Annotated in this window: 60 protein-coding genes (2 of these 60 cut by a window edge); 15 read left to right on the plus strand and 45 right to left on the minus strand. The window is 73.4% G+C overall.

The window, feature by feature from the left end:
- Positions 1-615: the 3' portion of an ABC transporter ATP-binding protein gene (locus GA0070562_RS15625; RefSeq protein ID WP_091421700.1), read on the plus strand. It extends 816 nt beyond the left edge of the window; the window shows 615 of its 1431 coding nt (coding positions 817-1431); its start codon lies beyond the left edge, outside the window; it ends in the stop codon at positions 613-615.
- A complete protein-coding gene (locus tag GA0070562_RS15630; RefSeq protein WP_091421703.1) occupies positions 612-1412 on the plus strand; it encodes an energy-coupling factor transporter transmembrane component T family protein in 801 nt (266 codons plus the stop codon). The genes GA0070562_RS15625 and GA0070562_RS15630 overlap by 4 nt, the downstream gene beginning before the upstream one ends.
- 230 nt (positions 1413-1642) lie before the next feature.
- Here the strand turns inward: GA0070562_RS15630 and GA0070562_RS15635 are convergent, their stop codons facing one another.
- On the minus strand, positions 1643-2050 hold the full coding sequence (locus tag GA0070562_RS15635; RefSeq protein ID WP_091421706.1) for a hypothetical protein: 408 nt from the start codon (positions 2048-2050) through the stop codon (positions 1643-1645).
- A gap of 343 nt (positions 2051-2393) precedes the next feature.
- Between GA0070562_RS15635 and gndA the strand changes: the two genes are divergently transcribed.
- Complete coding sequence (gndA, locus tag GA0070562_RS15640; RefSeq protein WP_091421709.1) at positions 2394-3836, plus strand: NADP-dependent phosphogluconate dehydrogenase; 1443 nt, start codon at positions 2394-2396, stop codon at positions 3834-3836.
- A gap of 60 nt (positions 3837-3896) precedes the next feature.
- Here the strand turns inward: gndA and GA0070562_RS15645 are convergent, their stop codons facing one another.
- The 4 genes from GA0070562_RS15645 to recO all read right to left on the minus strand — a co-directional run bounded on the left by GA0070562_RS15645 (position 3897) and on the right by recO (position 6175).
- A complete protein-coding gene (locus GA0070562_RS15645) occupies positions 3897-4121 on the minus strand; it encodes a thioredoxin reductase (RefSeq protein WP_091421712.1) in 225 nt (74 codons plus the stop codon).
- Positions 4122-4239: 118 nt separating this feature from the next.
- Positions 4240-4425: a hypothetical protein gene (locus tag GA0070562_RS15650; protein WP_073831832.1), complete on the minus strand. Its 186-nt coding sequence runs from the start codon at positions 4423-4425 to the stop codon at positions 4240-4242.
- Positions 4426-4493: 68 nt separating this feature from the next.
- Positions 4494-5270 carry an isoprenyl transferase gene (locus GA0070562_RS15655; protein ID WP_175438756.1) on the minus strand — a complete coding sequence of 259 codons (777 nt, stop codon included), beginning with the start codon at positions 5268-5270 and terminating at the stop codon, positions 4494-4496.
- Between the two features lie 32 nt (positions 5271-5302).
- A complete protein-coding gene (gene recO / locus GA0070562_RS15660; RefSeq protein ID WP_091421720.1) occupies positions 5303-6175 on the minus strand; it encodes a DNA repair protein RecO in 873 nt (290 codons plus the stop codon).
- Positions 6176-6277: 102 nt separating this feature from the next.
- Between recO and GA0070562_RS15665 the strand changes: the two genes are divergently transcribed.
- Positions 6278-7129 carry a DUF4097 family beta strand repeat-containing protein gene (locus tag GA0070562_RS15665; protein ID WP_244254937.1) on the plus strand — a complete coding sequence of 284 codons (852 nt, stop codon included), beginning with the start codon at positions 6278-6280 and terminating at the stop codon, positions 7127-7129.
- Positions 7130-7201: 72 nt separating this feature from the next.
- Here the strand turns inward: GA0070562_RS15665 and GA0070562_RS15670 are convergent, their stop codons facing one another.
- The 8 genes from GA0070562_RS15670 to GA0070562_RS15705 form a co-directional block, all read right to left on the minus strand.
- Complete coding sequence (locus GA0070562_RS15670) at positions 7202-8380, minus strand: acyltransferase family protein (protein WP_091421723.1); 1179 nt, start codon at positions 8378-8380, stop codon at positions 7202-7204.
- A 150-nt stretch (positions 8381-8530) separates the two neighbouring features.
- Entirely contained in the window at positions 8531-9427 is an 897-nt protein-coding gene (gene era, locus GA0070562_RS15675; RefSeq protein ID WP_091421729.1) for a GTPase Era, read from the minus strand.
- Positions 9424-9810, minus strand: a complete 387-nt coding sequence (locus GA0070562_RS15680; RefSeq protein WP_091421732.1) for a cytidine deaminase — start codon at positions 9808-9810, stop codon at positions 9424-9426. The genes era and GA0070562_RS15680 overlap by 4 nt, the downstream gene beginning before the upstream one ends.
- Positions 9803-11212, minus strand: a complete 1410-nt coding sequence (locus GA0070562_RS15685) for a hemolysin family protein (RefSeq protein ID WP_175438757.1) — start codon at positions 11210-11212, stop codon at positions 9803-9805. Before GA0070562_RS15685 ends, GA0070562_RS15680 begins: the two co-directional genes overlap by 8 nt.
- Positions 11188-11661: an rRNA maturation RNase YbeY gene (gene ybeY / locus GA0070562_RS15690; protein ID WP_091421737.1), complete on the minus strand. Its 474-nt coding sequence runs from the start codon at positions 11659-11661 to the stop codon at positions 11188-11190. Before ybeY ends, GA0070562_RS15685 begins: the two co-directional genes overlap by 25 nt.
- Positions 11662-11700: 39 nt before the next feature.
- Positions 11701-12759, minus strand: a complete 1059-nt coding sequence (locus tag GA0070562_RS15695; RefSeq protein WP_091421739.1) for a PhoH family protein — start codon at positions 12757-12759, stop codon at positions 11701-11703.
- 135 nt (positions 12760-12894) lie between these two features.
- Positions 12895-14271 (minus strand): serine hydrolase domain-containing protein, encoded by a 1377-nt coding sequence (locus GA0070562_RS15700; protein ID WP_091421743.1) that lies wholly within the window; start codon positions 14269-14271, stop codon positions 12895-12897.
- A complete protein-coding gene (locus GA0070562_RS15705; protein WP_013475524.1) occupies positions 14268-14612 on the minus strand; it encodes a histidine triad nucleotide-binding protein in 345 nt (114 codons plus the stop codon). The genes GA0070562_RS15700 and GA0070562_RS15705 overlap by 4 nt, the downstream gene beginning before the upstream one ends.
- A gap of 81 nt (positions 14613-14693) precedes the next feature.
- Between GA0070562_RS15705 and GA0070562_RS15710 the strand changes: the two genes are divergently transcribed.
- Positions 14694-15455 (plus strand): SDR family NAD(P)-dependent oxidoreductase, encoded by a 762-nt coding sequence (locus GA0070562_RS15710; RefSeq protein ID WP_091421747.1) that lies wholly within the window; start codon positions 14694-14696, stop codon positions 15453-15455.
- Between the two features lie 155 nt (positions 15456-15610).
- Here the strand turns inward: GA0070562_RS15710 and GA0070562_RS15715 are convergent, their stop codons facing one another.
- The 3 genes from GA0070562_RS15715 to hrcA all read right to left on the minus strand — a co-directional run bounded on the left by GA0070562_RS15715 (position 15611) and on the right by hrcA (position 18588).
- Positions 15611-16345 carry a 16S rRNA (uracil(1498)-N(3))-methyltransferase gene (locus GA0070562_RS15715; RefSeq protein WP_091421750.1) on the minus strand — a complete coding sequence of 245 codons (735 nt, stop codon included), beginning with the start codon at positions 16343-16345 and terminating at the stop codon, positions 15611-15613.
- 1 nt (position 16346) lies between these two features.
- Positions 16347-17492 (minus strand): molecular chaperone DnaJ, encoded by a 1146-nt coding sequence (gene dnaJ, locus GA0070562_RS15720; protein WP_175438744.1) that lies wholly within the window; start codon positions 17490-17492, stop codon positions 16347-16349.
- Between the two features lie 73 nt (positions 17493-17565).
- Positions 17566-18588: a heat-inducible transcriptional repressor HrcA gene (gene hrcA, locus GA0070562_RS15725; protein ID WP_013287975.1), complete on the minus strand. Its 1023-nt coding sequence runs from the start codon at positions 18586-18588 to the stop codon at positions 17566-17568.
- Between the two features lie 232 nt (positions 18589-18820).
- On the opposite strand from hrcA, the gene GA0070562_RS30915 reads away from it, so the two are divergent.
- A complete protein-coding gene (locus GA0070562_RS30915; protein ID WP_091421757.1) occupies positions 18821-19468 on the plus strand; it encodes a DUF4870 domain-containing protein in 648 nt (215 codons plus the stop codon).
- A gap of 39 nt (positions 19469-19507) precedes the next feature.
- Here GA0070562_RS30915 and hemW read toward each other — a convergent pair whose 3' ends face one another.
- Complete coding sequence (gene hemW / locus GA0070562_RS15735; RefSeq protein ID WP_175438745.1) at positions 19508-20731, minus strand: radical SAM family heme chaperone HemW; 1224 nt, start codon at positions 20729-20731, stop codon at positions 19508-19510.
- 19 nt (positions 20732-20750) lie between these two features.
- Here hemW and GA0070562_RS15740 point away from each other — a divergent pair, with 19 nt between their 5' ends.
- Together GA0070562_RS15740 and GA0070562_RS15745 are read left to right on the plus strand one after the other, a co-directional pair.
- The gene (locus GA0070562_RS15740) at positions 20751-21536 is read left to right on the plus strand and encodes an enoyl-CoA hydratase-related protein (RefSeq protein ID WP_091422075.1); all 786 of its coding nucleotides are present in this window, start codon (positions 20751-20753) and stop codon (positions 21534-21536) included.
- 111 nt (positions 21537-21647) lie between these two features.
- A complete protein-coding gene (locus GA0070562_RS15745; RefSeq protein WP_175438746.1) occupies positions 21648-22508 on the plus strand; it encodes a hypothetical protein in 861 nt (286 codons plus the stop codon).
- 14 nt (positions 22509-22522) lie between these two features.
- On the opposite strand, the gene GA0070562_RS15750 is transcribed toward GA0070562_RS15745, so the two are convergent.
- The 7 genes from GA0070562_RS15750 to GA0070562_RS15780 form a co-directional block, all read right to left on the minus strand.
- A complete protein-coding gene (locus GA0070562_RS15750) occupies positions 22523-23356 on the minus strand; it encodes a carbohydrate ABC transporter permease (RefSeq protein WP_091421764.1) in 834 nt (277 codons plus the stop codon).
- Entirely contained in the window at positions 23353-24339 is a 987-nt protein-coding gene (locus GA0070562_RS15755; protein WP_091421769.1) for a carbohydrate ABC transporter permease, read from the minus strand. The genes GA0070562_RS15750 and GA0070562_RS15755 overlap by 4 nt, the downstream gene beginning before the upstream one ends.
- On the minus strand, positions 24336-25628 hold the full coding sequence (locus GA0070562_RS15760; protein WP_091421774.1) for a sugar ABC transporter substrate-binding protein: 1293 nt from the start codon (positions 25626-25628) through the stop codon (positions 24336-24338). The genes GA0070562_RS15755 and GA0070562_RS15760 overlap by 4 nt, the downstream gene beginning before the upstream one ends.
- A gap of 223 nt (positions 25629-25851) precedes the next feature.
- Complete coding sequence (locus GA0070562_RS15765; RefSeq protein ID WP_091421777.1) at positions 25852-26136, minus strand: GlsB/YeaQ/YmgE family stress response membrane protein; 285 nt, start codon at positions 26134-26136, stop codon at positions 25852-25854.
- A 254-nt stretch (positions 26137-26390) separates the two neighbouring features.
- Positions 26391-26678, minus strand: a complete 288-nt coding sequence (locus tag GA0070562_RS15770) for a GlsB/YeaQ/YmgE family stress response membrane protein (protein ID WP_091421781.1) — start codon at positions 26676-26678, stop codon at positions 26391-26393.
- 225 nt (positions 26679-26903) lie between these two features.
- Positions 26904-28781: a translation elongation factor 4 gene (gene lepA / locus GA0070562_RS15775; RefSeq protein ID WP_091421785.1), complete on the minus strand. Its 1878-nt coding sequence runs from the start codon at positions 28779-28781 to the stop codon at positions 26904-26906.
- 106 nt (positions 28782-28887) lie between these two features.
- Positions 28888-29424, minus strand: coding sequence for a DUF4240 domain-containing protein (locus GA0070562_RS15780; RefSeq protein ID WP_091421787.1), 537 nt, complete (start codon positions 29422-29424; stop codon positions 28888-28890).
- Here GA0070562_RS15780 and GA0070562_RS15785 point away from each other — a divergent pair.
- Complete coding sequence (locus GA0070562_RS15785) at positions 29423-30499, plus strand: phosphotransferase family protein (RefSeq protein ID WP_244254936.1); 1077 nt, start codon at positions 29423-29425, stop codon at positions 30497-30499. The genes GA0070562_RS15780 and GA0070562_RS15785 overlap by 2 nt on opposite strands.
- A 268-nt stretch (positions 30500-30767) precedes the next feature.
- On the plus strand, positions 30768-31034 hold the full coding sequence (gene rpsT / locus GA0070562_RS15790; protein WP_091421793.1) for a 30S ribosomal protein S20: 267 nt from the start codon (positions 30768-30770) through the stop codon (positions 31032-31034).
- 359 nt (positions 31035-31393) lie between these two features.
- Here rpsT and GA0070562_RS15795 read toward each other — a convergent pair whose 3' ends face one another.
- The 10 genes from GA0070562_RS15795 to pepN form a co-directional block, all read right to left on the minus strand.
- Complete coding sequence (locus tag GA0070562_RS15795) at positions 31394-31903, minus strand: hypothetical protein (protein ID WP_091421796.1); 510 nt, start codon at positions 31901-31903, stop codon at positions 31394-31396.
- Positions 31900-32880, minus strand: coding sequence for a DNA polymerase III subunit delta (gene holA, locus GA0070562_RS15800; RefSeq protein ID WP_091421800.1), 981 nt, complete (start codon positions 32878-32880; stop codon positions 31900-31902). Before holA ends, GA0070562_RS15795 begins: the two co-directional genes overlap by 4 nt.
- 121 nt (positions 32881-33001) lie before the next feature.
- Positions 33002-35398 carry a ComEC/Rec2 family competence protein gene (locus GA0070562_RS15805; protein WP_254663803.1) on the minus strand — a complete coding sequence of 799 codons (2397 nt, stop codon included), beginning with the start codon at positions 35396-35398 and terminating at the stop codon, positions 33002-33004.
- Positions 35395-36210, minus strand: coding sequence for a ComEA family DNA-binding protein (locus GA0070562_RS15810; protein ID WP_217493428.1), 816 nt, complete (start codon positions 36208-36210; stop codon positions 35395-35397). Before GA0070562_RS15810 ends, GA0070562_RS15805 begins: the two co-directional genes overlap by 4 nt.
- 452 nt (positions 36211-36662) lie before the next feature.
- Positions 36663-37439 carry an SDR family NAD(P)-dependent oxidoreductase gene (locus tag GA0070562_RS15815; protein ID WP_091421803.1) on the minus strand — a complete coding sequence of 259 codons (777 nt, stop codon included), beginning with the start codon at positions 37437-37439 and terminating at the stop codon, positions 36663-36665.
- A gap of 9 nt (positions 37440-37448) precedes the next feature.
- Positions 37449-38303 (minus strand): DegV family protein, encoded by an 855-nt coding sequence (locus GA0070562_RS15820; RefSeq protein ID WP_091422087.1) that lies wholly within the window; start codon positions 38301-38303, stop codon positions 37449-37451.
- Positions 38304-38351: 48 nt separating this feature from the next.
- Positions 38352-38981, minus strand: coding sequence for a histidine phosphatase family protein (locus tag GA0070562_RS15825; protein ID WP_091421807.1), 630 nt, complete (start codon positions 38979-38981; stop codon positions 38352-38354).
- A complete protein-coding gene (gene rsfS / locus GA0070562_RS15830; RefSeq protein ID WP_091421810.1) occupies positions 38978-39382 on the minus strand; it encodes a ribosome silencing factor in 405 nt (134 codons plus the stop codon). Before rsfS ends, GA0070562_RS15825 begins: the two co-directional genes overlap by 4 nt.
- A 111-nt stretch (positions 39383-39493) precedes the next feature.
- On the minus strand, positions 39494-40090 hold the full coding sequence (gene nadD / locus GA0070562_RS15835) for a nicotinate-nucleotide adenylyltransferase (protein WP_013475510.1): 597 nt from the start codon (positions 40088-40090) through the stop codon (positions 39494-39496).
- An 82-nt stretch (positions 40091-40172) separates the two neighbouring features.
- Positions 40173-42689 carry an aminopeptidase N gene (gene pepN / locus GA0070562_RS15840; protein ID WP_091421814.1) on the minus strand — a complete coding sequence of 839 codons (2517 nt, stop codon included), beginning with the start codon at positions 42687-42689 and terminating at the stop codon, positions 40173-40175.
- A gap of 66 nt (positions 42690-42755) precedes the next feature.
- Here pepN and GA0070562_RS15845 point away from each other — a divergent pair, with 66 nt between their 5' ends.
- Positions 42756-42974 (plus strand): DUF397 domain-containing protein, encoded by a 219-nt coding sequence (locus tag GA0070562_RS15845; RefSeq protein WP_013287999.1) that lies wholly within the window; start codon positions 42756-42758, stop codon positions 42972-42974.
- A 7-nt stretch (positions 42975-42981) separates the two neighbouring features.
- Here GA0070562_RS15845 and GA0070562_RS15850 read toward each other — a convergent pair whose 3' ends face one another.
- Positions 42982-43368, minus strand: coding sequence for a hypothetical protein (locus tag GA0070562_RS15850; protein ID WP_091421817.1), 387 nt, complete (start codon positions 43366-43368; stop codon positions 42982-42984).
- A 237-nt stretch (positions 43369-43605) separates the two neighbouring features.
- Between GA0070562_RS15850 and GA0070562_RS15855 the strand changes: the two genes are divergently transcribed.
- Positions 43606-44871, plus strand: a complete 1266-nt coding sequence (locus GA0070562_RS15855) for a cytochrome P450 (protein ID WP_091421819.1) — start codon at positions 43606-43608, stop codon at positions 44869-44871.
- 22 nt (positions 44872-44893) lie between these two features.
- Here GA0070562_RS15855 and GA0070562_RS15860 read toward each other — a convergent pair whose 3' ends face one another.
- On the minus strand, positions 44894-46072 hold the full coding sequence (locus GA0070562_RS15860) for a zinc-dependent alcohol dehydrogenase (RefSeq protein WP_091421823.1): 1179 nt from the start codon (positions 46070-46072) through the stop codon (positions 44894-44896).
- Positions 46069-46707: an SRPBCC family protein gene (locus tag GA0070562_RS15865; protein ID WP_091421826.1), complete on the minus strand. Its 639-nt coding sequence runs from the start codon at positions 46705-46707 to the stop codon at positions 46069-46071. Before GA0070562_RS15865 ends, GA0070562_RS15860 begins: the two co-directional genes overlap by 4 nt.
- A gap of 121 nt (positions 46708-46828) precedes the next feature.
- On the opposite strand from GA0070562_RS15865, the gene GA0070562_RS15870 reads away from it, so the two are divergent.
- Positions 46829-47914, plus strand: a complete 1086-nt coding sequence (locus GA0070562_RS15870) for a glycosyltransferase family 2 protein (RefSeq protein ID WP_091421828.1) — start codon at positions 46829-46831, stop codon at positions 47912-47914.
- Between the two features lie 65 nt (positions 47915-47979).
- On the opposite strand, the gene GA0070562_RS15875 is transcribed toward GA0070562_RS15870, so the two are convergent.
- From GA0070562_RS15875 to GA0070562_RS15885, 3 genes are read right to left on the minus strand one after another with little or no spacing between them, the layout of a single operon-like run.
- Entirely contained in the window at positions 47980-48618 is a 639-nt protein-coding gene (locus tag GA0070562_RS15875) for a DUF3618 domain-containing protein (RefSeq protein WP_091421831.1), read from the minus strand.
- A complete protein-coding gene (locus GA0070562_RS15880; protein ID WP_013288004.1) occupies positions 48615-49067 on the minus strand; it encodes a phage holin family protein in 453 nt (150 codons plus the stop codon). Before GA0070562_RS15880 ends, GA0070562_RS15875 begins: the two co-directional genes overlap by 4 nt.
- A 31-nt stretch (positions 49068-49098) precedes the next feature.
- Complete coding sequence (locus GA0070562_RS15885; protein WP_091421836.1) at positions 49099-49881, minus strand: hypothetical protein; 783 nt, start codon at positions 49879-49881, stop codon at positions 49099-49101.
- A 208-nt stretch (positions 49882-50089) separates the two neighbouring features.
- On the opposite strand from GA0070562_RS15885, the gene GA0070562_RS15890 reads away from it, so the two are divergent.
- Entirely contained in the window at positions 50090-50554 is a 465-nt protein-coding gene (locus tag GA0070562_RS15890) for a DUF4383 domain-containing protein (protein WP_175438758.1), read from the plus strand.
- Between the two features lie 85 nt (positions 50555-50639).
- A complete protein-coding gene (locus GA0070562_RS15895; protein ID WP_091421843.1) occupies positions 50640-51299 on the plus strand; it encodes a DUF6766 family protein in 660 nt (219 codons plus the stop codon).
- A 15-nt stretch (positions 51300-51314) separates the two neighbouring features.
- Here the strand turns inward: GA0070562_RS15895 and GA0070562_RS15900 are convergent, their stop codons facing one another.
- The 5 genes from GA0070562_RS15900 to GA0070562_RS15920 all read right to left on the minus strand — a co-directional run.
- Positions 51315-51764 (minus strand): GNAT family N-acetyltransferase, encoded by a 450-nt coding sequence (locus tag GA0070562_RS15900; protein ID WP_091421845.1) that lies wholly within the window; start codon positions 51762-51764, stop codon positions 51315-51317.
- A 59-nt stretch (positions 51765-51823) separates the two neighbouring features.
- Positions 51824-53275 (minus strand): GTPase ObgE, encoded by a 1452-nt coding sequence (gene obgE / locus GA0070562_RS15905; protein ID WP_091421847.1) that lies wholly within the window; start codon positions 53273-53275, stop codon positions 51824-51826.
- A 90-nt stretch (positions 53276-53365) separates the two neighbouring features.
- Positions 53366-53620, minus strand: a complete 255-nt coding sequence (gene rpmA / locus GA0070562_RS15910; RefSeq protein ID WP_013288010.1) for a 50S ribosomal protein L27 — start codon at positions 53618-53620, stop codon at positions 53366-53368.
- Between the two features lie 11 nt (positions 53621-53631).
- The gene (gene rplU, locus GA0070562_RS15915; RefSeq protein ID WP_091421852.1) at positions 53632-53946 is read right to left on the minus strand and encodes a 50S ribosomal protein L21; all 315 of its coding nucleotides are present in this window, start codon (positions 53944-53946) and stop codon (positions 53632-53634) included.
- Between the two features lie 306 nt (positions 53947-54252).
- Positions 54253-54674: the 3' end of an Rne/Rng family ribonuclease gene (locus GA0070562_RS15920; RefSeq protein ID WP_091421855.1), read on the minus strand. 3031 nt of this gene lie beyond the right edge of the window; only the last 422 of its 3453 coding nucleotides appear in the window; the start codon falls outside the window, past its right edge; its stop codon occupies positions 54253-54255.

The following is a 54674-nucleotide window of genomic DNA, read 5'->3' on the forward strand; positions in this document are numbered from 1 at the left end:
ACCGATCTCCGGGTACGCGCCGGCGAGACGCTCGCCGTCCTCGGTCCCAACGGGGTCGGCAAGTCCACACTGGCGCTGCTCCTGGGCGGCCTGCTGAAACCCGGGGCGGGGGCCGTCACCGCGTCCGCCGAACTGGCGGGGCGGGACGCGCGCACTCCCCCGCACCGCTGGCGGGCACCCGCGCTGGTACGCCGGATCGGTTCGGTGTTCCAGGACCCGGAGCACCAGTTCGTCACCGCCACGGTCCGCGACGAGCTGGCGCTCGGCCCGCGCCGCACCGGCCGGCCCGAGGCGGCGGTGACCGCCACCGTGGACGAGCTGTTGCACCGGCTGCGGCTGGACCGGCTGGCGGGCGCCAACCCGTACACCCTCTCCGGTGGGGAGGCGCGGCGGCTGAGCGTGGCGACGGCCCTGGCCACCGCGCCCCGCCTGCTGATCTGCGACGAGCCCACGTTCGGCCAGGACCGGCGCACCTGGTTGGAGCTGGTCGACCTGCTCGCCGAGCTGCGCGACGCCGGGCACGGCCTGGTCACGGTGACCCACGACGAGGACTTCGTGGCCGCGCTGGCCGACCGGACGTTCACCCTGGACCGTTCCGCCGGGGCGTCCTCGTGATCAACCTCGAACCGGTCGCCGCGCCGGGTGCCCCGCTGGCGCGGCGCAACCCGGTGGCGAAGCTGGCCGCCGCGCTGGTCTTCACACTGATCCTGGTGGCGACGCTCGATCCGGTGGCACCGGCCGTCGCCATCGCCGTCGAACTCGCGGTGCTGCCGCTGTTCGGTGTCCGCTACCGGGTGCTGGCCCGCCGCGCCTGGCCGCTGCTCGCCGGTGCCGTCGGCATCCTGGTCACGCTCGTGCTCTTCGCGGCCGACCGCTCCGGCCCGGTACTGCTCCAGGCCGGGCCGATCCTGGTCACCCAGGGCGTGCTGATGACCGCGCTCGGGCTGGTGCTGCGGATGCTCGCCGTGGCGCTGCCCGGCATCGTCGTGTTCGCCACCACCGACCCCACCGACCTGGCCGACGCGCTGATCCAGAACGCGAAGGCGCCCGCCCGGTTCGCCGTCGGGGCGCTGGCCGCGTTCCGCATGGTGCCGCTGCTGGAACAGGAGTGGCGGATGATCAGCATGGCCCGCCGGGCCCGCGGCGTGGACGCCGGCCGCAACCCGGTGGCGAAGCTGCGGCTGTTCGCGTCCACGGCGTTCACCCTGCTGGTGGGCGCGATCCGGCGGGGCACGCGGCTGGCGGTGGCGATGGACGCCCGGGGCTTCGACGCGGGTACCCCGCGCACCGTGGCCCGCCCGCAGCGCTTCACCCGCGCCGACGCCCTGCTCATCGCGGGTGCCGCGCTGCTGGCAGCCGGCGCCCTGGCCACAAGCATCGCCCTGGGCACCTTCCGCCCCTTGATCGGCTGACCCCCTTTCCCTTTCCCTCTCCCCCACACCCTCCCCTCGCCCACCGCCCCGTTGATCATGAAGTTGACGGCATCGGTTGCCCGATTTGCCGCCGCCAACTTCATGGTCAACCAAGACCGGGCGAGATCTTGGTACGGAATGGCCCCTATGGGGGCCGGAATCTTCCAAGATCTTCGGGGACGGCCGCGCGGGCCCCGGATGAGGGCCTGCCCGGTGGGCGGAGCTGTCGGTCAGCTGCGGCGGAAGGCGTAGAACCGGGTCTGGCCGGCACGCTGGCTGCGCCCGGTGAACCGGGCCTGCCGCCCTGCCGGTGGGCCCGATCTGGGCGGCGTCGCGGATGCGCCCGGCAGGACCGGGGTCTCCAGAGACTCCGAGGGCGACACCGTCGGCGCAGCCAGCACTGGCGGCACCGCATCCGGAGACACGGTGGGCGCCGCCGGCTCGGTGGGGAGCCCCATCGGAGACACGGTGGGCGCCGCCGACTCGGTCGGGAGCACCACCGCAGACACGGTGGGCGCCGCCGGCTCGGTCGGGAGCACCACCGCGGGCGGTGCCACGGTGAGCGCGTCGAGCTTCGGCGGGGTCACCTGCGACGCGGACTGCTTGCGGGACTTCTTCGGATTGCGCTTCGCGGGCATTCGCGGGCCTCCTGTCGTGCGGGCGCGCCGACCGGGACGCGCCGAGCGAGGGCTCCGGTGCGTTCCGATCACGACAGACACCGCGACCGACGGTGGCGGGGAAGGGATGCGGACGCCCGGAGCAGGACGGATCCACGGCACTTCGGCGGTGGACCGGGCTCGGAGGTGGGGCGTCACTTACGCATGCGGTAACGCTATCCCGCCACCGGGGCGTCCCGCATGCGAATTACGCGCGAGACGCACGGCCACCCGCCGGTCACGCCCTGTCGACGTCCCCGCCCACTCCCCCGACGACCGCGATACGGTCGCAGAACGGCAGCACGGACGAGAGGTGGCGGTACGCATGGCAGAGCAGGCGACGGCGCAGATCGGGGTCACCGGTCTGGCGGTGATGGGCCGCAACCTGGCCCGGAACCTGGCCCGCAACGGCTTCGCCGTGGCGGTGCACAACCGGTCGCCGGAACGTACCCGCAGCCTCGTGGCCGAACACGGCGACGAGGGCACGTTCGTGCCGTCGGAGTCGCTCGCGGACTTCGTCGGCTCGCTGGAGCGGCCCCGCGCGGTGATCGTGATGGTGAAGGCCGGCGCGCCCACCGACGCGGTGATCGACGAGCTGGTTCCGCTGCTGGAGGAGGGGGACATCGTCGTCGACTGCGGCAACGCGCACTTCGCCGACACCCGCCGCCGGGAGGAGGCGCTGCGCGCGCACGGGCTGCACTTCGTCGGCACGGGCGTGTCCGGCGGCGAGGAGGGCGCGCTGCTCGGGCCGAGCATCATGCCGGGCGGTTCGGCGGAGTCCTACCGCAAGCTGGGGCCGATCTTCGAGAAGATCGCCGCGCAGGTGGAGGGCGAGCCCTGCTGCCGGCACATCGGACCGGACGGCGCGGGCCACTTCGTGAAGATGGTGCACAACGGCATCGAGTACGCCGACATGCAGCTCATCGCCGAGGCGTACGACCTGTTGCGGGCCGGTCTGTCGGCGAGCCCGGCGGAGATCGCGGAGATCTTCCGGGAGTGGAACGGCGGCGAGCTGGGGTCGTTCCTCATCGAGATCACCGCCGACGTGCTCGGTCACACCGACGCGGCGACCGGCCAGGCGTTCGTGGACATCGTGCTCGACCAGGCCGAGCAGAAGGGCACCGGCCGCTGGACCGTGCAGAGCGCGCTCGACCTCGGCATCCCGATCACCGGCATCGCCGAGGCCACGTTCGCCCGGTCGCTGTCCGGCCACGCCGACCAGCGGGAGGCCGCCCGCCGCGTGTTCGGTGACGCGGGCGAGAAGTGGCAGGTGGACGACCGGGACGCGTTCGTCGAGGACGTGCGCCGCGCTCTGCTGGCCAGCAAGATCGTCGCGTACGCGCAGGGTTTCGACCACATCCGGGCCGGCAGCCGGGAGTACGACTGGGACATCGACCTGGGCGGTACGGCCACCATCTGGCGGGGTGGCTGCATCATCCGGGCCGGTTTCCTGGACCGGATCCGGGAGGCGTACGACGCGGAGCCGGACCTGTCGACGCTGCTCGTCGCGCCCTGGTTCGCCGAGCGGGTCAGCGCCGGCGTACCGGCCTGGCGACGGGTGGTGGCCGACGCGGCCCGGGCGGGCGTACCGGCACCGGCCTTCGGGTCGTCGCTGGCCTACTTCGACGCGCTGCGGGCGCAGCGACTGCCGGCCGCGCTGATCCAGGGCCTGCGGGACAACTTCGGCGCGCACACCTACCACCGGGTGGACCGGGACGGCTCGTTCCACACCCTCTGGGCGGGCGACCGCTCCGAAGTGGAGGCGTGAGCCGCACCGGCATGGGCCGCACCGGCACCAGCCCGGGCCGTCCCAGCCCCGGCGTGCGGCTCACCAGGCGCGCTGACCGTCCGGCTCGGGCGCCCATCCGGCGGCCGGCTCTCCGGCCGCCAGCTCGCCGATCTCACCGGAGCGGACCGCCGGGGTGTGCCCCAGCTCGGCGCACCACCGCTGCGCCACGTCGGCGCACAGTGCGGCCACGGCGTCCCGGCGGGCCGGCTCCACCAGGTCGGCGGCGGCCAGGGCAGCAGTCATCTCGTACCGGAGATCGCGCATCCTCCACCCCCGTGGTGGGCGCAAGCGCGCCCTGCGCCGATCGTAGAGCGGAACGCCCCGCGCCCGGCGGGAAAGCCGGATGCGGGGCGTTCGGTCGGGCCGGACGTGATCGCCGGGCTCAGAAGAACCGGCGACGCTTGGCCTTCTGCGGCCGGACCAGGTCGGCGCCCTTGGTCAGCAGACGGCTCACCCCGGACGGGCCGCGACGGGCCTCCAGGGTGTGGCTGAGCCGGCGCGCGCCGGCTGCCGCCAGCGGCACGGCGACCGCCATGACCGCCCACTGCGCGATCCGCTTCTGAATCATGTGGTTCACCTCCGCGTTTGTCGTCTGCCGGTATCGGTACCCAGCGCGGCGCGTCGGTAAGCGTGACCTCAGGCTCCTGGTGCCACCGGGTTGGGCAGGGCACCGCCGAAGCGGCGGTCGCGCTGGGCGTACAGCTCGCAGGCGTACCAGAGGTGGCGGCGGTCGAAGTCGGGCCAGAGCGTGTCCAGGTAGACCAGCTCGGCGTACGCGGTCTGCCAGAGCAGGAAGTTGGAGATGCGCTGCTCGCCGGAGGGTCGCAGGAACAGGTCGACCTCGGGCACCTCGGGGTGGTAGAGGTAACGCGCGACCGTCTTCTCGTTCACCTTGGCCGGGTCGAGCCTGCCGGCGGCGACGTCGCGGGCGATCCCGGCGGCGGCGTCGGCGATCTCCGCCTGGCCGCCGTAGTTGACGCAGAACTGGAGCGTCAGCGTCGAGTTGTCGCGCGACATCTCCTCCGCGGTCTGCAGCTCGGAGATGACGCTCTTCCAGAGCCGGCCCGCGCGGCCCGACCAGACCACGCGTACGCCCAGGTCGACGAGCTGGTCGCGGCGGCGCCGGATGACGTCGCGGTTGAAGCCCATCAGGAAGCGGACCTCGTCCGGCGAGCGCCGCCAGTTCTCGGTGGAGAACGCGTACGCCGAAAGGTAGGGAATGCCCATCTCGATCGCGCCCTCGACGGCGTCGAAGAGGCTGTGCTCGCCCTGCTCGTGCCCCTTGGTGCGGGGCAGGCCGCGTTCCTTGGCCCAGCGGCCGTTGCCGTCCATCACGATGGCGACGTGCCGGGGCACCGCGGCGGGCGGCAGCGCCGGCGGACGGGCGCCGGACGGGTGCGGGGTCGGCGGCACCGGCTCGCGGCGGGTCGCCCTCGTCGATCGGATCACTCGGTCATCTCCCTGTTCACACCGGCGACGGGCCCGGCGCCGGAGCGCGGCGGGACCACGTCCGGCCCCGCGCCGCCGGGCGCCGGGACCGCGCCGGCCGCCGGGGCGCCCCGGTCGACCAGCGGCAGCGAGCGTAGCGCGCGCTCCAGATGCCACTGGAGGTGCGCCGCGACCAGCCCGCTGCACTCGCGTCGTACCCCGGTCTCGGCGGCGTCGGCGTACCCCCAGTCGCCGGAGGTCAGCGCGGACATCAGTTGCAGCGTGGCCGGCGCGGGATGGGCGGCGCCCGGGGGCCGGCAGTCCGGGCAGACCGCGCCGCCGGCCGGTACGGAGAACGCGCGGTGCCGGCCCGGCTCGCCGCAGACCGCGCAGGCGGCGAGCGCCGGCGCCCAGCCGGCGAACGCCATGCCGCGCAGCAGGTACGCGTCGAGCACGAGCGTGGTGGCGTGCTCGCCGCGGGCCAGCGACTTCATCGCGCCGAGGGTGAGCTGGAACAACCGCAGCGACGGCTCGCGCTCGACCGGGGTGAGCCGCTCGGCGGTCTCGGCGATCGCGCTGGCCGCGGTGTAGCGGGGGTAGTCGCCGAGGAACCGCTTGCCGTACAGCTCGATCGCCTCGACCTGGCTGACGGTGTGCAGCGAGCTGCCGTGGTTGCCCTTGGGGTCACCGGCGAGCTGGAGGTCGACGTGCCCGAACGGCTCCAGCCGCGCGCCGAACCGACTCGTGGTGCGACGCACGCCCCGGGCGACCGCGCGCAACCGGCCGTGCCGGCGGGTGAACAGCGTGATGATGCGGTCGGACTCGCCCAGCTTCTGCACACGCAGCACCACCGCGTCGTCGCGGTAGAGCTGTCGGCGGTACCCGGCCATCAGGCCATTCTCCCTCCGGGTGCGATCTCAGGGTCGGCTCGGGGTGGACCGTCGGGCGATCCCCGATGTGCCGGGTGCTCGGCCGGACCTAGTGTGCTGGCCATGGCTTCGCTCCGCACCGCTCCTCGGCCGCGCACGGGCTTCCGGCCGCGCAACCCCTTCCGGCCGCGCACGGGCTTCCGGGCACGCGGCGTGGTGGCCGCCACCGCGGCCACCACCCTCATCGTCCTCGCCGGGTGTGACACCCTCTCGTTCCGCCGCCTCGACTTCGACCAGACCGAGCGGACGAAGATCACCAAGATCACCGTGGACGACGACGGCGCCGGCGACGTCGTGGTCCGGGCCAACGGTCCCGCGGACCAGGTACGCGTCAAGCGCGTGGTCCGCTACCAGGGCGACGAGCCGAACAGCCGGTACGAGATCAAGGGCGACGAACTCGTCCTGCCCACCGACTGCGGGCACCGGTGCAGCATCTCCTGGGAGGTGACCGCGCCGCCCGGCGTGGTGGTGCGCGGCGGCACCGGCTCGGGCAACGTCGACCTCAGCGACGTCGGCGCGGTGGAGTTCACGCTCAGCTCCGGCGACCTGACCGTCCGGGGTGCCACCGGCGAGGTCCGCGCGTCCACCACGTCGGGCAACATCCGGGTCGTCGAGGCGGCCGGCCCGGTGCGCCTGCGGGCCCGCTCCGGCGACATCGAGGCCCGCCGGCTCGCCTCCGCGATCGACGCGGAGACCACGTCCGGCAACATCGTCGTCGAGCTGGACGAGCCGGCTCCGGCCCGGGTGCACGCCACGAGCGGAGACGTCGACCTGGCCGTACCGGCGGGCCGCTACCGGGTACGCGCCACCGCGACGTCCGGCGACACCGACGTACGCGTCACCGACGACCCGACCGCCTCGGTGCAGCTCGAAGCGTCCGCCACCAGCGGCAATGTCACGGTCAGCACCCGCTGATCCGACGGCGTCCGGCCGGGCGGTCGCGGCGGACGCGGACGCCGCGGGACCGTGGCCGTACCCGGTGGTGGCTCAGCCGGGCGCGTCCCGCCGGGACGCCGGGACGCCGTCGCCCCGGCCGGGGCGCACGGGGGTCTCGGCCGCGCGGCGCGGCGCCGGCACCCGGGCGCCGACGCTGACCAGCGCGTCCTCCGCCCCGGCGGGGGCCGGGCTGGCCGGGGCGGCCGCCGCCCGGTCGGCCACGGTCCGCCGCGGCTTGCCGGGGATCAGTTCCGGGGTACGCCGGGCGGCCACGTCCTCGACCCAGCCGACCATGAGCGTCACCACGCCGACGAGCGCGAAGACCAGCCCCACCCGCAGCCACAGGCCGACCGGGTCACGCGGCGACCAGCCGACCAGGCCGACGAGCGGGGTGAGCAGCACCACGAACGGCATGTGCCAGAGGTAGACGGTCAGCGCCCGCCGGTTCACCACCGTGACCGCCCGGCCGAGCGCCGGCACGCGGTCGACCCAGGTCACCCCGGCCGGCGCCCGGCCGATCGCCACCAGGATGAACGCGGCCGACCAGAGCGCGTTGCCGAGCGGGATGTCGTTGATGTCGTACCCGCGCGGGCCCGGGTGGGTGACGATCCAGGCCAGCCCGGCGGCGCCGACCACAGCGGCCGCCGGCAGCAGCACCCGGTTACGCATGCGGCGCAGCAGCCCGTCGTGGTGGGCGAAGCCGAGCAACCAGGCGCCGAAGTAGAGGCCGAATTCGCGCAGCACCGTCGGCGGGTTCGCCAGGACGCCGGCCTCGATCGCGACCAGCAGCAGGTACGGCGCGGCGAGCGTGGGCAGCGGCGCCCGTCGGAACAGCCACAGCACGAGCGGCGAGGCCAGTACGAACCACAGGTAGTCCCGCAGGTACCAGATCGGGCTCAGCGCCAGCCCACCCCAGTAGTTGGCCGGCGGATCGCTGATCGGGAAGAGCCAGAGCAGCACCCTCGGGCTGAACGTCAGCCCGGTGAGCAGCATGGCCGGCACGAAGACCGCGGCGACCACCCACAGCGACGGCAGCAGGCGGCGCAGCCGGCGCCCGACCGAACGCACCCCGCTGCGGTCGAGTGACGCCGCCATCAGCGACCCGGCCAGGGCGAACATCACCGACATCGCCGGGAACACCAGCGTGAGCGTGGCGTAGCCGGTGACGTGGTAGGTGACGACTCGCAGGATGGCCAGGAAGCGGAGCAGGTCCAGATAGCGGTTTCGCATCAGCTCACGGCGGGGTCCGGGGGCAGAGACAATGGTCCCTACCCTGCTCCCGGATGCTGCGAAACAGCCACGAACACCCATGGAAAGTGAGATGTCCCATAGGTCTGGCTGATCCTGATCACCCGCCGCCGGACCTGCCCCGGCCGCCGGTCAGAAGCCGAGCTTGCGCAACTGCTTCGGGTCGCGCTGCCAGTCCTTCGCCACCCGTACGTGCAGGTCGAGATAGACCCGGGTGCCGAGCAACTCCTCGATCTGCCGCCGGGCGGTGGTGCCCACGTGCTTGAGGCGGCTGCCCCGGTGGCCGATGACGATGGCCTTCTGACTCGAGCGCTCCACGTACACGTCGGCGTAGATCTTGGTGAGGTTGCCCTCCGGGATCATCTCCTCCACCACCACGGCGATGGAGTGCGGCAGCTCGTCGCGTACACCCTCCAGCGCCGCCTCGCGGACCAGCTCCGCCACGAGGACCTGCTCCGGGTCGTCGGTGAGCATGCCGTCCGGGTAGAGCTGCGGTGACTCCGGCAGGTAGCCGGTCATCACGTCCACGAGCGTGTCGACCTGGTGCCCGGAGACCGCGCTGACCGGCACCACTGCGGCGAACTCGCCCAGCTCGCTCACCGCGAGCAACTGCTCGGCCAGCCGCTTCTTGTCGACCAGGTCGGTCTTGGTGACCACCGCCAGCACCGTGGCCTTCAGGCTGGCCAGCTCGCCGGTGATGAAGCGGTCGCCCCGCCCGACCGGCTCGTTCGCCGGGACGCACAGGCCGATCACGTCGACCTCGCTCCAGGTCTCCCGGACCAGATCGTTGAGGCGCTCGCCGAGCAGCGTCCGGGGACGGTGCAGGCCCGGGGTGTCGACCAGCACGAGCTGCGAGTCCGGCCGGTGCAGCACCGCCCGGATGATGTGCCGGGTGGTCTGCGGCTTGTTCGAGGTGATCGCGATCTTGGTGCCGACGATCGCGTTGGTGAGCGTCGACTTGCCGGCGTTCGGCCGCCCGACGAAACAGGCGAAACCGGCCCGGTAGGGACGCGCCTCGGGCGTGGTCACTCGACCACCGTGCCGAGGACGGTGCCGTCCGGCGCGGCCACGTGCACCGGCGCGTCGGCGGAGAGGTCACGCACCGCGGCGTGCCCGGCCCCGTCCAGCGTCGACGCCTCGCTCACCACCACAGCGGCCTCCAGCCGGCTCGCGCCCGCCGCCACCGCCGAGGCCACAGCGAGCTGGAGCGCGGTCAGGGTCAGCGACGGCAGCGCCACGCTCGCCGCCGCGTACGTCCGGCCGTCCTGGTCGCGGACCGCGGCGCCCTCCACGGCCGCCACCCGGCTCCGCGCGCCCCGGGCCAGGACGACGAGCTTGGCGTCCTCGGCGCTCAGCTCCGCCGGGTCGGCGGGGGTGGGCAGGGCAGCCGGTACGGCGGGTGACTCAGGCATCGGCGGGTTGCCTCTCCTCAGAACGGTTGTTGTCGCCACGCGAATCGGGCGGCTCGCTTCGGTTGGTGCCCTCCGGCGCGTCACCCCGGTCGACCCGGCTCACCAGAACCGTGTCGATCCGGTTGCGCCGGCCGGTGGTGCCCTCGGCCACCAGCCGCAGGCCGGCCACCTCGGCCTCGGCGCCCGGGATGGGCACCCGGCCGAGCGCCTGGGCGAGCAGGCCACCGACCGTCTCCACCTCGTCGGTGGGCAGCTCGGTGTCGAACAGCTCACCCAGATTCTCCACCGGCAGCCGCGCGGTCACCCGCACGGCCCCGTCCGGCAGGTGCTCGACCGGCGGGCGCTCGACATCGTACTCGTCGGTGATCTCCCCGACGATCTCCTCCAGGATGTCCTCGATGGTGACCAGCCCGCCGGTGCCGCCGTACTCGTCGACCACGATGACCAGGTGGTTCCGGGCCGCCTGCATCTCCGAGAGCAGGTCGTCCACCGGCTTCGACTCCGGCACGAACGTGGCCGGGCGCATCAGCTCGGCCACCGGCATCTGCCGGGCCTCCTGGTCGCCCTGGACCCGCCGGATCAGGTCCTTGAGGTAGAGCACGCCGAGCACGTCGTCGACGTTCTCTCCTATCACCGGGATGCGGGAGAAACCGGAGCGCAGGAACAGCGCCAGCGCCTGCGCGAGCGTCTTGCTCTCCTCGATCCACACCATCTCGGTACGCGGCACCATCACCTCGCGGGCGATGGTGTCGCCGAGCGCGAAGACCGAGTGGATCATCTGGCGCTCGCCGTGCTCCACCACCCCGCGCTGCTCGGCCAGGTCGACCAGCTCCCGCAGCTCCACCTGGGTCGCGAACGGCCCCTCGCGGAAGCCCTTGCCGGGGGTGACCGCGTTGCCGATCAGGATCAGCAGCGACGCCAGCGGGTTGAGCGCGCGGCCCAGCCAGCGCACCAGCGGAGCGACCGCGCGGCCGACCGCGTACGCGTGCTGGCGGCCGATCGTGCGCGGGCCGACGCCGACCACGACGAAGCTCACCACTGTCATCGCGCCGGCGGTCACCAGCGCCGCCCGCCAGCCCGCGCCGAACGTGTCGACAGCGACCAGCGCGACGAGCGTGGTGGCGGTCAGCTCGGCCAGCAGGCGCAGCAGGAGAAGCAGGTTCAGGTGGCGGACCACGTCACCGGCGACCACCTGGAGGGCACGCCCGCCGCGCGCGCCGTCCCGGGTCAGCTCGGCCGCGCGGGCCGGGGATACGGCGGCCAGCGCCGCCTCGGTCATCGCGATCAGGCCGGCGAGCACCACCAGCCCGGCGGCGAAGAACAGGAGTTGAAGATCGGGCAGACCGGCGGGGGCACGGACCGCCGCCAAGGCGTCCATCACCGCGACCGGGTCGACCGCCAGCTGGCCAGCAGCCGGGCCTGGAGGCCGAACATCTCCCGCTCCTCCTCGGGCTCGGCGTGGTCGTAGCCCAGCAGGTGCAGCACGCCGTGCACGGTGAGCAGGTGCAGCTCGTCGGCGGCCGAGTGCCCGGCCGCGGCGGCCTGCTTGGCCGCCACCTCCGGGCAGAGCACGATGTCGCCGAGCAGGGCCGGCTCACCGCCGGCCGGGCTGCTCTCGCCCGGGCCGTGGTCGACGCTGCCCTCGTCCATGGGGAAGGCGAGCACGTCGGTCGGGCCGTCGCCACCCATCCACCTGTGGTTCAGCTCCGACATGTATTCGATGTCGACGAGCAGCACGGACAGCTCGGCGAGGGGGTTGACCCCCATCTCGTCGAGGGCGTGCCGCGCGACGGCGAGCACGGCGTCGGTGTCGACGTCGACACCCGACTCGTTGGCGATCTCGATGGACAACTGTCTTCCTCTGATGATGTGACGGCTTGCGCCGGCAGGTCAGCGGCGCCGGCCGGCCCGGCCGCCCTGGGCGGTCCGCCCCGGTACGGCGTGCACGCTCTGCGCCTGCTGGTTCTCCCGCTCGGCGTCCCAGCGGGCGTACGCGTCGACGATCTCGCCCACCAGCTTGTGACGGACCACGTCGGAGCTGGAGAGCTGGGCGAAGTGCACGTCCTCGACGTTGTTCAGGATCTCCCGGACCACCCGCAGGCCGCTGGTCGTCCCGCCGGGAAGGTCCACCTGGGTGACGTCACCGGTGACGACGATCTTGGAGCCGAAGCCGAGCCGGGTGAGGAACATCTTCATCTGCTCGGGCGTGGTGTTCTGCGCCTCGTCCAGGATGATGAACGCGTCGTTCAACGTCCTTCCGCGCATGTATGCCAGCGGCGCGACCTCGATCGTGCCGGCGGCCATCAGCTTCGGGATGGTCTCCGGGTCGAGCATGTCGTGCAGCGCGTCGTAGAGCGGGCGCAGGTAGGGGTCGATCTTCTCGTTCAGGGTGCCGGGCAGGAAGCCCAGCCGCTCCCCCGCCTCGACCGCCGGCCGGGTCAGGATGATCCGGTTGACCTGCTTGGCCTGGAGCGCCTGCACGGCCTTCGCCATGGCCAGGTAGGTCTTGCCGGTACCCGCCGGGCCGATGCCGAAGACGATGGTGTGGGCGTCGATCGCGTCGACGTACTTCTTCTGCCCCAGCGTCTTGGGACGGATGGTGCGACCGCGCCGGGAGAGGATGTTGAGCGTCAGGACCTCGGCGGGCCGCTCGGCGCCGCCCTGCTCGAGCATGCCGACGGTACGCCGTACCGCGTCTGTGGTCAGTGTCTCGCCTTTCTCGATCAGTTCGAGCAGCTCACTGAAGAGACGCTCGGCGAGGGCGTTGTCGGCGGGGGCGCCGGTGATGGTGATCTCGTTGCCGCGCACGTGGACGTCGCTGTCGATCGAGCGCTCGACGAGCCGCAGGATCTCGTCGCCCGCACCGAGCAGATTCACCATGATCTTCTGGTCGGGAACCGTGATCCTGGTCTGCACACGTGGCGTGCCGGGAGGTGGGGTGCCGGTCATAGGTCGGGCCCGTCGGGCCCTGCGCCACCTGCTCTCCGCTTCTCGGGTGCCGAGCCCTGCTGGCGCGGCGTACGGTTACCTCCATCGTATCGGGTCGGCACCGTACGCACCGCGCCCATTTCCGGTGCTCGCCGGTCAGTCACCGACGCGGAAGTCGTACCCGTCGAAGGTCTCCTGGGTGCGGGTGAAGCGGTAGGTCGCCCAGTGCATCCGGACCACCACGCCGCGCTCGTCGCGGGTCAGCCGCAGCAGCTCCCCCACCTCCCGGCCGGAGACCGTCCGGAACACGTCCGGCCGGTCCGGCAGCGGCGCGAACACCGCGGGCGGCTTCCCGGCCGGGTCGTCCGCGCCACGCGCCCGCAGCGTCCCGTCGTGCCAGGAGAAGACGTACTCGAAGCCCTCGCCCCACCAGCGGCCCGGCACGCCGCGCAGGTGGTCCGGCGCGGGCGGGCCGGGACGCCACGGCTCGATCTCCGCCGGGTCGTGCTCGGCGGCGGCGGCGAGCAGCCGGTGTGACAGGTCGAACACCTCCACGCCGGTGCCGGACGAGCCGAGCACCGCGCAGCCCATCGCCCCGGCGGTGCCCTGCCCGCCGCGCCGCCCGTACACGGCGGCGAGGAATCCGGGCATCGCGCCGTCGTGGCCGACGTGGGTCACCCGCTCCGGCTGCGGGACCAGGATCAGGCCCAGCCCGAAGCCGGCCGCCCAGACCGACTCGTCGGTGGGGGTGAGCGGCCAGCGCATCTCCTCGACCGTCGCCGCGGAGAGCACCGCGCCGTCCGGGTCCACCGCCGCCGGGTCGGCCAGGAACGCGGCCCAGCGGGCCATGTCCGTCGCGGTGCTCCAGAGCTGCGCGGCGGGGGCCACCGCGCCGAAGTCGGCGGGTGGTTCCGGGTGTGCCTCGTCGGAGTACGCGTCGACCAGGAACCCGGTCGCGGCGCGCTCGGTCGGGTGCGGGCCGGTGGCGGTCAGCCCGAGCGGAGTGAGTACCCGGTCGGCCAGCACCTCGGCCCAGGTGCCGCCGCGCAGCCGGGCGACAGCCTCGCCGAGCAGCGCCAGGCCGAGGTTGGAGTAGTGGAAGCGCCGGCCGGCGGGCAGCACCCGCTCGACCCGGGCCAGATCCGCCAGCATCTCGTCGACCGCCGGGGCGCGCAGGCTGTCCCACACGTCGCCGTGCGGCTCGCGTTGCAGGCCGGCGGTGTGCGACAGCAGCCGGCGTACGGTCGCGTCGCCGTGCGCGGGCAGGTCGAGGTGCCGCCCGATCGGGTCGTCCAGGTCGAGCAGGCCGTCGTCGCGGCACTGCATGACGAGCGCCGCGGTGAAGGTCTTGGTGACCGAGCCGATCCGGAACACCGTCTCCGGTCCCAGCGGGGTGTCGTTGCCGGTGTCGCCCACGGTGCAGGTCCAGAGCGGCCGGTCGGCCCGGTGCAGGGCGGCCGACACCGCCGGGATCCGGCCGGTGGCCTGCGCCTGGCGCACCATCCGGCCGAGCCGGTCGGGGACGTCGGTCATCGGCAGAGCATCGGACCGAGCGGCGCGCCGCCGAGCAGGTGGGCGTGCACGTGGAAGACCTCCTGGCCGCCGTACGGGCCGGTGTTGAACATCAGCCGGAACCCGTCGACGGTCAGGCCCTCCTCCTCGGCGACCACGGCGGCGGTCTGGAGCACCTCGCCGGCCAGCTCGGGTGCGCCCTGGGCCAGCGTGGCCACGTCCGCGTAGTGCTCCTTCGGGATCACCAGCACGTGGGTGGGCGCCTTCGGGTCGATGTCCCGGAAGGCCAGGGTGGTGGCGGTCTCGCGGACGATGGTGGCCGGAATCTCCCCGGCGACGATCCGGCAGAAGAGGCAGTCCATCGCAGCAGTGTAAGGACGGGCGCCCGGAGCGTGCCGGGGGCACCGCCGGGCGGACCGCCCCGATGCGGCAGGATGGCCGCCATGTCGGGACGGGCGGTGCTGGTGACGGGGGCCTCGCGGGGCATCGGGCGGGCGGTGGCGCGGGCGTTCGCCGCCGGTGGGGACCGGGTGGCGATCCACCACCGGGACTCGGCCGAGCTGGCCGAGCGGCTGCGCGCCGAACTGCCCGGTGACGGGCACGTCGTGGTACGCGCCGACCTGGCCGACCCCGACGCGGTACGCGCCATGGTGGACGAGGCGGCCCAGCGGCTCGGCGGTCTCGACGTGCTGGTGAACAACGCGGGCGTGTTCGGGCCGGCCGATCCGCCGCACCCGGTCTTCGAGAGCAGCTACGAGCAGTGGCGGGCGCGGTGGCGGGAGGTGCTGGACACCAACCTCGTCGGCGCCGCGAACGCCGCCTGGTGCGCCGCGCAGCACATGCGCGAACGCGGGGGCCGGATCGTGAACGTCTCGTCCCGGGGCGCGTTCCGGGGCGAGCCGGCCAACCCGGCGTACGGGGCCAGCAAGGCCGGGATGAACGCGATGGCCCAGTCGCTCGCGGTGGCGCTGGCGCCGTACGGCATCGGGGTGGCCTGCGTGGCGCCCGGCTTCGTCGAGACCGACATGACGAACGAGCACCTGAAGAGCGAGCGGGGCGAGGCGGTACGCGCCCAGTCCCCGTTCCACCGGGTGGCCCGGCCGGAGGAGATCGCCGCGGCGGTGCACTGGCTGGCGAGCCCCGAGGCCGAGTGGGCGTCAGGCACCATCATCGACCTGAACGGCGCCTCCTACCTCCGCTCCTGACCCGCGCCCCGGCTCCGCGATCTTGCAGTTTTGGCCCTGGCAAACCGCGCTGAAGGGACATGGCGAGGGCCGTAACTGCAAGATCGGCGCGCAGGGCGGGGCGCGCAGGGCGGGGCGCGCGCGGGCGCGGCGGGCAAGACCGCGGGGCGGGCGGGTTACCAGTGGGTCAGGCGGGTGGCCAGGACTGTCAGGGCTGCCACGCCTGCTGTCGACGTGCGCAGGACCGTCGGGCCCAGGCGGACCGTGCGGGCGCCTGCTTCGGCGAACGCGGCCAGCTCGTGGTCGGCGATGCCGCCCTCCGGGCCGACCACCAGCACGATCTCGCCGGCCGCCGGCAGGTCGACGGTGGTCAGCCGGTCCTGTGCGCCCTCGTGCAGCACGAACGCTCCGGCCGCGCCGGCGATCCGGCGGGCCACCGAGGCGGTGGACTCGTCCGGCGCGCCGGCCACCACCGGAAGCCACGGGCGGCGGGCCTGCTTGGCCGCCTCCCGGGCGGTGGCCACCCACTTCTGCCGGGCCCGTTCGCCCCGTTCGCCGCGCCACTGCGCCACCGAGCGGGACGCCGCCCAGGGCACGATCTCGTCCACCCCGACCTCGGTCATCGCCTGCACGGCGAGTTCACCCCGGTCGCCCTTGGCGATGCCCTGCACCACGACCAGCCGGGGCACCGGCGCGTCCGCGTACCCCCGGCTGGTGACCCGCAGGTCGAGCGTGCCGCGGCCGACGGCGGTGACCACCGCGGCGGCGGTGCCGCCCCGGCCGTCGGCGAGCACCAGTTCCTCGCCGACGCGCAGCCGCTGCACGGTGGCCGCGTGGTGGCCCTCCGGGCCGTCCAGCGTCAGCGTGTCACCTGTCGGCAGCGCCTCGACCAGGAACAGCGGCGCGGACACCTCAGGCGTGCCCGTTGAAGGCGTCGCGCATCCGGGAGAAGAAACCGCCCTGCTTGGTCAGCTCGGCGACCTCCTCGCCGCGTGTCTTGGCGAAGTCGCGCAGCATCCGCTCCTGGTCGGCGTCCAGCTTGGTCGGGGTACGCACGTCCAGGTGCACGTAGAGGTCACCCCGGCCGGTGCCGCGCAGGTGCGGTACGCCCCGGGCGCGCAGCCGCAGCGTGCTGCCGGGCTGGGTGCCGGGCTTGACGTCGACCGTCTCCTCGCTGTCCAGCGTCTTGATGGTCAGCCGGGTGCCGAGCGCGGCGGCGGTCATCGGCACTGTGACACGGCAGTGCAGGTCGTCGCCCTTGCGGGAGTAGACGTCGTGCGGCCGTTCGTGGATCTCGACGTACAGGTCGCCGGCGGTGCCGCCGCCCGGGCCGACCTCGCCCTGCTGGGCCAGGCGGATCCGCATGCCGTCCTCGACCCCGGCCGGGATCTTGACGGTCAGCGAGCGCCGGGTGCGCACCCGGCCGTCACCGGCGCAGGTCGGGCAGGGGTGCGGGATGGTGGTGCCGTAGCCCTGGCAGACGGTGCACGGCCGGGCGGAGACCACCTGACCGAGGAAGGTCCGCTGCACCGACTGCACCTCGCCCCGGCCGCCGCACGCCTCGCAGGTGGCCAGGTGGGTGCCGGCGGCGGTGCCGGCGCCGGAGCAGGTGGTGCAGAGCACTGCGGTGTCGACGGTGATCGGCGCCTCGACGCCGAACGCGGTCTCGTTGAGGTCCAGTTCCAGGCGCAGGATCGCGTCCGCACCGGGGCGGGTACGCGGACGCGGGCCCCGGCTGCCGCCCGCGGCGCCGCCGAAGAACGCGTCCATGATGTCCTGGAAGCCGACGAACGGACCGGCGCCGCCCGGGCCGCCGGGACCGCCCATGCCACCGCCGCCCGGAGCGAGCGGGTCGCCGCCCAGGTCGACGATCTGCCGCTTCCGGTCGTCCGAGAGGACCTCGTACGCGGCGTTGATGTCCTTGAACTTCTCCTGGGCCTCCGGGTCCGGATTGACGTCCGGGTGGAACTGCCGCGCCAGCTTGCGGTAGGCGCGCTTGATCTCGTCGTCGGAGGCGTCCCGGCTCACGCCGAGAATGCCGTAGTAGTCCCTGGCCACTGCGTTAGGTGTCCTCATGTTCGTCTCGCGTCGCTCCGGTCGTCGGCCGGAACCGGCCGTCGGCCCTGACTGGTCAGTTCTGGGCCAGCAGTTCGCCCACGTAGCGTGCCACGGCCCTCACCATGGCGATATTGCCGGGGTAGTCCATCCGGGTCGGCCCGAGCACGCCGAGCCCGCCGACGATCGTGCTGCCCGGTCCGTAGCCGGTGCTGACCACCGAGGCGGCCCGCAGGTTGTCGAACTCGTTCTCGTCGCCGATGAGCACCCGGGTGGTGCTCGGCTCGGTCTCGCCGATCAGCTTGAGCAGCACGACCTCTTCTTCGAGCGCCTCCAGGATGGGCCGCAGCGAACCCTGGAAGTCGAGCAGGCCACCCCGGGTGAGGTTGGCCTGCCCGGCCAGCGCGAGCCGCTCCTCGTGCCGTTCCACGAGCGTCTCCAGCAGCACGGTGGAGAGCGTGGTCATGGCCGGGCGCAGATGCGGCGCGGACTCCTCGACGAGCGCCTGCACCAGCGGCGGCGTCTCGGCGAGCTGGCTGCCGACGAGCTTCTCGTTCACCAGCCGGCGCAGGTCGGTCACGTCGTCGGCGGGCACCGGGGCGGGCAGCTCGACCAGCCGCTGCTCGACCCGGCCGGTGTCGGCGATCATGACGACCATCAGCCGGGTGGTGGAGATCGGCACCAGCTCCAGGTGGCGCACCTTGGACCGGGCCAGGCTCGGGTACTGCACCACGGCGACCTGCCGGGTGAGCTGGGCGAGCAGCCGGACGGTGCGGTGCACCACGTCGTCCAGGTCGACGGCGCCGACCAGGAAGCGCTCGATCGCCCGGCGCTCGGCCGGGCTGAGCGGCTTGACCCGGGAGAGCCGGTCGACGAAGAGACGGTAGCCGCGGTCGGTGGGCACCCGGCCGGCGCTGGTGTGCGGCTGCCGGATGTAGCCCTCCTCCTCCAGCACCGCCATGTCGTTGCGCACCGTGGCCGGCGAGACGCCGAGCTGGTGCCGCTCGACCAGGGCCTTGCTGCCGACCGGCTCCTGCGTGGCGACGTAGTCCTCGACGATCGCGCGCAGCACGGCGAGTTTGCGGTCGTCGAGACCCATTCCCCACCTCCTGACGCACCTCGGTCGGGCCGTCGCGCGGCATCCGCCGTGCGGCTGGCACTCGACTGTAGCGAGTGCCAGTCTACGTCGGCACCCCCGCCGACGCGATGATCGGCTGACGGACCTGCGGTGCGGCCCGCCCCACAGCACGGCCCACCAGGGCCGAACAGCCGGTCATCGTCGGTCTGTGTCGCTCTGGTGCCGGTTGACGGCTGCCCCTACCGTGGCGACCATGACTGAACCTCCTCGCCCGCCCGGGGCAGGGGACTCCGGCCCCCAGCCCGACCCGTCGGCGCCCTACGGCTCGCCGGCCGGCGAACCGCCCACCGCTCCACTGTCCGGCGCGCCGGACGCGGGCGGCTATCCCCCGCCCGGTGACTATCCGCCCCCGGGTGGCTACCCGCCTCCGGGCGGTCAACCTCCGCCGGGCGGCTACCCGCCCCCTGGTGGTTACCCCCCGCCGGGCGGCACGCCGGGCTACGGCGCCGCCGGCTACCCGGCCGGTGGCGGATACGGCCCCGCGGCGTACGCCGACAACGACGAGAAGACCTGGGCGCTGGTGTCGCACTTCGGTGGCGCCGCAGGCGTCATCGTCGGTGGCGGTCTGCTCGGCTGGGTCGCCCCGCTGATCGCCATGATGACCCGCGGTCAGCAGTCGCCGACGGTCCGCGCCCACGCGGTCGCGGCGCTGAACTTCCAGATCACCTGGACTATCGCCAGCGTGCTCGCCTGGGTGATCACGGTCATCACCTGCGGGATCCTGTTCTTCGTCCCGATGCTGGTCTGGCTGGTGCCGCTGATCTTCGGGATCATCGGCGGGATCAAGGCCAACGAGGGTGTGCTCTACCGCTACCCGATGACCTACAACTTCATCAAGTGACACCGCCGGCCGGCCGAGGGGGCGGCCGGCCGGTGCCGGTCACGGCAGCAGGTCGCGTACCACCGCGTCGGCCAGCAGCCGGCCGCGCAGCGTCAGCACCACAAGCCCTCGCGCGTACGCCCCGTCGTCGAGCAACCCGGCGTCCCGGGCCCGCTCGGCGCCCGCCCGTCCGGCGGAGTCCAGCACGTCCAGCGGCAGACCGGAGGCGAGCCGCACCCGCAGCATCACGTCCTCCATGTGCTGCTCGTCAGCGGTGAGCTGTTCCCGGGCCAGCGCGGGCGAGGCGCCCTCGGCCAGCCGCGCCGCGTACGCGCTCGGGTGCTTGACGTTCCACCAGCGCACGCCGCCGACGTGGCTGTGCGCCCCCGGGCCCAGGCCCCACCAGTCGGCGCCGGTCCAGTAGAGCAGGTTGTGCCGGCACCGGGCCGCCGCCGAGCGGGCCCAGTTCGACACCTCGTACCAGGAGAATCCGGCCTCGCCGAGCGCGGCCTCCGCGGCCAGGTAGCGGTCCGCCGCCACGTCGTCGGAGGGGTACGGCAGCTCGCCCCGGCGCATCCGCGCGGCCAGCCGGGTGCCGTCCTCCACGATCAGGGCGTACGCGCTGACGTGATCCACGCCCGCGTCGACCACCTGGGCCAGCGAGGCGGCGAAGTCCTCGGCCGTCTCGCCCGGCGTGCCGTAGATCAGGTCCAGGTTCACGTGCTCGAACCCGGCGTCGCGCGCCTCCAGCGCGGCGGCGGTGGCCCGGCCCGCGCTGTGCCGCCGGTCGAGCACCGCCAGCACGCCGGGTGCGGCGGACTGCATGCCCAGCGAGATCCGGGTGTACCCGGCCGCCCGCAGCGTCTTGAGCGACTCCGGGCCGACCGACTCGGGGTTGGCCTCGGTGGTCACCTCGGCGTCGGCGGCCAGCCCCCAGACGCGGTCGATGCCGTCGAGGATCCGGGCCAGGTCGTCGGACGGCAGCAGGGTGGGCGTGCCGCCGCCGACGAAGACGGTGTCGACCCGGGGCGGCGGCGAGTCGCCCAGCACCCGGGCGGCCAGCTCCAGCTCGGCCAGCACCGAGTCGGCGTACGTCTCCCGGCTCGCCCCGCCGCCCAGCTCCGACGCGGTGTACGTGTTGAAGTCGCAGTAGCCGCACCGGCTGGCGCAGAACGGGACGTGGACGTACACGCCGAAGCCGCGCGCGCCGACGGCGCGACGGGCGGTGGCGGGCAGCGATCCGTCACGCGGGACGGGTTCGCCTTCTGGAAGGACGCCGGGCATGGCCACTAGTGTGCCCGGCATGACCTCTCCGGACGCTCTCGTGCGAGTCGCCACGGCCCGTGGGGTGACCACCCTCACCCTGGACAGCCCGCACAATCGCAACGCGCTCTCCACGCCCCTGATGACCCAGCTGCTGGCCGGGCTGGCCGACGCGGTCGCCGACGGCGCGGTACGCGCGATCGTGCTCGACCACACCGGCCCGGTCTTCTGCTCCGGCGCCGACCTGAAGGAGACAGCCGCCGCGTACGCCAGCGGCACGGTGCCCGCCGGGATGCTCGGCGACGTGCTCGTCGCGGTACGGGAGTGCCCGAAGCCGGTGGTGGCGAAGGTGGCCGGGCCGGCCCGGGCCGGTGGGCTGGGCCTGATCGCCGCCGCCGACCTGGCGGTCTGCGCGCAGGAGGCGACGTTCGCGTTCACCGAGGTGCGGATCGGGGTGATCCCGGCGGTGATCTCGGCGACCGTGCTGCCCCGGCTGGGTCAGCGGGCCGCCGCCGAGCTGTACCTGACCGGCGACACGTTCGACGGCCGCCGGGCCGCCGAGATCGGCCTGGTCACCGCCGCGGTGCCGGGCGACGAGCTCGACGCCGCCGTCGAGCGCTACTGCGCCTCGCTGGTCAAGGGCGCCCCCGGGGCGCTGGCCGGGGCGAAGGAGCTGCTGCGCCGGACCGCCGGGCCGGACCTGCGGGCCGAGATCGCCGAGTTGGCCGCGCTGTCGACCGGGTACTTCCTCTCCGACGAGGGGCGCGAGGGCGTGATGGCGTTCCGGGAGAAGCGACCCGCCGCCTGGGTGCCCGCCGAGGACTGAGGTGCGCGGCGGGCCCTGCGTGAGCCACTCCGGCCGACGTGGGGCCCGCCGGTCGGCCGAGAGCCGCCGTGGCGGGTGGGACGTACGCTTGTCGGACTGTCGGGACAGGGGGTGCGGGTGCGGACGCGAGCGGCGATCGTGGCATCCGGGGTGGCGGTGTGCGTGCTGGCACTGCTCGCGGTCTACGTCGTGACCAAGCAGTTCGGCGAGCACCTGCGGCTGCCGCTGGCCAGCCGGACCTGCACCGTGAAGGCGGACGGCGAGGTGGTGCTCGGCGCCGACCAGATGGCGAACGCGGCCACCATCGCGGCCATCGGGATGCAGCGCCGGATGCCCGAGCGGGCGGTGGTGGTGGCGCTGGCGACCGCGTACCAGGAGTCGCACCTGCGCAACATCGCCCACGGTGACCGCGACTCGCTCGGCCTGTTCCAGCAGCGCCCGAGCCAGGGCTGGGGCACCCCGGAGGAGATCCAGGATCCGCGGTACGCGGCGAACAAGTTCTACGCCGCGCTGAAGAAGGTCAAGGGCTGGGAGCGGATGCGGATCACCGACGCCGCCCAGCGGGTGCAGCGGTCGGCGTTCCCCGAGGCGTACCAGAAGTGGGCGGACGAGTCGGAGGTCCTCACCCGCGCGCTGCTCGGCCACGCGACCGGCGCGGTGGCCTGCACCGTCTCCTCGCCGCCGACGATGCGCGGCCCGGCCGCCGCCAGCGCGGTGCTGGAGAGCCTGTCGCTGGACTGGGGGCTGCCCCGGCTGGCCACGGCGACCGATTTGACCGCGCTCACCGTGCCGGCCGGTGACGACCGCAACGGCTGGCGGTACGCGCACTGGCTGGTCTCGCACGCCGACGACCACGGCGTGAAGAAGGTCCGCTTCGGCAACCTGGAGTGGACCGCCGAGCAGGGCTCCTGGGCCCGGGTGAAGGGCGACCCGGCCTCCGAGGTGCGCGCCGAGGTGTTCGCCGCGGCCTGACCGGCGCCGCCGGGTCAGCCCTTGACCGCTCCGGCGACCAGGCCGGAGACCATCCGGCGCTGCACCAGCAGGAAGAAGACGATCACCGGCAGGGTGAACAGCGTGGACGCGGCCATCACCGACCCCCAGGCGGTGTCGTCCCGGCCGAAGAAGAACGTCATCGCGACCGGCAGCGTGTATTTCTGCTGGTCGTTGATGAAGGTCAGCGCGAAGATCAGCTCGTTCCACGCGGTGATGAACGAGAAGATGCTGGTGGCGACCAGGCCGGGCGCGACGAGCGGGAACAGCACCTTGCGGAACGTCTGGGCCCGGCTGGCGCCGTCGATGGCGGCGGCCTCCTCCAGTTCCTTGGGCACCGCCGCGACGAAGCCGCGCAGCATCCAGACCGCGAACGGCAGCGAGAAACCGAGGTACGTGAGGATCAGGCTGGGCAGCGTGTTGTAGAGGCCGAGTCGCTGGATCATCAGGAACAGCGGGATGACCAGCGCCTCCAGCGGGATCATCTGCACCACCAGCAGCATGATCAGGAACGTGGTGCGCAGCTTGAACCGGAACCGGGCCACGGCGGTCGCGGCGAGCAGCGCGACCAGCCCGCTCAGCAGCACCGTCGCCAGCGCGACGAGCGCGCTGTTGAGGAAGAAGTCGGCGAACGTCACGCCCGGGATCAGGTTGCCGGTGAGGATCTCCCGGTAGTGCTCCAGCGTCGGCTCCGCCGGCACCGGCCGGGGGGTGGACGAGAAGATCTCCCGGTTGGGCTTCAGCGAGGTCGCCACCATCCAGTAGACCGGGAACGCGGCGAAGAGCGCGACCAGCAGGCCCGCGCCGTTGAGGGCGACCTTCTTCATCATTCGTCCTCCTGCCGCAGCACCATGCGGACGTACAGGGCGGTCACCACGAGCAGGATCACGGTGAGGATGACCGCGATGGCGGAGCCGAGGCCGTACTTGGGCGGCGGCGAGAACGCCTCCGCGTACGAGTAGATCGACAGCATGAACGTCGACCGGTCCTGGGTGCCGCCGGCCAGCACGAACTGCTGGGTGAAGACCTTGAAGTCCCAGATCGTGGAGAGCACCACGAGGATGCCGAAGACCGGCCGCAGGACCGGGAACGTGACCGACCAGAACACCTTCCACGGCCCGGCGCCGTCGACCCGGGCCGCCTCCTGCAACTCCGTCGGCACGCTCTTGAGCCCGGCCAGGACGCTCACCGCGATGAACGGGAACGAGTGCCAGACCACCACGAGCGTCAGGATGGCGAAGAACATCAGCGGGTCGTTGAACCAGCCGTACCCGGTCCAGTCGCTGCGCCCGAACAGGGCCGTGGAGAGCCCGTCCGGGAGCTTGTTGAACAGCCAGGTGACCAGGCCGCTCGTGTCGTCGAAGATCCACTTCCAGACGATCGTGCCGGTCAGCGCCGGGGTGGCCCAGGCGAGCATCACGCAGCTCGCCACGAACGTGGCCATCTTCTTGCCCAGGCGGTTGAGCAGCAGCCCGACCAGGGTGCCGAGGATCATCGTGAGCGCCACGTTGGCGAGCGCGAACAGCACGGTGTTGCGCAGCACCGTACGGAAGAACGGGTCGCCGAGGATCTGCGCGTAGTTGGCCAGGCCGACCCACGGCCACTCGCGGTCGCCGCGCAGCTGCCGGACGCTGTCCAGCTTGTGGAAGGACATCCACACGACCTGGCCGAGCGGCCAGAGCAGCAGCACGGCGATGATCGCCAGGCAGGGCAGCAGGAGCAGGTACGGAAGGTGGTCCACCCGGCGACGGCGCCGCCGCGCGGGGGTCTCCCGCGCGGCGGCCTCGCCGGTGGCCTCGGTCAGCGTGGTCACTTGGCGTTGAGGATGCTTTCCATCTCGGTGGCCGCGTCGGCGGTGGCCTTCTCGACCGTCTTCTGGCCCTTGATGACCGAGCTGTTCATCGCCTGGGTCACCGTCTTGGTGCGGCTGACCTCGACCCACTTCGGGGTGAGCGGGGTCAGCTTGGTGTTCTGGATGGCGGTGGCGAACGCGGCCATCACCTTGTCGTTGGCGTAGTCGCCGCTGCTGACCAGGTCCTGGTAGACCGGGAAGAAGCCGAGGCTGCTGGCGAACTCCTTGTCCTTCTGCTTGCTCAGCAGCACGGTCATGTAGTCCCAGGCCAGCGCCGCCCGCTCGCTGTCCTTCCAGATGGCGATGTCGGAGCCGCCGGCGAACGCCGGGGCGGGCTTGCCATCCGGGCCGGGGATCGGGAACGTGCCCCACACCTTCTCGATGTCGGGGTTGTCCTTCTTCATCGCGCCGCCCTGCCAGCTACCGGCGAACGCCATCGCGGCCTTGCCGGTGGCGAACTGGGTACGGGCGTCGACCTCGTTCCACCCGGCGGCGGCCGGCGGGGCCACCTTGTGCACGGTCACCAGGTCGGTCCAGAACTTGACCGCCTTCTGCGCCTCGGGGGTGTTGTAGCCGGACTTCCAGCTGTCGCCGTCCTTGGTGGCGATCTCCGCGCCGGCACCCCAGAGGAAGGAGTAGAACGGCAGCTCGGAGTTGCCGGGCAGGGCGATCCCGTAGGTGCCCGGCTTCTTGGCCTGCACGGCCTTCGCGGCGGCGACCATCTCGTCCCAGTTCGTCGGCGGCTTCACGCCGGCCTCGGCGAACCAGTCGGTGCGGTAGTAGACGGCACGCACACCGGCGTACCACGGCACGCCGTACTGCTTGCCGTCGAGCTGGGCGTTCTTGACCAGGTCGGGCAGGATGTCCTTGCCCTCGGACCAGCCGTTGAACTTGTCCGAGACGTCGGCCAGGGCCTCCTGCGCGGCCCAGCCCTGGGTCTCGGTGTTGCCCAGCTCGGTGACGTCCGGGCCCTCGCCACCGGCGAGCGCGGCCTGGAACTTCTTCGGCGCCTCGAGCCAGGGGATGTACTGCACCACGACGTCGGTCTCGGGGTGCTTCTTCTTGAACTCCGCCTCGACGCTGTCGAGGAACTTGGTCTGGGCGTCGCCGCCCTCACCCATCATCCACACAGTGAGCTTGCTGTTGTCGGCGGCCTTGTCGTCGTCGCCGGAGCCACCGCACGCGGTCAGCACCAACGCGGCCGACGCCACGATGGCGGTGACCGGAGCCAGCCGCTTCCACCTGTTCACGCCATATCTCCCTCAGGGCCGTTTGGCACTAACCTTCTCCGCCGCACCTTAGTAGGAAAATTTCCTTTACAACAGGGGGTGTTCGTGACGGAGGGCACAGGCGACCGTATCGCAGCCGAAGGCCCGGCCGACATCGATGCCGTCCGGGCAGTTCAGTGCCTACGTACGCCGACGGGCGCCCGGCCGGTGAGGCCGGGCGCCCGTCGAGGCGCGTGGTGCGGGGTCAGTAGCGCGAGACGCTGCGGCGACGGCCGATACCGGCCACCAGGGCCACACCGATCGCGGCGAAGAGCACCTGCAGCATCAGCTCGCGCCAGTCGATACCGGCGGTCTCGGCGAAGCCGGAGGCCCGGGCCACGATCGTGCCCAGAAGCGCGGCGCCGACACCGATCAGCATGTGCAGCCAGATCGGCATGTTCTGCCGGCCCGGCACGACCAGCCGGCCCAGCGCGCCGACGATCAGACCAACGACCAGCGCGGTGATGATGCCCCAAACGGTGAGCTCCATGGTCGCCCTCCTCCTTAAGAACCGGTCACACGTTTTTGTGTGGTTACTGTCGTGATCGCTAAGTTCCCGACCGCCCCGAAATCCAAACCGACTCCGATGACGAATTGTTCAGACGTACCCTGACCTGCTGTTTCTCCCCGAAGCCCGGCGCGGCGGGCGTCGCCGGCGCACCGACGGGGTTCAATGCGCCGAATACGCCGACGGGCGCCCGGCCGATACGGCCGGGCGCCCGTCGAGGCGCGTTCGTGCGTCGGTCAGTAACGCGAGACGCTGCGGCGGCGGCCGACGCCGGCCACCAGGGCCACACCGATGGCGGCGAGCACGACCTGCACGGCCAGCTCGGCCCAGTCGATGCCGGCGGTCTGCGTGGCGATGCCGAGCGCGCGGGCCAGGACGGTGCCCAGCAGCGCCGCGGCGACGCCGATCACCATGTGCAGCCACATCGGCATGTTCTGCCGGCCCGGCACGACCAGCCGGCCCAGCGCGCCGACGATCAGACCCACGACGAGCGCGGTGACGATGCCCCAGACGGTGAACTCCACGGTCGGTCCTCCTAAAGCGATTTCGCACGTTCTGTGTGCGTTTGCTGTCGTGCCCGCTAAGTGCCCGACGCATCGAAAACCGAAACCGGCGGCATCGACCGCCGCTCCCCCCGCCGGGACGAACCCGCAGGCGGGAGCGCTGCCAGAGGCTGAAAATTTCCTGGGTACGCGAACCGGCCGGCGCCCTGAGGACGAGGACGCCGGCCGGTTCGTGGAGCCTGACTGCTACTTCTTGCCGGAGGGCTTGCCGTCGCCGGAGTCGGACGACAGCGCCGCGATGAACGCCTCCTGGGGAACCTCCACCCGGCCCACCATCTTCATCCGCTTCTTGCCCTCCTTCTGCTTCTCCAGCAGCTTGCGCTTACGGCTGATGTCACCGCCGTAGCACTTGGCGAGCACGTCCTTGCGGATCGCGCGGATGGTCTCCCGGGCGATCACCCGGCTGCCGATGGCCGCCTGGATCGGCACCTCGAACTGCTGGCGCGGGATCAGCGAGCGCAGCTTCGCCGCGATCGTCGTGCCGTACGCGTACGCCTTGTCCTTGTGCACGATCGCGCTGAACGCGTCGACCGGCTCGCCGTGCAGCAGGATGTCCACCTTCACCAGGTCGGACGCCTGCTCGCCGGAGGGCTCGTAGTCGAGCGAGGCGTAGCCCTTGGTGCGGCTCTTGAGCTGGTCGAAGAAGTCGAAGATGATCTCGGCCAGCGGCAGCGTGTACCGCAGCTCCACCCGGTCGGCGGAGAGGTAGTCCATGCCGAGCAGGCTGCCCCGCCGGCCCTGGCACAGCTCCATCACCGCGCCGACGTAGTCGTTCGGAGTCAGCACCGTGGCCCGCACCGTCGGCTCGTACACCTCGGCGATCTTGCCGGTCGGGTACTCGCTCGGGTTGGTGACCACGATCTCCTCGCCGTCCTCCTGGATGGCCCGGTAGACCACGTTCGGGGCGGTGGAGATCAGGTCGAGGTTGAACTCCCGCTCCAGCCGCTCCCGGATGATCTCCAGGTGCAGCAGGCCGAGGAAGCCGCAGCGGAAGCCGAAGCCCAGCGCGCCGGAGGTCTCCGGCTCGTAGACCAGCGCGGCGTCGTTGAGCTTGAGCTTGTCCAGCGCCTCGCGCAGGTTCGGGTAGTCCGAGCCGTCGATCGGATAGAGACCCGAGTAGACCATCGGCTTCGGGTCCTTGTAGCCGCCGAGCGCCTCCTTGGCCGGGTTGTTGTTGATGGTGACCGTGTCACCCACCCGGGACTGACGCACGTCCTTCACGCCGGTGATCAGGTAACCCACCTCGCCGACGCCGAGCGCGTCGGCCTTCACCATCTCCGGTGAGATGACGCCGATCTCCAGCAGCTCGTGGACCGCGCCGGTGGACATCATCTTGATCCGGTCCCGGGCGGAGATCCGGCCGTCGATCACCCGGACGTACGTGACCACGCCCCGGTAGACGTCGTACACCGAGTCGAAGATCATCGCGCGGGCCGGAGCCGCAGCGTCGCCCACCGGCGGCACGAACTGGCGGACGATCTCGTCCAGGAGGTAGGGCACGCCCTCGCCGGTCTTGCCGGAGACCCTGATGCAGTCCGCCGGGTCGCCGCCGATCAGGTGGGCCAGCTCCTCGGCGTACTTCTCCGGCTGGGCGGCCGGCAGGTCGATCTTGTTGAGCACCGGGATGATGTGCAGGTCGTTCTCGAGCGCCAGGTAGAGGTTGGCGAGCGTCTGCGCCTCGATGCCCTGCGCGGCGTCGACGAGCAGGATCGCGCCCTCGCAGGCGGCCAGCGAACGGGACACCTCGTAGGTGAAGTCCACGTGGCCCGGGGTGTCGATCATGTTGAGCACGGCGGTCTCGCCGGTCCGGTCGCCCTCGCGGATCGTCCACGGCATCCGCACGGCCTGGCTCTTGATGGTGATGCCGCGCTCGCGCTCGATGTCCATCCGGTCCAGGTACTGCGCGCGCATCTGCCGCGGGTCGACCACACCGGTGAGCTGCAACATCCGGTCGGCCAGGGTCGACTTCCCGTGGTCGATGTGGGCGATGATGCAGAAGTTCCGGATGCGCGCCGGGTCGGTGGCACCAGGAGCGTTCGCGCCGGGATCGAGCGTCGGTGGCACAGCGGTCCGTTCTGGTCGGCTGACGTGAGCGGGCCGGCGCGCCGCCGGCCCCCTCCATGGTCCCACGTCGCCCGGGGCGCGCCCGGGCTCCCCCTTCACTCCACGGCTATTCCATCGGTGGCTCGACGAACAGCGCGGCCAGCCTCGGCAGCCGGCGACGGGCCTCATCCTCGTCGTCGAAGTCCCAGAAGTCGTTCAGGTCGGGCACCGGGACCGGGTCGCGCTCGGCCGGCAGGTCGGACGCGGTCGCCTTCCGGTACGCGTCCCACGGCACCGCCACCATCTGCTCGCACTCGAACTCCTCGCCGCTGAGCGCCGCGGCCCGGACCTGCGGCAGCTCGGCCAGCGCGTCCGGGTCGCCGACCGCCCGCGCGAACACCGCCCGGCCCTGGGTCATCAGCCAGCCCCGGAAGTATTCGAAGCCGTCGTCCGAGGCACCCCCGTTGATGAGGTAGGCCGCGCCCCAGAGGTCGACCTTGTAGGAGGCGGCGAGCACCCGTCGCTGGTGGTGGGCGTAGCCGACGATCTCCTCCGGGTCGCGCTCGGCCAGCAGCGCGACCGCCCGGGCGGCGACCGCGTCGGGCTCTCCCCCGGCACCGGCGCGGGCGTCGTCGATCAACTGCCAGAACTCGTCGGTCCTCATGGCAGGCAGTCTGGCAGAGCCCACCGACGCGCCGGTTCGCCGCGCGCCGCCGGTGCGGCAGCATGGAGCGGTGCGTGCGATATCCCTACCGCCGGTTCCGTACGGGTCGACAGCCGTCCGGCCCGGCTGGGCCGACCTGCCGGCCGGGCTGCGCGACGCGCTGGCCGCCCGGGTCGGCGGCGAACCGGCGGCGGCCCGGGTGGCGGCCGGCGGATTCACCAGCGGCTTCGCCGCCGTACTGACCGGCCCCACCGGGGAGCGCGCGTTCGTCAAGGCGGCGGCACTGCACGGGCAACGGCACCTGGTCGACTGGTACGCCCACGAGGCGGCGATCCTGGCCCGGCTCCCGGCCGGGCTGCCGGTGCCCCGGCCGCGCTGGGCGCTCACCGAGTCCGGCTGGTACGCGCTCGCGCTCGACGCGATCGACGGGCACACCCCACGGCTGCCCTGGGCGCCGGCCGAGCTGGACGCCGCCCTCGCCACGTACGCCGAAGTCGCCGCCGCGCTCGCCGAACCGCCCGCGGAGCTGGCCGCGCTCCGGCTGCCCCGCCTCGCGGACCTGGCCCGCGACGACATCCTCTGGTGGGGCGAGGTGGCCGCCGGGCGTGAGCCGCTGCCCGAGCCGGCGACCGGCGCGCCGCTGGCCGAGCTGGTCGCGCTGGAGTCGCGCCTGCCCGGGTACGCCGATGCCGCGCCCGGCCTGGCCCACGGCGACCTGCGGGTGGACAACCTCCTGATCGACTCCGACGGGCGGGCCTGGCTGTGCGACTGGCCGTGGCTCTGCCACGGTCCCGCCTGGTTCGACCTGGCCGGGCTGCTGCTCACCGCGTACGCCAGCGGCCTCGACGCCGACGCCGCGTTCGCCGCCCACCCGGCGGCGGGAGGGGCGCCCGGGGACGCGCTCGACGTGACGCTCGCCGCGCTGGCCGGTTACTTCCTGACCGGGGCAGCGGCCGGGCCGTCGACCGGCTCCCCCCACCTGCGCGCCCACCAGCGCTGGAGCGGGAGGCAGGCGCTCGGCTGGCTGGCCGAGCGGCGAGGCTGGTCCTGGGCACGCCGCTCGCGCCCCTCGTGATCCGATCCGCTCGGCCCGCGTCGCTCGGCCCGGTCCGGCGGTGGGCTTCCAGCCGGCCACGGCTGGCGGGGGGCTCCCGGCCGGTGGCGGCTGGCGGCGGGCTGGTGGACGGCGGCGGGGCTGGTGGAGGGGCGTCGGACCGGCCCGGGCTGGAGGCGTTTTGGCTCATCCGGGGCCGACCTGGTAGCCTGGCTTTTCGCGCGGCGATGACGCATGCTCGTCGTGCGCGAAAGCAGACCAACCCGAGCTATCAAGACGAGGCTGTCGCGTGGCGAACATCAAGTCCCAGATCAAGCGCAACCGGCAGAACGAGAAGCGCCGGCTGCGTAACAAGTCGGTCAAGTCGTCGCTGAAGACCGCCATCCGGAAGTTCCACGAGGCTGCCGAGGCGGGCGACACCGAGAAGGCCACCGTGCTCATGCGCGAGGCCACCCGCAAGCTGGACAAGGCTGCCAGCAAGGGTGTCATCCACACCAACCAGGCGGCCAACCGGAAGTCGGCGATCGCCAAGCGCGTCGCCTCGTTCTCTGCCTGACCAGCGCTACAGATCCCATCGGAAGCCCCGGGGCCACCGCGCCCACGGGGCTTCCGCCTGTCCGCACTCCCCCTTGACACCGCGCTGCGGTGCGGGGCGGTGCGCTGCGGTGCGCTTGAAGATCTTGGAAGATTTCGGCCCCCATAGGGGCCATTTCGTACCAAGATCTGCGGCGTGATCGATCGGTGACCGCTGCGGACAGCGGCGGCCCGGACTCGGTGCATGTGGGTCGACGTGCCGATGATCACGTCGGCCGGGAGGATGCGGACCTCGGGAGGCGCGGCGGGCGGCTCTGGTGTGCCGCAGCCCACCGCGGCCGAGGCGAGCTGGGGGTCGGCGCACACCGGTGCCGCCGTGGCTTACCGCTCGCCGGGGCGGTCGAACGTCGAGCGTCGCGGCTGGTGGTAGCGGACGCCCCGAGGGTCGGCGACCGGCGTCGGAGCGCCCGGAAACGCCCGCCCGCTCGTCGGCGCCGCGCCGCCTGACAACGCGCGGGCGCTTGCCGATGTCGGCGCGCCCGGCAGTGCGCGGGCGCCGGCGGGCACCCGAGCCCGCCCGACCACCGGCTCCATCTGGCGGCGGAAGCGGTCCCGCTCCTGCTCGGGCACCTGCGCGGCGGTGCGGATGACCATCTCGGCCACCACGTCGTTGAGCTTGACCATCGCCGCCACCGCGATCGGCAGCACCAGCACCGCCCACCAGCTCACCAGCTCGGCGAGCGCGAGCAGAACGGCCAGCGCCACCGCACCCTCGAAGAAGAGGAAGCAGAGCACTCCACCCGGGTTGACGAAGCGCAGTCCCAGCACCCGGGCGTAGAGCGGACGGTACCGCTCCTCGTCCCTGGCCACCGTCGACCACGCTCGGGTCACCGGGCGCCGCCCTGCCGGGCCGCCGCCACCGAGAACACGGCCCGCTCCAGCGCGTACGCCCGGTCGTCGGCGCCACCCTTGACCGCCGCGTTGCACTCGGCGGCCACCCGCATCGCCTCGACCAGGCCCTCCGGCGTCCAGCCCCGGGCGCGTGCCTGGGCCTTCTCGATCTTCCAGGCCGGCATGCCGAGCGTCTTGGCGAGCTGGAACGCGCTGCCTCGGCCGGCGGCGGCGACCCGGGCCACGGTCCGTACGCCGTCGGCCAGCGCGTCGGCGATCGGCACCGGGTCGACGCCGACGTGCAGCGCCCACCGCAGCGCCTCCAGCGCGCCGGGGACGTCACCGACCATCGTCGCGTCGGCGACGGTGAAGCCGGTCACCTCGGCCCGTCCCCGGTAGTACCGGGCGACCGTGTCCGCGCCGATCCGCCCGTCCGTGTCGGCGACCAGCTGCGAGCAGGCGGCGGCCAGCTCACGCATGTCGTTCCCGACGGCTGCGACCAGGGCGTCGGCCGCGTCGGGCGTGCACTTGCCGCCGATGCGGCGGATCTCGTCCCGCACGAACGCGGCCCGCTCGCGGTCGCCCTTGAGCTTCACCGCCGGCACCACAGTGGCGCCCGCCGCACGCAGGCCGTCGGCGAACGCCTTGCCCTTGGCCCCGCCCAGGTGCAGCACCACGAGCTGCACGTCCGGGTCGGGATTCTTCGCGTACGCGAGCAGCGCGGCGGACAGGTCCTTGCGGGCGTCCTGGCCGGAGCGGAGCACGAGCACCCGGCGACCGCCGAACAGCGACGGGCTGAGCATCTCGGCGATCTCGCCCACGGTGAGCGTGCCGGCCTGGTATTCCCGCACGTCCACGTCGGGGTCGACCTGACGGGCCCGGGCGACGGCTTCGGTGACCGCGCGCGTGGCGAGCAGCTCCTCGTCGCCGAGGACGAGCACAATAGGAGGCAGGTCGGCGGGGGTCACGTCGCCCATACTCGCACGCCCTCCGACCCGGCCGGGCCTGCTCATCGGGGACTGTGACGGCGCAGCCCGCACACAGCGCAAATCCAGACATTTGCCTTGATTCCCCATCTACTGCGACAAGATCCCCCGGCTATCGCGACGGCCGCGACTCGGCGCCACGTTTCACCACCGCGAGACCAGCACCTATCCGGACCGCCGCGATGTCCCCGTCGGTGTCGGTACGCAGCACCCGCGCGCCGCCCCGGGTCAGCCGGTCCAGCAGCCCGGCGTTGGGGTGCCCGTAGTCGTTGTCGACCCCCACGCACACCAGCGCCACCGCCGGACGCACCGCGGCCAGGAACTGCGGCGCCTGATACGCCGACCCGTGGTGGGCGACCTTCAGCACGTCGGCCCGGATCTCGGCGGCCGGCGTCGTCTCCAGCATCGCCCGCTGTTCCTCCGTCTCGGCGTCACCGGTGAGCAGGATCCGTACACCGCCCACGGTGGCGGCCAGCACCAGCGAGTTGTTGTTCGGGTCGGACCGGCTGCCCCGCAGCGGGTACGGCGGCCCGACCGCGACCAGGTCCACCGCGCCCGCCCGCCACCGCCAGCCCGCCTGAACCGGGGACAGCGGTGCACCGGCCCGGCGGGCCGCATCCCGTACCTGGGCTGCGCCGTAGGGTGGCTCGGCCCAGGACGGCCCCACCACCGCACCCACCCGACGGCCCCGGAACACCCCGGCCACGCCGCCGACGTGGTCGACGTGGAAGTGGCTGACCACCAACAGCGGCACCTCGCGTACGCGAAGGCGGCGCAGGCAGGCGTCCACGCCTGACGGCTCCGGGCCGGCGTCGACCACCACGGCCCGGCCGGCGGCGATCGGCAGCACCACCGCGTCCCCCTGCCCCACCGCGCACGCCACCACCACCCAGCCACGCGGCGGCCAGCCGGAGGCGAGCAGACGGACCGGCACCGCGCCCAGCACCACCGCCACCGCGACGACAGCGATCAGCCGCCTCGCCCGGCGTCGGCGAAAGGCGAGCAGCAGCGCCACGCTCGCCGCCGCCAGCAGCAGGGCCCCGGCCACCCCGCCCGCCCACGGCAGGTTCCCGGCCGGCAGGTCCGCCCCGTACGCGGCCACCGCCACCAGCCAGCGCGCCGGCCAACTCGCCAGCCAGGCCAGGAACTCCGCGCCGCCCGGCCACACCGGCGACAGCACCGCCGCCAGCACGCCGAGCACGGTGGCCGGCGCGACGGCCGGCACCGCCAGCAGGTTCGCCGGCACCGCCACCAGGCTCACCGTCGCGGACAGCCCGGCGATCACCGGGCCGCAGGCCAGCTGCGCGGCCGCCGGCACCGCCAGCGCCTCGGCCAGCCCGGCCGGTACGCCCCGGCGCCGCAACGCGTCCCGCCATCCCGGCGCAAGCAGCAGCAGTCCGCCGGTGGCACACACCGACAACGCGAAACCCGGATCACCCGCGAGGTCCGGGTCGAACAGGACCAGTCCGGTGACCGCCGCGGCGAGCGCGGGCAGCGCCGACCGGGACCGCCCGGCGGCGAGCGCGGCCAGCCCGATCGCGCCCATCGCGGCGGCGCGCACCACGCTCGGCGAGGGCCGCACCAGGATGACGAACCCGACGAGCGCGAGTACGCAGAGCGTGGCGGCGGTACGCGGACCGGCACGCGCCCAGCGGGCCAGCAGCAGCACCGCCCCGACCACGATCGCCACGTTGGAGCCGGACACCGCGTTGAGGTGCGTCATCCCGGTGGCCCGGAAATCCTCCTCCACCTCCGGAAGCAACCGGCTCGTGTCTCCGACCACCAGACCCGGCAGCAGCCCGCCCGGCGCGTCGGGCAGCGGCTCGCAGGCCCGTTGCAGGCCGGCCCGCAGCACGCCGGCGGCCCGCTGCGGCCACGACGCGTCGCCGCGCAGCGTAGGCGGGTCGGCGGTGGAGAGCACGGCGGCGGTCAGGTCGCCGCCGCGCGGGGCGGACAGCCGTCCCCGGCTGGTCGCCCGCTGCCCTGGCAGCAGTGGACGCCAGGCCGGGTCGGTGGCGAGCACCAGCGCGCGTACCGGGCCGGTGACGCGAGCGCCGTCGGGTCCGGTGAGCCGGACCAGATCCACGCGGACCAGCAGCATCGGTGGGCGGCCGGGCGCACCGCGTATCGGACGGGGGTCGTCGCGGAGCACCAGCTCGGCGGTGACCGGAACACGGTCGGTGACGAGCGCGCGGACCGGGGCGGCGTCGCGGACCGCGACCCGGGCGCCGGTGGCCGCCGCGCCGCAGAGCACGCCGAGCAGTACGGCGACCGCGATCCAGCCGTAGCGGCGGGCCACCACACCCGGCCGGCCCAGCACGCCGCACAGGTGCAGGCCCGCGAGCAGGGCGAGCGCGGCGGCGACGGCGGCCACCCACACTGTCGCCCGGACGGTGAGGTGCAGCCCGGCCAGCGCGGCGAGCCAGGCCGCCACCGCCAGCCCGGCCAGCCGGAGGTCGGGCACGTCGCGGCCGGCCGCGTCACCATCGAGGGGGCGTCGGCCCTTCACACCGTCACCAGTTCCTTGAGCTGCTCGTACCGGGCGTCGCCGATGCCGTCGACCTGGCGCAGGTCGGACACGGACCGGAACCCGCCGGTGCGGTCCCGGTGGTCGAGGATCCGCTGGGCGAGCACCGGCCCGACGCCCGGCAGCGCGTCGAGCTGGGCCAGCGTCGCGGTGTTGAGGTTGACCGGTCCGGCCGGCGCCGCCGAGCCGCCCGGGGCACCGCCACCTGCGGCCGGGCCGGGCGCGGCCTGCCCCGGTGGGGCGGTCACGCCGACCAGGATCAGCTCCCCGTCGGTGACCTTGCGGGCCGGGTTGAGCAGCGCCACGTCGACGCCGGGCAGCGCGCCGCCCGCAGCCTCGATCGCGTCGGCCACCCGCGCCCCGGCCGGGAGGCGGACGAGGCCGGGACGCCGGACCTTGCCGGCCAGCGCGACGACCACCTGACCGGCTGAGCCGGCCGGCGCGGGCACCCCGGCGGCCGCTTCGGTCGCCGCGCCCACCGGTGCCTCGGAGGACGCCGCGACCGGCTGGACGGGCTCGGCGCTGGGACGCGAGCGCCACGCCCAGACGGCGGCCACCACGACCACCACTGCCGCCACCGCCGCGAGCGCACGCACACCCCGCCGGCCGGGGTCGAACGCCCCGGCACCGGGCAGCCGGGACACCAAGCCTCCCCCGGTTGCCGGGGCGTCGTGGATTCCGCCGGCGTCCGGTTCGGCGGAGGCCGGCTCGGCCCCGAACGGATACTCCCGACCGCCGTACCGCTCCGGGAAGCCGCGGCGCAGCCCGAAACCCGACTCGATCTCGTCGGGCACCGGCCCGAGCCCGCCCCGGACATCCGGCCCAGCCCCGCCGGCGGCGTGCCCAAGGGCCGCAACGGACCCGCCGTTGAAGACCGGCCCGGCTTCGTCAGGCCAAGGGTCGGGGGCCGGTCCGGACAGGGAGAGCCCGGGCCGCCGGGAGGACCGCGCCGCCGGGCCGCCCTGCTCGACGAGATCCGGGTCGGGCTGGGCCTCTCCGGCACGGTGGCCGGACTCGCCCACGCGGTCGGCGGGGAACGGCGGGACGGCGGCGGCATCCGTGAACCCGAACAGCCGGGCGAGCCGCCGCCGTACCGTCGTCTCCTCGTCGTCTGGCACGGCTCGGGACGCTACGGCGGCGGCTCGTCACCCGTCGGCCGGTGAACTCTCACCTGTGGACGACGGGAGCGCTGTGGACAGGAACCCGATCAAGCCCTGACTGTGCTAAGGCGGCCGGGAGGCGAAGCTCAGCGCGCCTCCGGGTCCAGGCCGAGCGCGGCCCGTCCCCCGTCGACCGGCACCGTCGCGCCGTTGACGAACGAGGCGCGTTCGGAGAGCAGGAACGCGACCACCTCGGCCACCTCGCCGGTACGCCCGATCCGGCCCACCGGGTGCAGCCGGGCCATCTCCGCGTCGACGTGCTCCACCCCCGCCGGGTCGAGCCCGGCCAGGTAGGCGGCGTGCCGTTCGGTGTGGATGGACCCGAGCGCCACCGCGTTGGCGCGGATCCCGCGCGGACCGTAGTCGACAGCGAGCGCCCGGGTCAGCCCCTCCAACGCGGCCTTGGCGGTGGCGTACGGCAGGGCACCCGGCACCGCCCGGCGGGCCTGGTGGGAGGAGACGTTGACGATCGCGCCGCCGGAGCCGGCGGCCAGGAACCGGCGTACGGCGGTGCCGGCCCCCGCGACGGCTGGGCGCAGGTTGAGCGCGATCAGGTCGACCACCTCGCTCGCGGGCGCGCGGTGCAGGTCGGCGTCGCGGAAGACGGCGGCGTTGTTGACCCAGCCGGCCAGCGGCGCGTACGCCTCGGCGCGGTCGGCGGCCCGGCCGGTGACCGCCTCGTCGCCGGCGTCCCCGGTCACGGCGTGCAGCCGGTCGGCCAGTGGATGCCGGGCCAGCCAGTCCACCGCGCTGGTGTCCCGCTCGACCACGACCACGGTGCCCCCGTCGGCGGCCAGCCGTTCCACGATGGCCCGTCCGACGCCGCGCCCGCCGCCGGTGACGACATACGACAGTGGGGTCATCCGGCAACCCTAGGGCGTGCGGCGGTGCACCACCACGCACGCCAGCCCGGGTCCGGCGTGCGCGGCGACGACCGCTCCGGCCTCGGTGACGTACGTGTCGTGCAGGCGGTCGCCCAGCCGCTCGGTCAGCGCCGTCAGCAACTGCTCGGCCCGCTGCGGCGCGGCGAGGTGGTGCACGGCGAGGTCCACAGGGGCTTCGTCCGCCGCCTCGACGGCAAGGTCGACCAGGCGCGCGACGCCCCGGCTGGCGGTACGGACCTTGTCCTTCACCACGATCGCACCGTCCGGCATGTGCATGATCGGCTTGACCGAGAGGGCGGTGCCGAGCAGTGCCTCGGCCGCGTTGATCCGGCCGCCCCGGCGCAGGAACTCCAGCGTGTCGACGTAGAAGTAGATGGTGGTCCGGGCTACCGCATCCAGCGCCGCGTCGCGTACCCCGGTCAGGTCGGCTCCCCCGGCGGCGGCCGCGGCGGCGGCGAGCGCCGGGAAGCCCAGGCCCATGCCGGTGGATCGGCTGTCCACGACGGTGATCCGGTCGTCGCCGACCTCGGCGGCGGCCAGCCGGGCGGCCTCGACGGTGCCGGACAGTTCGGCGGACAGGTGCACCGACACCACGCCGTCGGCGCCCTCGGCGAGCAGCGTGCGGTAGACCTGCGCGAACTGTTCCGGCGCGGGCCGGGACGTGCTCACCGAGACCCGCCGGCCGCTCAGCGCACGGGTGGCGTCGGCCGGGGAGGTCTCGACACCCTCCAGCCCTTCCGCGCCGTTGAGGACGACTGTCAGCGGGACGACTGTGAGCCCGCGTGCGCGGACCAGGTCGGGGGGCAGGTAGGCGGTGGAGTCGGTGACGACCGCGACGGACATGACCGGCACGCTAGCCGATGGCGCTGTGACGTGCCGGGGCCGGAGGTGTCAGACCGCGTCGGTGAGCGCCGGCTGGGTGATCAGGCCGACGTTGTGCGCGCGCAGGTGCCAGCCCCGGACGTCGTCGTGACGCAGTTCGGTCCAGTGGCAGTTCGCCAGCGCGCCGAGGCTGCGCAGCACCGTGTGGTCCCAGCCGAGCAGGTGACCGACGCCCTGCCGGGCGCCGCCGCCGTGGGTGGTCACCACGACCGTGCCGCCGGTGGCCAGGTCGGCCGCGTCCTGGAACCCGGCGCCGAGCCGGGCACCCAGGTCGCCCAGGGGCTCGATGCCGGCGCCGGGGTCGGGATCGCCGGCCCGCCAGCGGGCGTACTCGTCGGGGAAGCGCTCGGCCACCTCGGTCAGGGTGAGACCCTGCCACTGGCCGAACTGCCGTTCGCGCAGCCGGGCGTCGGAGCGGACCGGCAGCCCGGTCAGCGCCGACAGCGCGGCGGCGGTGTCGGCGGCCCGGCGCAGGTCACTGGCGACGATCGCGTCCGGGCGCAGCGCGGCCAGCACCGGCGCGGCGGCGCGGGCCTGCTCCCGGCCGAGGTCGTTGAGCGGCACGTCGGTCTGACCCTGGACCCGGCTCGCGGCGTTCCAGTCGGTGTTGCCGTGCCGCCAGACGATCAGGCGGGTCATTCGGCGGTGGCGGTGCCGGCGGCCGAGTCGGCCAGGTCGCGATCGGTGAACGGGATCTGCGGGCAGTCCTTCCAGAGCCGGTCGAGCGCGTAGAACTCGCGCTCCTCGGTGTGCTGGACGTGGATCACGATGTCGACGTAGTCGAGCAGCACCCAGCGGCCACCCCGCTCGCCCTCGCGGCGCAGCGGCTTGGCCTTCTCCGGCAGCTCCAGCAGGCGCTCCTCGATGGCGTCGACGATGGCGAGCACCTGACGCTCGTTCGGAGCGGCGGCCAGCAGGAACGCGTCGGTGATCGCGAGCTGGTCGCCCACGTCGATGATGACGATGTCCTGTGCCTTCTTGTCGGCCGCGGCCTGGGCGGCGGCCATCGCCAGCTCGTGCGCGCGTTCGGAAACTGTCACCGTTCTCCTTCGATCAACCGTGCGACCCTCCAAGCCTCTCACACCCGGCGGTGTGCCGACTTGTCAGTTCTAGTCGATTTCAGGCATGAACTGGGACATACAGGGACGGATTCACCGCTGATAGAGGCGCCGTTTCGCGATGTACTGCACCACACCGTCGGGCACCAGGTACCACACCGGCTCCCCCCGGGCGACCCGCGCGCGGCAGTCGGTCGAGGAGATCGCCATCGCGGGCACCTGCACCAGACTCACCGAGTCGGCCGGCAGGTGCTTGTCGGTGAGTTCGAAGCCGGGCCGGGTCACCCCGATGAAGTGGGCCAGTTCGAGCGCCTCGTCCAGGTCCTTCCAGGACAGGATGCGCTCCAGCGCGTCCGCGCCGGTGATGAAGAACAGCTGCGCCTTCGGGCCGTACTCGGCGTGCAGGTCGCGCAGCGTGTCGACGGTGTAGGTGGGGCCGCCCCGGTCGATGTCGACCCGGCTCACCTGGAAGCGGGGGTTGGAGGCGGTGGCGATCACCGTCATGAGGTAGCGGTCCTCGGCCGGGGTGACCGCTTCCTCCGCCTTCTGCCACGGCTGTCCGGTCGGCACGAACACGACCTCGTCCAGACCGAACCGGTCGGCCACCTCGCTCGCCGCCACCAGGTGCCCGTGGTGGATCGGGTCGAACGTGCCGCCCATGATGCCGACCCGCCGGATGTCTTCCTCCACCCAGCGATCGTAGGCCGCGCCCCGGACGGGCTCGGGCGGGGTCGGCCACGCCGGGCGGATGAGCCCGCCCGGCGTGCCCCGGTCAGGCCGACACGGCGGCCACCGCTGTCCGGGCCACGAGCGCCCGGCGCATGTCGTCGTCCAGGTCGGTCACCCACCGCCGCAGGCCGGGCGTCAGGTCGTCGCGATCCAGCAGCGCCGCGGCCATCTCCCGGGTGGTCTGCGCCACGGCGTAGCGGGGGTACGCGGCGACAGTGACCGCGTCGGCCACCCACGCGGTACGCAGACGCGCCGCCGCCGGCATGTCGGCGAAGTAGCGCTCCACGTAGCCGGCGGTCAGCTCGGCCTGCTCGGGCTGCCAGAAGCCCTCGGCGGTCGCCTCGACGAGCCGATTGGACAGCTCGGTGCTGCGGGTGACGATCTCCCAGGCGGCCCGCTTCGCGTCGGCGTCGGGCAGCGCGGCCCGGCACGCGGCGGCCTGCTCGGCGCCGGTGGCGCTGCGGTCGGTGTCGGCCTCGGCGTCGATGTCCGGCGCCCCGGCCGCGCCGAGCACCACGAGCCGGCGTAGCACCGCCCAGCGCAGGTCGGCGTCGATCGCCAGCCCCGGCGGCACGCCCTCCCCGGCCAGCCAGCCGGTCAGCATCGCGGTGTCGGTGGTGGCGCCGATCAGACCGCGCGCGGCGGCGAGCTGCAACGAGCCGCCCGCGGGCGCCGAGTCGAGCAGCGCCGCGCAGGCGGTCGCCACCCGCAGCAGCGCCGCGTCGCGGGCGAGCGGGTCGAGGTAGCGGTCGATCAGCCGGCGGCTGAGCAACAGCACGTCCTCGACGATCGTCACCTCGGTCTCGGCCGGAAGCGCCGCCCCGATCAGCGCAGCGAGCACGGCGGCCGGGCGTTCCCCGTCGGTGACCGCGTCCAGCGTCTCGCCCCAGAGCAGCGCCCGGGCCAGCGAATCGTCGAGCCCCGGCAGCAGCAGCGGCACCGCGTCCGCCGAGGCCGGGTCGAGCCGGATCTTCGCGAACGTCAGGTCACCGGCGTTCGGCAGCACGAGCCCGGTGGCGGGCCGCCCGACCAGCTCGGGCAGCGGCGTACGGCCGCCGTCGGCGTCCGGGTCGAGGTCGAGCTCGAACCGGTACGCCGGGCCGTCCGCGGTGTGCTGGGCCACGCCGATGCGGTGCGGCCGCAGCACCGGGTGGCTCGCCGGGGCAGTCTGCACGATCGCCACGTCGGTCCACCGCCCGTCGGCGTCCACGGCGGTGTCGACCCGCAGCGTGTTCACCTGCGCGCGGCGCAGCCAGCGCTGCGCCCAGCCGTCCAGATCGCGGCCGCTCGCCGCGCCCAGGGCAGCCAGCAGGTCGGCGAGCGTGGCGTTGCCGAACCGGTGCGCGGCGAAGTGCGCGTTCAGCCCGGCCAGGAACGCCTCGTCGCCGAGCCAGGCGACGAGCTGACGCAGCACGCTGGCGCCCTTGGCGTACGAGATGCCGTCGAAGTTGAGCAGCGCCTGAGCGGCGTCGGCGACCTCCTCCGGCGCCACCGGATGGGTGGAGGGGCGCTGGTCGGCGGTGTAGCCCCAGGCCTTGCGACGGCTCGCGAACGTGGTCCACGCCCGGTCGAACCGGGTCGCCTCGGCGGTGACCCGGGTGCCGAGGTAGTCGGCGAAGGACTCGTTGAGCCAGAGGTCGTCCCACCAGCTCATGGTGACCAGGTCGCCGAACCACATGTGCGCCATCTCGTGGGCGATGGTGGTGGCGCGCAACTCCCGCTGGGTGTCGGTGACCGCCGAGCGGAACACGTAGTCGTCGCGGATCGTGACCAGGCCCGGGTTCTCCATCGCGCCCGCGTTGAACTCGGGCACGAACGCCTGGTCGTACTTGCCGAACGGGTAGCGCTCGGCGAAGAGCTGGTGGAAGCGGTCCAGGCACTGCCGGGTGACGGTGAAGATCTCGTCGGCGTCGGCGTCCAGGTGGGCCGCGAGCGAACGCCGGCAGTAGAGGCCGAGCGGGATGCCGTCGTGCTCGGCGCGCAGCACGTGCCAGGGCCCGGCGATCAGCGAGACGAAGTAGGTGGCCAGCGGCTCGGTGGGGGCGAACTCCCAGCGCCCGGCCGCGGGCCGGCCGGCGAGCGGCCCGTTGGCGGCGACAGTCCACTCCGGCGGCGCGGTGACGGTCAGCGTCACCGGGGCCTTCAGGTCGGGCTGGTCGAACGCGGCGAAGATGCGCGGACCGTCGTCCAGGAAGGACATCGCGTAGAGGTAGGTCTCGCCGTCGGCCGGGTCGACGAAGCGGTGCAGCCCCTCGCCGGTGTTGGAGTAGGCCATCTCGGCCTCGACGGTGAGCGTGTTGGTCGCGGCCAGGCCGGTCAGCGGCAGCCGGCCGCCGGCCAGCAGGGCCGGGTCGAGGTCGCGGTCGTTGAGGCGGGCGGCGAGGAGTCGGCGCGGCTTGACGTCGACGAAGGTCTCGGCGCCGGGGGTGGCCCGGAACCGGATGGTGACGGCGGAGCGGAACCGCTCGGCGTCGCCGGTCAGGTCGAGGTCCACATCGTAGGACTCGACGCTGATCGACGCGCGGCGCGCGGTCGCCTCTGCACGGGTGAGGCTCGGCATCCGCTTATCCTGCCCGATGAGGTCCGCTCGGGCCGTCTCGTTACGCATGGCGATGGAGGAGCAGCGATGGGTCAGCATCCCAAGGGCGATTTCGACCTCTCCCGGGCGGTTTGGCAGCGGGCAGAGGGCGACACCTCCGAGGGAGCGGTCGAAGTGGCCTTCGTCGACGACCTGATCGGTATGCGCAACTCCGCCGAGCCGGACGGGCCCGTGCTGGTCTTCACGCAGGCCGAGTGGGACGCGTTCGTCGCGGGCGCCCAGGACGGCGAGTTCGACCTGGACTGAGCGCGCCTCAGTCACCGTCGCCCCAGCCGAGGCCCCCCGGACCGGGCGCGTGGTGGAAGCCGGGGTGACCGGCCACGTCGGCGCAGCGCTCGCCGTCGGGCCCGACGGAATCGCAGAACAGCCGCTCCGCGCGGTGCCAGGCGTCCGCCGGGGACAGGGCCGCCGCGCCGAGCGCCAGCTCCGGGCGGAGCAGGCCGAGCGCTTCGGCGTACGCCACGGCGTGCTCCCGCGCGACGGCGGGATCGGCGGCGACGAAGCCCAGGTGCACGGTGAAGTGGCGCGGCGGGCGGGGTGCGGGGCGCCGGGGCGCGCCGATCAGCGGCCCATCGCGGCCGTCGCCGTGCAACCGGGCCGTTGCCTCGCGGTGCCGTCGTGCCGCCCTGTCGTCACGCATCCGTGCCCTCCCCCGTCGCCGGTGACGCCCCCGGACGCCGCGCCGGCGGGCGGCGGACCGGTCGCCGCGGGTCCGCGAATCCGAGCCAACCAGCTTTTCCGCGCCCGGGGAGGGGCCAGCACCCGCCCGCGTGGCCGGCCCCTCCCCCGAAGGGCCGGAGCTGCTGGAATGGAGGGTTCGGCCGCGCCGGCCCGGGTAGGTAGGCAGGGTCGCCGAACCGCGTCAGGAGCCGCCGAGATGAGCACCATGCCGAGCGACCGGAGCCCGGACAGCACGCTCGCGTTCCTGCGGGAGGGCTACCGCTTCGTCGGCGACCGCTGCGATCGTCTCGGCACCGACGTCTTCCAGACCCGGCTGCTCCTGGAGCCGACGATCTGCCTGCGCGGCCGGGACGCCGCCGAGCTGTTCTACGACGAGGAGCGGTTCGTCCGGCGCGGCGCCATGCCGATGCGCGGGCAGCGCACGCTCACCGGCGTTGGCGGCGTGCAGGGCCTCGACGGACAGGCGCACCGGGCCCGCAAGGCGATGTTCATGTCGATCATGACGCCGGCCGCGATCCGGCGGCTCGGGGAGATCTTCGACGAGCAGTGGCGGGCCCGGATCCCCGACTGGGCCGAGGCCGGCCCGGTGGTGCTCTACGACGAGGTGGGAAAGATCCTGACCCGGACGGTCTGGGCCTGGGCCGGGGTGCCGCTGGCCGAGGCCGACGTGCCGCGCCGGACAGCCGAGATGCACGCGATGATCGAGGCGCCGGCCGCGCTGGGCCCCCGGCACTGGCGCGGACGGCTCGGCCGCCGGCACGCGCAACGCTGGGCCGGTGAGCTGATCGAGCGGGTACGCGCGGGCGCGGCGCCCGCCCCGGAGGGCAGCGCGCTGGCGGTCGTGGCCGGGCACCGGGACGAGCGGGGTCTGCCGCTGCCGCGCCGGATCGCCGCTGTGGAGCTGCTGAACGTGCTGCGCCCCACCGTCGCGGTGGACCGGTACGTGGTCTTCGCCGCGCTGGCGCTGCACGACCACCCGCACTGGCGGGACCTGCTGCCAGGCGACGACGCCGCGACCGAGCAGTTCGTGCAGGAGGTACGCCGCTACTACCCGTTCTTCCCGGTCGCCGCGGCCCGGGTGCGCCGCTCGTTCCAGTGGCGGGGGTACGCGTTCCCGCAGGGCCGGCGCGTGCTGCTCGACCTGTACGGCACGAACCACCACCCCGACGCGTGGCCCGAGCCGGAACGGTTCCGCCCGGAGCGCTTCGCCGGCTGGCGCGACGACCCGTTCGGCCTGGTCCCGCAGGGCGGCGGCGATCACTACACCGGCCACCGCTGCGCCGGTGAGTGGATCACGATCGAGCTGATGAAGCGGGCGGTGACGAACCTGACCGGCGCGATGAGCTACCGCGTACCGCCGCAGGACCTGGCGCTCGACCTCGGTGCCATGCCGGCGTTGCCGCCCGGCGGGCTGGTGCTCGACGGGGTACGCCCGGCCGGCGGGGTACGCCCATTGCGCTGAACGGGCGCACCCCGGTGGGCGGTCAGGCGGCCTGCGGGTGCAGCACGCTGCGCAGGCAGCCGTCCTCCTTCTTCTCGAAGATCTCGTAGCCCCGGGCGCCCTGCTCCAGCGACATCGGGTGGGTGGCCAGGTAGCCGGGGTCGATCTCGCCGGCCGCGACCCGGTCCAGCAGCATCGGGATGTAGCGCTGGGCGTGCATCTGTCCCATCCGCAGCACCAGGGCCTTGTTCATGGCCGCGCCGAGCGGGAACTTGTCGACCAGGCCGCCGTACACGCCGACGATGCTCACCGTGCCGCCCTTGCGGGCCGCCATGATCGCCTGCCGGACCGAGGTGGGCCGGTCGGTCTGCGCGCGTACCGTCTGCTTGGCCTTGTCGTACGCGTACGCCGGGCCGACGTCGTGCGACTCCATGCCGACAGCCTCGATGCAGGCGTCCGGGCCGCGCCCGGCGGTCATCTCCCGCAACGCCTCCAGCACGTCGGTCTCGGCGTAGTTGATCGTCTCCACGCCGAGGCGCTGCGCCGCGGTGGCGAGACGCTCCGGCAACCGGTCGATGACCACGACCCGCTCGGCGCCGAGGATCTGCGCGGACCGGGCCGCCATCTGACCGACGCCGCCGGCGCCCCAGACCGCCACCACCTCGCCGCCCTTGAGGTTGCAGAAGTCGGCGGCCATCCAGCCGGTCGGCATCGCGTCGGAGGCGAAGACCACCGAGTCGTCCGGCACCCCGTCCGGCACCGTGAACGCGCCGACGTCGCCGAACGGCACCCGGATGTACTCGGCGTGGCTGCCCGAGTAGCCGCCGGCCGCGTGCGAGTAGCCGAGGATGCCCGCGGGCGAGTGGCCCCACAGCTTCTCGGTGAAGACAGGCTGCGGGTTGGAGTTGTCGCACAGCGAGAACTGCTCGGTGCGGCAGTACCAGCACGAGCCGCAGGCCACCACCGAGCCGACCACCACCCGGTCGCCGACCTTGATACGCCGCACCTCCGGGCCGGTCTCGACCACCTCGCCCATGAACTCGTGGCCGAGGATGTCACCCTCGCGCATCGCCGGCAGGTAGCCGTTGATCAGGTGCAGGTCGGAGCCGCAGACGCTGCTCGCGCGTACCTTGACGATGATGTCGCCGCCGGACCTGACGGTCGGCTCCGGCACGTCCCGCACGGCCAGCTTGCCGACGCCCTCCCAGCACAACGCCCTCACGGTCGTCCTCCCGCCATCAGCTTCTCGCGTACCTTGTCCGTCGCCCGTTCCTGCCGCGGGCTGCGCCCGGACGGGTCGTGCCGGGTGTCGAGCACCTGCCCGGTCTCGATCAGCGACTTGATCCGGCGCAACGTGGTGCGCAGCCCCAGGTCCGGGTCGCTGCCACCGACGAGGCCGACCGCCCGCCGGATCGGTCCGGAGCGCCACCGCAGCTCGGCCCGGATCTCGGTGCCCCGGTCCTGCGGCGCGGCGGCCAGCTCGACCCGGCCGCGCTGGGCGACCGGACCGTCGGTGACCCGCCAGCTCAACCGGCCCGGCCCGTCGACGGTGATCTCGGCCCGCCACTCGGTGCCACCACCGGCCGGGTCGGCCGCCACGCAGCGCCACCGGTTCGCGTCGAGCTGCTCCAGCGTCGCCCACTCGGCCAGCCCTCGGTCCAGCCGCTCGCGGTCGGTCCAGAAGCCGATCACCTCGTCGACCGGCCGGTCCACGGTGATCCCCCGGCGCACCACGTACCAGCCGTCCTCCCGATCGGGCTGGTGCCGGTGCCGCCGGCGGGCCACCGCCCGGGTGACCCCGAGCGCGGTCACCGCGGCGGCGCCGGCCAGCACCCATCTCGTCGCGTTGCTGGGCATCACGTCTCCTCCCGACTCGGACCGTCCGTATCCGGCTGCGCTACCCGACGCAGGGCGCCCGAAACGGTTTCAGCAGCCGCATTCCGGGCAAGTCGCGTGACCCGACACGAGGGGAGGCGACGTGACCCGACCGACCGCCGCACGACCGCATGACGAGGGCGCCGCGTCCGCGCCGGTCCGGCTCCCGATGGCGTACGTCCTGCCGCTGCGCGCCCACGACGACAGCGGCCTGGACGAGCTGACCGGGTATCTGCGGGAGCTGAGCCGCTGGGTCGACGTGGTGGTGGTCGACGGATCGCCGCCGGAGCTGTTCGCGCGGCACGCCGCCGCCTGGCACGGGCTGGTGCGGCACGTACCGCCGGACCCGGCGCTGCGCGGGCGCAACGGCAAGGTGCTCGGCGTGCTCACCGGCGTCGCGCTGGCCCGGCACGAGCACGTGGTGATCGCCGACGACGACGTCCGGTACGACCGGGCGGCCCTGTGCGCCGTGCACCAGATGCTGGACGGGGTGGACCTGGTCCGGCCGCAGAACCACTTCGACCCGCTGCCCTGGCACGCCTGGTGGGACACCGGCCGGACGCTGCTCGCCCGCGTGTTCGGCGGCGACTGGCCGGGCACGCTGGCGGTCCGGCGGAGCACGTTCCTGGCCATGGGCGGCTACGACCCCGACGTGCTCTTCGAGAACCTGGAGCTGGTCCGGACCGTGCGCGCGTACGGCGGCAGCACCGCCACCCCCGCGTGGCTGTACGTGCGGCGGCTACCGCCCACCGCCGCGCATTTCCTCGGGCAGCGCGTCCGCCAGGCGTACGACGAGACGGCCCGGCCGGTGTGGCTGCTGGCCGCGCTGGCGGTGCTGCCGGCGACGGCGGTCGCGCTCGCCACCCGCCGGCCCGGGCTGCTGCTGCGCGCCGGACTGGCGACTGTGGCAGTGGCGGAGCTGGGCCGGCGACGGGCCGGCGGCACCCGGGTCTTCCCGGCGCACACCAGCCTCGCCGCGCCCGCCTGGGTGCTGGAACGCGGCCTGTGCGCCTGGCTGGCGGTGGGCCGGCGGCTGCGCGGCGGGGTGCCCTACGCGGGCGCCCGGTTGCGGACGGCGGCCAACCCCACCCGTCTCCTGCGGCGGCGGATGACGCGGCGCCGCCCCGACGACCTGGTGCTGTGGGTGGAGACCGGGGCAGTGCCCCCACCGCTGCGCGCCGAGGTGTAAGGAAGGGCCCCCTTTTATCGCCTGGGCGATAAAAGGGGGCCCTTCCTAACCGGAGGCGCGGACCTTCAGGACCGCGCCTGCTCGGCGCTGTGCCGGACGTCCTGGGCGGCGGCGCGGCCGTCGTCCTTGACCGCGTGCGCGGCGTCCTGCGCGGTGGCCTTCACCGACTCGGCGGCGTGCTGCGCCGGCTCGCGCAGCTCCTCCTTCAGCTCGGTGGCGACCTCGCCCAGCTTCTCCTTGACGACGCCGCCGTGCTCGGCGGCCTTCTCCTTGACCTGCGCGGCGACCTGCTGCTCGCGGCGGGTGGCCGGGATCAGCGAGGAGACCAGCATGCCGACGCCGAAGGCGATCACGCCGGCAGCGATCGGGTTGCCCTCGGACTTCTGCCGCACCACCTGCGGTGCTCGGTGGGCGGCGTCGCTCACCGTGGCGGCGGCGGACTGCGCCTTGTCGCCCACGGTGGAGGCCATCGAGGAGGCGTGGTCGCCCACCGAGTGGGCGGCGTGGCCGGTGCTGTGGCCGAGGTCCGATGCGGTTCCCATCACCTTGTCCTTCACGTTCGTCAGCGCGCTGCGTACGCGCTGCTTGCGGTCGTCGACGATGCGGCTCGGGCTGACCTTGTACGCCAGGGCGTCCACGTCCGAGCTGAGGTTGTTGCGGGTGGCTTCGATCTCGCGGCGGATCTGCTCGGGATCGGTGCTCATCGGATGACTCCCTCCGGGTGCGGCTTGAGCGCGTCGGGGATGCGCTGCACGCTGTCGTTGGTCTGCTTCAGGCCGCGGATCCGCTCGGCGTTCTTCTTGCCCATCGAGTACAGAACCGCGGCGACCGCGGCCCAGATGACGGCCACGATCAGCGCGGCCAGCCCGGAGTCCATGACGTTGTCGAGGAACTGCCAGATCGCGATCGAGACGAAGAGCGCCACCATGTAGCCGCCGAAACCGGCGCCGCCGAACAGTCCGGCGGCCTTGCCCGCCTTCTTGCCCTCCTGGCGGATCTCGGCCTTGGCCAGCTCGACCTCCTGGCGCATCAGCGTCGACAGGTCGGTGGTGACCTGACGCATCAGGTCGCCGAGCGAGCTGCCGCGCACCTCGTCGGCGTGGGGCGGGGCGCCCGCCGCCTGATAGCCGGGGTCCTGCGTGGGTACGGTCATGCCGTCGCCTCCCTTCTGCCGGTGCGGCCGGTCACGGGCGGGGAGCGCCGGTCGACGGGACGCCCGGCAGCGGGTCGGTGCGCTCCGGCGGCGGCAGCGGCTGGCCGGTGCCGCCCACCGGGTCGGCCCAGGTGTTCGGGGCGCCGCCACCCGGGTAGGTCGCGCCCGGCGCGGAGTAGCCCGGGTCCGGCTCGGCGTAGCTGCCCGGCGTCGGGTCGAGGTAGCCGCCCGGCGGCACCTGGTCCGGCACCTCGCGCGCGGCCGGGATGACGGCGGTGCGGTCCGGGTCGTACGCCGGCCGCGCCGTGCTGTCGTCGCCGAGTGCGGTGATGTTGCGGGTGAGCCGCCCGGCGACCACGCCGAGCAGCGCCGCGCCGACGAGGAACGTGCCCGGGTTGCGGCGGGCGTAGCTCTTCACCTCGTTGAGCAGGTCGCCCGGCTCGCGCTGCTCCAGCCAGCCGGCCACGCCCTGCACGCGCTCGGCCGCCTGGTGGGCCAGCTCGGTCACCGGCCCGGAGCCGCCGCCCTGCTGCGCCATGGTGCGCATCTCGTCGGCGAGCGACCGCAGGCCGCTGGCCGCGCGCTGCTGCTGCTGACCGGCCTGCGTGGTGACCTGTCCGCGGGCCTCGCCGTAGAGGTCGCGGGCCTGCCGCTTGGCCTCGCCCACCACCTCCCGGCCCTGCTCCTTGGCGGTCTGCGCGACCGCGCCGCCCGCGTTCGCGGCGTCGGAGCCGACCTGGCGGGCCTGGTCACGCACACCGCCACCGTTCGTCGACTGGTACGTGGCCGAACTGGGAGAAAGATCCTGAGTCATGGTGTCCCTTCCGCTCGTGTGTTCCCAGCGGGTGTCTTCGGGGGGTACGCGGATTGTTTCCGCGTGACAATCGCCCTACCCCAGGTCGACGGGTCCATGCCTGTTTCCTGATTTCTCTGCGGGAGCGGCCCGTCCCGGTCAGACAATGGAATGCCTGCCCGCCCGGGCGGCGGCGACTCCCACGGGGGTGACAGGGATGGCACGTGACCTGCGCGAACACGCCTCCGCCCGGCCTGCGGTGCAGAAGGTAGCGCTCGCGGCGGCCGCCCTCTTCGCGCTGATCGGCGTGCTCGGTTTCGTGCCCGGCATCACCACCCACTACGGCGACATGACGTTCGCCGGGCACCACTCCGAGGCGAAGCTGCTCGGGGTGTTCCAGGTGTCGGTGCTGCACAACCTGCTGCACCTGTCGTTCGGGCTGGTCGGTCTGGTGATGGCCCGGCGGCTGGGCGGAGCGCGGGTGTTCCTCGCCGGTGGCGGCGCGCTCTACCTGGTGCTGTGGCTGTACGGCTTCGCCATCGACCGGGACACCGCTGTGAACTTCGTGCCGGTGAACGACGCCGACAACTGGCTGCACCTGGCCCTCGGCTTCGGCATGCTCGCCGCCGGCCTGCTGCTGAACAACAACCTCGGCACCGGCAGCCGGGTGGAGGCACCCTTCGACCGCCCCTGACCAGGCGCGACACGCCGATCAGGCGTTTGCCCCGGCCCGTCGCCGGGCAGGAGGGCAACCGCGAACGGGTCGAGGAGGTCCGGCGATGCCACGGTGGTTGCGCGACAACATGCTCTCGATAGCCATGCTCGGCGCGTTCCTGGTCTTCCTGCTGCTGCAGAGCGTCTTCGGCTGGCAGGTGCACAACGAGGAGCTGAGCCAGTACGGCGCCGAGCCGCTGAGCTGGTGGGCCTATCTCGGCACCGGGCACTTCGCCGAGGCGGTGTTCGAGAACTGGGAGTCGGAGTTCCTCCAGATGGGCGGCTACGTGCTGCTCACCGCGTACCTGGTGCAGAAGGGCTCGGCCGAGTCGAAGCCGGAGGACCAGACGGACCGGCCGGAGGACAACCGCGACCACGCCCGCCCCGACTCACCCTGGCCGGTACGCGTCGGCGGGCTGCCGCTCGTGGTCTACCGGAACAGCCTCGCCATCGCACTCCTGATGATCTTCGGGGGCGCGTTCCTGGGGCACCTGTTCGGCGGCGTGGCCGCCTACAACCAGGAGCAGGCGCTGGAGAGCGGCGCCGCCCCGATCAGCGCGTGGCAGTTCCTCGGCACCAGCGACTTCTGGTTCCAGTCGATGCAGAACTGGCAGAGCGAGTTCCTCGCCGTCGGCGTGCTGATCCTGCTCAGCATCGTGCTGCGCCAGCACGCCAGTCCCGAGTCGAAGCCGGTCACCGCGCCGCACGCGCAGACGAGCGCCTGAGCGTCGGGCCGCCGATCAGGCCGCCACCGGCAGCCGCTTGGCGAAGCACACGCTGTACGGGTTGTCGACGTACTCGCCGTAGACCGGGATCGGCTCGTAACCGCTGGACCGGTAGAGCCCGATCGCGGCCGGCAGGTAGGTGCCGGTCTCCAGGCACACCGTGCGGTGCCCCTGCTGGAACGCCAGCTCCTCCAGCGCCACGAGCAGCTGCCGGGCGATGCCCCGACCTCGGTACGCCGGCCGCACGTACATCCGCTTCAGCTCGCCGGTGTCCGCGTCGAGCGCCTGCAGGCCGCCGCAGCCGACCGCCCGGCCGCCCACCACGGCGGCCAGGTAGCGGACGTCGGTGTGCACGACTGTGACCTGTCCGTCCAGCCCGCCGTCGGCGTCGCGCAGCTCGCGCTGCTGGGCGACGACGAGCGCGGCGATCTCCGGATCGGTGGCGGGACGGGTCTCGATCAACATGCCCGTACGCTAGATCGGCCGGATTTCGCGCAGGTTTCCCGCCACCGACCCGGAAACGGCTACTCGGCGTCCGCCTCCGCCGCGGGCGCGGCCTCGACCTCGTCCTCCGGCCGCACCCGGCGGGCCTTGCGGGCCGCGAGCCGGTCCGAAGCCGACGGGCGGTTCGACTTCTCCTCGAGCCGTACGTCGGTGCCCCGGTTACCCGGCACGAAGTCGACACCGGCGTAGAGGGTCGGCTGCCAGTCGAACTCCCGGTCACCGATACGCACCAGGTCGCCGGGCTGCGCGCCGGCCTTGGCGAGCTTCTCCTCGACGCCGAGACGGGCCAGCCGGTCGGCCAGGTAACCCACTGCCTCGTCGTTGTCGAAGTTGGTCTGCTTCACCCAGCGCTCCGGCCGGCTGCCGCGCACCGTGTACGAGCCGTCCGGCTCGGCCTCGATGGTGAAGCCGGCGTCGTCGACCGCCTTCGGGCGGATCACGATCCGGGTCGGCTCGGCCGGCGGGGCGGCGCGGCGGCCCTGGTCGACCAGCTCCGCCATCGCGTACGTCAGCTCGCGCAGACCCTCGCGGGTCGCCGCCGAGATCTCGAAGACGCGCAGGCCGCGGGCCTCCAGGTCGGGGCGGACGATGTCGGCCAGGTCCTTGCCGTCCGGCACGTCGACCTTGTTGAGCGCGACCAGCCGGGGCCGGTCGGCGAGCCCGCCGTACTGGGACAGCTCCGACTCGATGGCGTCGATGTCGGCGAGCGGGTCGCGTCCGGGCTCCAGCGTCGCGGTGTCGATCACGTGCACCAGCACGGCGCAGCGCTCGACGTGGCGGAGGAACTCCAGGCCCAGGCCCTTGCCGCTGGCCGCACCCGGGATCAGCCCGGGTACGTCGGCGACGGTGAAGGTGTGGTTGTCCACCCGGACCACGCCCAGGTTCGGCACCAGTGTGGTGAACGGGTAGTCGGCGATCTTCGGCTTGGCCGCGGAGATCACCGAGATCAGCGAGGACTTGCCGGCCGACGGGAAGCCGACCAGGCCCACGTCGGCGACGCTCTTGAGCTCCAGCACCACGTCGAGCCGGTCGCCGGGCTCACCCAGCTCGGCGAAGCCGGGCGCCTTGCGGCGCGCGTTCGCCAGCGAGGCGTTGCCGCGCCCGCCCCGGCCGCCCCGGGCCGCCTCGAACGTGGTGCCGACGCCGACCAGGTCGGCCAGCACCTCACCGTCGAGGCTCTGCACCACGGTGCCGTTCGGCACCTTGATGACCAGGTCACGGCCGTTGGCGCCGTCCCGGTTCGAGCCGGCGCCGCCCTTGCCGTTCTCGGCCTTCAGGTGCGGCCGGAAGTGGAAGTCGAGCAGCGTGGTGACCTGCGCGTCGACCACCAGGGACACGCTGCCGCCGTGGCCGCCGTTGCCGCCGTCCGGCCCGCCGAACGGCTTGAACTTCTCCCGGTGGATCGAGACACAGCCGTGCCCGCCGTCGCCGGCCTGCATGTGCAGGACGACCCGGTCAACGAACGTCGTCACGACGCCAATCCTTCCAGCGGGGTCCGCCCCGCGCGTGAAAAGGCGAAGCGGGCCGGGACTCAGAGGTCCGCGGCCCGCTTCGCCAGAAAACTACTGCTGAGGCACGATGCTGACGGTCTTGCGACCGCGCTTGGTGCCGAACTGCACCGAACCGGCGGCCAGCGCGAACAGCGTGTCGTCGCCGCCACGGCCGACCAGGTCACCGGGGTGGAACTTGGTGCCACGCTGACGGATGAGGATCTCACCCGCGCTGACGACCTGACCACCGAAGCGCTTCACGCCGAGTCGCTGGGCCGCGGAGTCACGGCCGTTACGCGAGCTGGACGCACCCTTTTTGTGAGCCATTGGAGGACGACCTACTTCCCGCTGGAGATGCCGGTCACCTTGACCTGGGTCAGCGGCTGGCGGTGACCCTGGCGCTTGTGGTAGCCGGTCTTGTTCTTGAACTTGTGGATCCGGATCTTCGGGCCCTTGGTGTGCGCGGCGATCTCGCCGGACACCGCGACCTTGGCGAGCTTCGCCGCGTCGGTCACCAGGTCGTCACCGTCGACGAGGAGCACCGCGGTGAGCTTCACCGCGTCGCCGGGGGAACCGGCGAGCTTCTCGACCTCGATCACGTCGCCCTCGGCGACCTTGTACTGCTTGCCGCCGGTCTTGACGATCGCGTACATCGGAGGCGGACTCCCTGTCGTTGAGGCTGCTGGCGTCTATTGCACCGTTGTCGGCTGTCACACCGTCGACGGTCGTTCCCACGGCGTCTCGCCGGGAGCCGTGACACCGGCGGCGCGGGCACGCGGGAACTCGGCACACCAAAGTGCGCCGCAGGCAAGCGTACGGCATACCCCGCCCGCCCCCCAAACCGGGCTGCCCGATCACGCCTCCCCCGCGCCCGGGGCGCAGGGCCCGACGGACACGACAGGGCCCCCGCTCCGCACGATCTCGGCGGAGCGGGGGCCCTGTTCGCGCAGGTCAGCGCCTCACGGCCGGGTACGCCGCCGGGCTCCGCCACGGCGCGCCCGCCGACGCGGGGCGCCGCTGTCGTCGTCGTTGTCTCCGTCACCGATCGCGTCCGGGTCGTCGGCGGCGGCCAGCCGGGCCGAGTCGCCCTCCTGGCTGTCCGCGACCGCCGGGGCGGCGGGCGTGTCCGCCTCGAACCGGGACAGGTCGTAGCCCTGGGTGTCGTAGTAGTCGTCGTCGGTCTCGACCACCTCGGCGACGGTCCGCTCCGGCGCGGCGGGCGCAGCCGCCGGCTCAGCGGCGGCCTGCGCGGCCGGCTGCTCCGGGGCGGCCTCCACCGCGGGCTTCTCCGCGGCGGCCTTGCGACCCCGGCGACGGCCCTTCTCCTCGGCCGGCGCGGTGACCGCCGAGGCGACCGCCTTGACCTTCTCCCCCGCGCCCC

It is taken from the genome of Micromonospora tulbaghiae, from assembly GCF_900091605.1.
GTDB lineage: Bacteria > Actinomycetota > Actinomycetes > Mycobacteriales > Micromonosporaceae > Micromonospora > Micromonospora tulbaghiae.

Bases quoted from the DNA above. Each gene is read 5' to 3' on its own strand.
- GA0070562_RS15635 (WP_091421706.1), bottom strand. From the start codon at position 2,050: ATGCCCGCGAAGCGCAATCCGAAGAAGTCCCGCAAGCAGTCCGCGTCG.
- gndA (WP_091421709.1), top strand. From the start codon at position 2,394: ATGGCAGAGCAGGCGACGGCGCAGATCGGGGTCACCGGTCTGGCGGTG.
- GA0070562_RS15645 (WP_091421712.1), bottom strand. From the start codon at position 4,121: ATGCGCGATCTCCGGTACGAGATGACTGCTGCCCTGGCCGCCGCCGAC.
- GA0070562_RS15650 (WP_073831832.1), bottom strand. From the start codon at position 4,425: ATGATTCAGAAGCGGATCGCGCAGTGGGCGGTCATGGCGGTCGCCGTG.
- recO (WP_091421720.1), bottom strand. From the start codon at position 6,175: ATGGCCGGGTACCGCCGACAGCTCTACCGCGACGACGCGGTGGTGCTG.
- GA0070562_RS15665 (WP_244254937.1), top strand. From the start codon at position 6,278: ATGGCTTCGCTCCGCACCGCTCCTCGGCCGCGCACGGGCTTCCGGCCG.
- GA0070562_RS15670 (WP_091421723.1), bottom strand. From the start codon at position 8,380: ATGCGAAACCGCTATCTGGACCTGCTCCGCTTCCTGGCCATCCTGCGA.
- GA0070562_RS15680 (WP_091421732.1), bottom strand. From the start codon at position 9,810: ATGCCTGAGTCACCCGCCGTACCGGCTGCCCTGCCCACCCCCGCCGAC.
- GA0070562_RS15695 (WP_091421739.1), bottom strand. From the start codon at position 12,759: ATGACCGGCACCCCACCTCCCGGCACGCCACGTGTGCAGACCAGGATC.
- GA0070562_RS15700 (WP_091421743.1), bottom strand. From the start codon at position 14,271: ATGACCGACGTCCCCGACCGGCTCGGCCGGATGGTGCGCCAGGCGCAG.
- GA0070562_RS15705 (WP_013475524.1), bottom strand. From the start codon at position 14,612: ATGGACTGCCTCTTCTGCCGGATCGTCGCCGGGGAGATTCCGGCCACC.
- GA0070562_RS15710 (WP_091421747.1), top strand. From the start codon at position 14,694: ATGTCGGGACGGGCGGTGCTGGTGACGGGGGCCTCGCGGGGCATCGGG.
- hrcA (WP_013287975.1), bottom strand. From the start codon at position 18,588: ATGGGTCTCGACGACCGCAAACTCGCCGTGCTGCGCGCGATCGTCGAG.
- GA0070562_RS30915 (WP_091421757.1), top strand. From the start codon at position 18,821: ATGACTGAACCTCCTCGCCCGCCCGGGGCAGGGGACTCCGGCCCCCAG.
- hemW (WP_175438745.1), bottom strand. From the start codon at position 20,731: ATGCCCGGCGTCCTTCCAGAAGGCGAACCCGTCCCGCGTGACGGATCG.
- GA0070562_RS15740 (WP_091422075.1), top strand. From the start codon at position 20,751: ATGACCTCTCCGGACGCTCTCGTGCGAGTCGCCACGGCCCGTGGGGTG.
- GA0070562_RS15750 (WP_091421764.1), bottom strand. From the start codon at position 23,356: ATGATGAAGAAGGTCGCCCTCAACGGCGCGGGCCTGCTGGTCGCGCTC.
- GA0070562_RS15765 (WP_091421777.1), bottom strand. From the start codon at position 26,136: ATGGAGCTCACCGTTTGGGGCATCATCACCGCGCTGGTCGTTGGTCTG.
- GA0070562_RS15785 (WP_244254936.1), top strand. From the start codon at position 29,423: ATGGCAGGCAGTCTGGCAGAGCCCACCGACGCGCCGGTTCGCCGCGCG.
- GA0070562_RS15780 (WP_091421787.1), bottom strand. From the start codon at position 29,424: ATGAGGACCGACGAGTTCTGGCAGTTGATCGACGACGCCCGCGCCGGT.
- holA (WP_091421800.1), bottom strand. From the start codon at position 32,880: ATGGGCGACGTGACCCCCGCCGACCTGCCTCCTATTGTGCTCGTCCTC.
- GA0070562_RS15815 (WP_091421803.1), bottom strand. From the start codon at position 37,439: ATGACCCCACTGTCGTATGTCGTCACCGGCGGCGGGCGCGGCGTCGGA.
- GA0070562_RS15820 (WP_091422087.1), bottom strand. From the start codon at position 38,303: ATGTCCGTCGCGGTCGTCACCGACTCCACCGCCTACCTGCCCCCCGAC.
- GA0070562_RS15825 (WP_091421807.1), bottom strand. From the start codon at position 38,981: ATGACCCGCCTGATCGTCTGGCGGCACGGCAACACCGACTGGAACGCC.
- pepN (WP_091421814.1), bottom strand. From the start codon at position 42,689: ATGCCGAGCCTCACCCGTGCAGAGGCGACCGCGCGCCGCGCGTCGATC.
- GA0070562_RS15845 (WP_013287999.1), top strand. From the start codon at position 42,756: ATGGGTCAGCATCCCAAGGGCGATTTCGACCTCTCCCGGGCGGTTTGG.
- GA0070562_RS15850 (WP_091421817.1), bottom strand. From the start codon at position 43,368: ATGCGTGACGACAGGGCGGCACGACGGCACCGCGAGGCAACGGCCCGG.
- GA0070562_RS15855 (WP_091421819.1), top strand. From the start codon at position 43,606: ATGAGCACCATGCCGAGCGACCGGAGCCCGGACAGCACGCTCGCGTTC.
- GA0070562_RS15865 (WP_091421826.1), bottom strand. From the start codon at position 46,707: ATGCCCAGCAACGCGACGAGATGGGTGCTGGCCGGCGCCGCCGCGGTG.
- GA0070562_RS15875 (WP_091421831.1), bottom strand. From the start codon at position 48,618: ATGAGCACCGATCCCGAGCAGATCCGCCGCGAGATCGAAGCCACCCGC.
- GA0070562_RS15880 (WP_013288004.1), bottom strand. From the start codon at position 49,067: ATGACCGTACCCACGCAGGACCCCGGCTATCAGGCGGCGGGCGCCCCG.
- GA0070562_RS15885 (WP_091421836.1), bottom strand. From the start codon at position 49,881: ATGACTCAGGATCTTTCTCCCAGTTCGGCCACGTACCAGTCGACGAAC.
- GA0070562_RS15895 (WP_091421843.1), top strand. From the start codon at position 50,640: ATGCCACGGTGGTTGCGCGACAACATGCTCTCGATAGCCATGCTCGGC.
- GA0070562_RS15900 (WP_091421845.1), bottom strand. From the start codon at position 51,764: ATGTTGATCGAGACCCGTCCCGCCACCGATCCGGAGATCGCCGCGCTC.
- rpmA (WP_013288010.1), bottom strand. From the start codon at position 53,620: ATGGCTCACAAAAAGGGTGCGTCCAGCTCGCGTAACGGCCGTGACTCC.
- rplU (WP_091421852.1), bottom strand. From the start codon at position 53,946: ATGTACGCGATCGTCAAGACCGGCGGCAAGCAGTACAAGGTCGCCGAG.